The sequence below is a fragment of the Hylemonella sp. GW821-FHT12C09 genome, assembly GCF_058807395.1.
The window spans coordinates 57,672-112,732 of the sequence record NZ_JBXAQQ010000004.1 but is presented as its reverse complement, the minus strand read 5'-3'; the positions used below and the strand labels follow the sequence as shown (position 1 = coordinate 112,732).

The following is a 55,061-nucleotide window of genomic DNA, read 5'->3' as shown; positions in this document are numbered from 1 at the left end:
GCCCTGGGTGGAGGAATACAGCACGTCGCGGATGGGCTCCATCGTGGCGTACGGCATGCAGAAATGGATGGAGCCGGTGATTTCGGCGATCTCCAGCTGGAAGGAGGTGGAGATCACGATCTCGCTGGGCGTCGCGATATTGGCGAACTGCGGCTGCATCTCGCTGCGCTGGTAGTCCAGTTCGATCGGGTAGATCCCGCGCCAGGCCTTCTTGTATTCCTCGGAGATCACGTCGACCAGACGGTTGATCACACGCTGCTCGGTGGCCGAGAAGTCCCGGCCTTCGATGCGGGTCTGGAACTTGCCGATGCCGCCGTAAAGCGTGTCGATCACGCCGAACACCAGGGCCGGCTCGCAGACGATCAGGCCGCTGCCGCGCAGCGGGCGGATGGCCACGATGTTGAAATTGGTGGGCACGGCCAGCTCGCGCAGGAAAGCGCTGTAGCGCTGCACCTGCACCGGACCGACGGAAATCTCGGGGCTGCGGCGGATGAAGTTGAACAGGCCGATGCGCAGATTGCGGGCGAAGCGCTCGTTGACGATTTCCATCGTCGGCATGCGCCCGCGCACGATCCGCTCCTGGCTGGACATGTTGTAGGAACGGATCTCCCCGGCCTCGGCAACTTCCTCGACCGATTTCTGGCTCTCGCCGGTGACGCCTTCCAGCAGGGCATCGACTTCTTCCTGGGAAAGAAACGATTCACTCATGACGGTAAGTCCTCAGGTCGCCTCATTGAACGATGAAGCTGGAGAACAGCACGCCCCGCACGGGGTTGCCGTTGGCGCCGCCCTTGGCGGCCGCTTTCTTGTCTTTCTTGCCGGCCGGCGCTGCCGGCTTGTTGAAGTGCCGGGAAGAGGAGGCGAGGATGTCCTCGGCCAGCTTTTCCTTGCCTTCGCGGCTGAGCAGCTCGTCCGCCGTGCGCTGCGACACCAGCAGCAGCACATCGCTGCGGATGGTGGGCAGATAGGCCTTGACCTTTTCGACTTCCAGGACGCCGGTCAGCTCCAGCGTGATACCGATCTGGGCAACACGCTCGCCCCCCGGATCGGCCAGGTTGACCACCATATTGTCGAGCGGCAGGTAGGTCGGCGGGCCGGTGGGTTCGGCGACGACCGTGGCGACCTCTTCCTCTTCCTCGTCGTCCAAGGCTGCGGCATTCTTCTTGCTGAGGAAGATCCAGCCCCCGGCCGCGGCCAGGGCCAGCACCACGACCCCGATCACCACCATCAACAGCAACTTCTTGCTCTTGGGCGGCGGTGCGGCTTCGGCATCGGGGGTTTTGGTGGCCACGATCTAGTCCTCTACAACTTTGCTTGTTTCATAACGGCGGCACGCCGCGCCCCGTACGGGCACGCAGATCCGCACGCTTAGGCAAATTATTCTCGACATCCCGCCCTACGATACCCGGATTAAGGGCAAAAAACCATGCCATTCCGGGGCGCTGGACCGGGCTGTCCTGCACGCTCACACGAAAAGGTCCACCGAGCGACCCGACAGCGGCGCCGCTCGGTTGGCGGCGGCCACCAGCGCGACCGCCGGCAGTTCGGGCACACCGGCCTGCCCCTGGCGACCGCCCTGCCGTCCCTGGCCGGACTGACCGGCATCACCACGCTCGGAGCCCGAGGTGCCGACCGACATGCCGGACAACACCAGGCCTTCCCGCTCCAGCAGTTCACGCAGATGCGGCATGGCGTCCTGCAAGACCTGGCGCGTCTGCGCCTGATCGGCACGGAACTCGACGCGCGCCTCCTGGCCCTGCAATTCGATGCTGACCTTGACCGGGCCTTCCCCCAATCCTTCGACCTCCAGCTCGGCGTTCTGTGCGCCGCGACCTATCCAGTAGCCGACCTGCTCGGCCACGCGCATCTCCGTCGTCAGGCCGCCATCCGGCGCCACCGTCGGCACGTCCATGCGCGCGCCCTCGGGCTGGGCCACGCCGCTCCAGCCACCGGCCTCGCTGCCGCCGATACGCGGGCCGCTCCTTTCGCTGCGACGCTCCAAAGGCCGCAGACCGGACTCACCCGGCCCCGCCGCAAGCAACGGACTGCCGGCCGGTGCGAGCTGTTCGCTGATGCGCCAGCCCAACCGGGCGGCCACGTCATCACCGCGCCGCTCCTTGCCGGCCTGTGCCTCCATTTCGGTGGCCTGGCTCCTGTGTTGCGCCATGCGCTGGGCCAGCACCGCCTGGCGCAACAGGGGCTGGACCTCGTCGGCCGTCGTGTGGGCCGGCGCTGCGGCCTCGGCCAGGGCGGAAGCATCAGGCCGTCGGGACGAGGCCTCGGCTGCCGCCGACAACTCCCCCGCTGTCGCCCGCGATTCGGATCGACCCGCCGCCACGGGTGGCAAGGCGGATGTGGCTTCGGCGGCTGCGGGTGTGCCCAGAGCCTGGCCCTGCAGCGCCCCCTGCGCAACAGCGGTGGCCGGCACCGCCAGCTGCGGCAAAGCCGCCGTGGGCACAGCGGGATCGAGCGGCAGCGCCGCCGGATCCACCGCTGCGTCGGTCGCGCCGGGCAACGCCGCCGAGGCAGCAGCGTCTGCGCCGGACAGCGCGTCCTGGGACACCAGCTCCTCACCATCCAGGCCCATCAGCAGGGCGGCAAAGTCGCCCGGGGTCGCGGCCTGCGCCTTGCCGGCGCCATGCCCGCTCCCGCCTGCCTGGGCCGTCTTGGCCACCGGCTTGGGGGCTGCCGTCGTCACACTGTGTTCCATGCTCATGATCCTTCTCCATTCAACTGGCCGCCGACACCGCCGGCGCCACGGGCGTATTTGAGGACGGCCAGTTCATCCATCTGTTTCTGTTCGCGCCTGGCTTCGAGCTGGGCGCGGGCAGTGAGTTTTTTCTTCACCAGCAACTGCAAGGCGGTCAGGCGCACTTCCTCCTGCACCTTGCGCTGGCGGGCCATCTCGACCTTGCGCTGCAGGTCGGCCATCACACCGCTCTGCATGCCGACGGCCTGGTGCAGGCGCTGCAAGAACTGCTGGTGATGCAGCATCAGCTCGGCGCTGACGGTGGCCGCGGTGGCCGTCGCCCACCGTGATTCGGTATCGGCGGCGTAGCTCTCCAGCTGGTCCAGCTGGCCTTGCGCCTGCTGCACGGCGCGGCGCGCCTGCATCAGGGCCTGGTCGGCCTGGTCACGCGCACGCGTGGCCACCTCGATGGCCAGGGCCAGGCTCTTCAGGGCTGACATGGCAACCTCCTGTCCCTACGGGCGCTCACGGGAAAGCCTCCTCGCGCTGGATGGTGGTCGCCATGGCCTTGACGCTTTCCTCGAAGCCGGCACCGGCGTACATCTCCTGGCGCAGGAAATCATTCATGGGGCCGTTCAGGCGGATCGCCTCGTCCAACCCCTGGTCGGAGCCGTGCACATAGGCGCCGATCTGTACCAGGTCACGCCCGCGCTCGTAGCGCGAGGCGATGGCACGGAACTGCCGCGCCAGCTCGAAGTGTTCGCGGCTCACCACGTTGTGCATCACACGCGAGGCCGACTGCGCGATGTCGATGGCCGGGTAATGACCGGCCTCGGCCAGCGCGCGCGTGAGCACGATGTGGCCGTCCAGGATGGCGCGGGCTGCATCGGCAATCGGGTCCTGCTGGTCGTCGCCCTCGCTCAGCACGGTGTAGAAGGCCGTGATGGAGCCCACGCCATTGAGACCATTGCCGCTGCGCTCGACGAGCTGCGGCAAGCGGGCAAAACAGGACGGCGGGTAACCCTTGGTGGCCGGCGGCTCGCCCACGGCCAACGCAATCTCGCGCTGCGCCATGGCGTAACGCGTGAGCGAATCCATCAGCAGCAGCACGTGCTGCCCCTGGTCGCGGAAATATTCGGCCACACCGGTGGCATAAGAAGCCGCCTGCATGCGCAACAAGGGCGGGGAGTCGGCCGGCGCCGCCACCACGACGGAGCGCGCGCGCCCCTCTTCGCCCAGAATGTCCTCGATGAATTCCTTCACCTCCCGGCCGCGTTCGCCGATCAGGCCGACGACGATGACGTCGGCCTTGGTGTAACGCGCCATCATGCCCAGCAGCACGCTCTTGCCCACACCAGCCCCGGCGAACAGGCCCAGGCGCTGGCCACGTCCCACCGACAGCAGGGCGTTGATGGCGCGCACCCCGGTGTCCAGCGACTCGCGTATAGGCGCGCGGTCCATGGCATTGATGGGGGTGCGGTCCAGCGGGCGCGACAGCACGTTCACGACCGGTCCGCGCCGGTCCAGCGGTTCGCCATGGGCGTCCACCACGCGGCCCAGCAGGCCCGGGCCCAGCGGCAGGCGCAACTGGCCCTGGGCATAACTCGCAACCTGCGCCTGCGCGGCGTCACCCAGGCGCGGTGTGGCCACATACGGCGCGGTGGGCACCACGCTGGCACCACTGGAGAGGCCCTGCACATCGCCGGCGGGCATCAGGAAGGCCCGGTCACCGGAAAAGCCCACGACCTCGGCCAGCACCGGCGGCTGCGCCGGCTGGCTGACGAGGCACTGCGAACCCACCGGCACGCGGATGCCCACGGCCTCCAGCACCAGGCCCGTCAGACGCGTGAGCGTGCCGCCGGCTTCCAGGGTACTTTGCGGCGCGCCGGCCTGCTGGCGAGCGCTGTCCAGAAACGCTTGCCAACGGGCACCGGGGTCAGGCGTCGTCACCGGGCACCTCCTCCCAGGGCAGGTTCTGCCCCAGCCGGCCGATGGCGCGCGCCCAGCGCTTTTCCAGCCGGCCATCGATCACGGTGCCACCGGACTCGACCAGGCAACCGCCGCGTGTGATGGCCGCATCGGGCTGCAGCGTGAGCGGCAGGTTGGGGTATTCCTCGCGCAGGATGTCCTGCAGCACGTCCAGGTCCAGCGGATTGAGCTTGAGCTGCACCGCCTTGCTGTCGGTGAACAACATGCCCAGGGCCTCGCGGATCACCGGCAGCAGCACATTGGGGTTGCTCGAAATCTCATGGCGCAGCACCTGGCGCGCCAACTCGCAAGCCAGCTCCAGCACGGCCTGGCCGGCCATCTGCTCGGCGCCTTCCAGCTGGGTCTTGGCCGATTCGATCAGGTCACCCAGCTGTTGCGCTGCATCGCGCCCCTGCTTGGCAATGTAGTCGCTGACCTGCTTCTGCGCCTCCAGCAGAGTCTGGTCACGGCCCTGCTGGAAACCGTCGGCATAACCCTCGGCGTGGAACTGCTGGCGCACGCTGGCGAGCTGCTCATGGAGTTCGCGTTCGCGGGCCTGCTCCTCGAGCAGCATGGCAGCGGCATCAACGTCGCCAAAACTCCAGCGGGAGACGGCGCCGATTTCCTCGCCGGGAATGAAACGGGTGGTGGGGCGCATGGATCAGTCCTGGTTTACTTGTCTCAGACCATGGCGTCGTCGGCGCCGCCGCCGATGACGATCTGCCCCTCGTCGGCCAGCCGGCGGACGATCTTGAGGATTTCCTTCTGCTGGGTCTCGACCTCGGACAGGCGCATCGGCCCGCGCGACTCCAGGTCCTCGCGCAGCGTCTCGGCTGCACGCGAGGACATGTTGGAGAGGAACTTCTCCTTGAGCTCGGGCTGGGCACCCTTGAGCGCCACGATGAGCGACTCGGACGCCACTTCCTTGAGGATCATCTGGATGGCCTTGTCGTCGAGCTTCAGGACGTCGTCGAACACGAACATCTTGTCCATGATCTTCTGTGCCAGCTCGGGGTCGTGGCCGCGGATCGATTCGAGCACCGTGCCCTCGATCACCGTACCCATCAGGTTGATCATCTCGGCCGCAGTCTTGATGCCGCCCAGCGAGGCCTTGCGGATCTTGTCGCCGCCAGCCAGCACCTTGAACAGCACCTCGTTGAGGTCCTTCAGCGCCGTCGGCTGGATACCTTCCATGGTGGCAATGCGCAGCATCACCTCGTTGCGCTGGCGCTCGGTCAGGTATTTGAGGATGTCGGCCGACTGGTCGTAATCCAGGTGCACCAGGATGGCCGCCACGATCTGCGGATGTTCGTTGCGCAGCAACTCGGCCACCGACATCGGGTCCATCCACTTCAGGCTCTCGATGCCCGAAACGTCGCCGCCCTGCAGGATGCGATCGATCAGCAGGGCCGCCTTGTCGTCACCCAGGGCGCGCTTGAGCACGGAGCGCACATAGTCGCCCGAGTCCGACACCAGCAGGCTTTGGGCCGCGGCGATGTTGGTGAACTTGGTCACCACGTCATCGACGCGCTCGCGCGTGATGGACTTGGTCTTGGCGATGGCCTCGCCCAGCTTCTGCACCTCTTTCGGTGACAGATGCTTGAACACCTCGGCCGCCTCCTCTTCCCCCAGGGACATGAGGAGGACCGCGGCGTCCTGGAGTCCGTCTTCCTGCGTTGCCATGGTCTTATCCCATCGTCAGGGCGTTGCCCTGACCTTCGCCGTTGACCCAGCCCTTGACGATGCCGGCCACGGCTGCCGGGTTGTCGCGTGTGAGTTTGCGTGCATCCTCCAGCGCCTTCTCGCCAGGCGTCGGTCCGGCCGGCGCTTCAGCCGCCGAGGGGCCCGCGAGCTGCGGACGATCCGGCTCCTCGGACAGCATGGCGTCGAGTTGCGGACGGCGCGGGGTCGGGGTGCTCAGGGATTTGAGGGCCGGGCGGATGACACCGAACAGCACCAGGACGGCCAGCAACAGCGTGCCCAGCGGCCACGCAAAGCTGCGCGCCAGCTCCTGCATTTCAGGCTGCTTCCACAGGGGCACCTCGGACAAGGTGATTTTTTCCTGGGCAAAAGGGGCGTTCAAGAGGTTCACGGAGTCACCTCGATCCTGGCTGAAGCCGATTGTCTCACGCACCAGCGCCGTCATCTTCTCCAGCTGCTGCTCGGTCAGCGCCACCGTCGTGGTCTTGCCCTTGGCATCGGTCTCGGTCTTGTGGTTCACCACCACGGCCGCGCTCAGGCGCTTGATCACGCCACTGCCGGCACGCACCACCTTGACGGTCTTGTCGACCTCGTAGTTGATGATCGATTCACGTCGTGTGCTGGGCGGCGTTGCGGCAGCAGCAGCGCCGGGCGCGCCAGGCGCGAGGGCCTGCGCCGGGCCGTTGATGGGGGCCGTGGACGGCGCCGGGGGCTGGTTGCTGGTGGCACCGGGCACACCGGCCGGGCCGGCCGGGCCGGGGTTGCTGCTCTCCAGCAGCTGCTGGCTGCGGATGCTGCCTGAATCGGGCGTCTGGTTGGGCTTGTGGGTCTCCGAGGTCTGCTCGGTCTGCGAGAAATCGACCTCGGCCGTCACCTGGGCCTTGACGTTCTGGCGGCCCACCACGGGCTCCAGAATGTCCAGGATGCGCTGGCGATAGAGCGTCTCAAGTTGTTGCACGTACTGCAGCTGCTGCGCGTCCACGCCGCCGGCCGCACCATCGGGGCCATTGGCGGGCTGCGACAGGAGCTTGCCGGTGTCATCCAGCACGCTGACGGCCTCGGGTTTCATCTCGGGCACGCTGGAAGCGACCAGGTGCACGATGCCGGCGATCTGGCTGCGGTCCAGCGGACGACCGGGGCTCAGGCTGAGCAGCACGGAGGCCGAGGGCTTCTGCTGCTCGCGGAAGAAGCCGTTCTGATTGGGCATGGCCAGGTGCACCCGGGCACTTTGCACCGAGGACAAGGCCTGGATGGAACGCGTGAGCTCGCCTTCGAGGCCGCGCTGGAAGCTGACCCGCTCCTGGAACTGGGTGACGCCGAAGCGGTTGGCCTCCATCAGCTCGAAACCGGCCACCGATCCCTTGGGCAGGCCCTGGGAGGCCAGGCGCAGGCGGGTGTCGTGCACCTTGTCGGCCGGCACCAGGATGGCGTGGCCGCCCTCGGCATGCTTGTAGGGCACGTTCATCTGGGACAGCTGGGCAATGATGGCGCCGCCGTCCTTGTCCGACAGGTTGGCATAGAGCACGCGCCATTCGGCCTGGCGGCCCATCATGAGGCCGACGATGGCAATCACCACAAACAGGGCCACGCCGACGGCCAGACGCATGATCTGCCCCTGGTTGAGCGTGGAAAAACGCTGGCCCAAGGTCGGGTTCAAGGGGATAGCAACAGCTTCAGCCATGGTGTGTTCCGGTACATCCTGGCGCGGTTCTCAGCGCCTGTGCATCGGATTATTCGGGCTGCGCCCCAAAACTATAGGAGGAAAAGACCCGGGTTTCCCGGCCTTTTCAAACTAAAGATCCGCAGAGTGGCCGCTAGCATCAGTTCCAACATCTACCCACGGGGCTGACTTATGGATATGCGACTCACACCCACCACGATGCCGGTCACGGTGCGGCCGGGCACAGCCGCCAAGGCGGGCGTGGCCGCCAATGGGTTCCCTGGCGAATTCAAGGCCGCCCTGCAGTCGGTCAGCGAGGCCCAGAACTTTGCCAGCACCCTGCAGAAGCAGGTCCAGATGGAAAACCCCAAGGTCAGCCTGGAAGAGACCATGGTCGCCATCCAGAAGGCCCAGATCGGCTTCCAGGCCACGCTGCACGTCCGTAACCGCATGGTGCAGGCTTACACGGACATCATGAACATGCAGGTTTAGCCTACTGCGCGAACCGATGGCCGCGTTGGGCGGTGCGCGCCATCCTCACGTACAGGGAGTACGTTCCGGTGGCTGTGCTCCGTCCGCCTTGCCCTCGGCTCGCTCGCTACGGCTAAACCCCAGCTTTGGTTAATGCAACACGCGCTTGCCGCTGCCGTCCATGATCTCCTCCAGATGGGTGAGCCAGGGTTCGGTCAGGTGACGGATCTCGGCGTCGTTGCGCAGGATGCGCTGCATGATGCGCGCCTTCTCGCTGCGCTCCTCAGGCCGCAACTCTTCCTCGCGTGAGCGGTAGCGCAGCTGCTCGATCAGCACGGCGCACACACCCTCGTAACGCATCACGGACTCCAGGTCCTTGACCCGGGCGGCCTCCAGCATGCGGGTGCTGCTGTCCTCGATGGCCTTGTAATAGTCGATCAGCATCTGCGGCATGGTTCAGGCTCCCGCGCTCACGGGCGCAGCCGGTTCGGCCATCGCCCCTTGTTTCATGCCCTTCCAGCCCTGGGCGACGGTTTCGATCAGGCGCTGGATCTCCTGCAGGATGGCGTCGTCGTTCTGGGCATTGGCCAGGATCAGGCGGCGGGTGCAGTAGTCGTACAGGGCGGCCAGGTTCTCGGCCAGCTCGCCACCATCGATGCGGTCCAGCCCGGTGCTCAGGCCTTCTTCCAGGATGCGCAGGGCCCGTGCAATGGCCTCGCACTTGGCCAGCACGTCGCCCCGGGCGAGCGCGCCACGCGCGGTCGCCAGCGACTGCAGCATGCCGTCAAACAGCAGGCTGACGATCTGGTACTGGTCGATGGTGTGCATGCTGGTCTCGACGTTGATGCGTCGATAGGCGTCGGCCGAGCGTGGGCTTGCGGTGCGAAACATGCGGTGGGTTCCTCTGGTGCAGCGTCAGGTACTGAGTATTTATCGGCGGGTCCGCGCGAAAAATGAAATCATCCGGTCTCAGGAAGAGGACCGGTTCCACTGCGTAATTTGCTGTGTCAGGTAGGAGTTGAGTGAATTCAGGCTGGTGAGCTGGACGTCCAGCGCGCTGTAGCGCCGGTTCAGGGCCGCTTCCATGCGGCTGGCCTTCTCGTTCACGCGGACCTGGTCCTTGGCATTGTTGTCCAGGGAACGCTTGAGGTTGTCGTCCTTGGTCTTGAAGTAACCATCGCTGGCCAGCAGGGTCTTGGTCAGGCCCTTGAGGCGCACGGCAATGCCCTCGGCGTTGCCGGGGGTGGTGCTGCTGAACAAGGCCTTGAGCTCGTCCATATTGCCCAGGGCCTTGCCAAGCTTGGTGCTGTCCACCTCCAGGTTGCCACCGCGCAAGGCGCTGACGCCGATATCGCTCAGGCGGTTGTACATGCTGGAGCCCGTGCTCATGGACTGCACGGCGGCGCGCAGGGCGCTTTGCAGGGCCAGCGTGGTGCTGTCCCCCTGCAACAGGCCGCCGGTCTTGGTGGCCTGGTCGTATTTGGTCGCCTCGTTGAGCACCCCGTTGATCTCGTTGTAGGCCTTGACGAAATCCTCGATGTTCTTCTTGACCGTGGACGTGTCCTTGGCGATGGTGAGGGTCACCGGCGCCGTCGTTTCCTTGACGGCCGTGAAAGTCACCCCCGCCACCGAGTTGGCAAAGACATTGGTCGCCGAGCTGACACCTATGCCGTTGATGGTGGCCGTGGCATTGGCCGCCGCCTGGTTGGTGACGCTGCCGTTGACCAGGCGCGACAGGCCCAGCGCGTCGGCCGGGTCGCCGTCGGTGTCGCTGGTCACACTGAGCTGGAAGCCGGCCGCCAGGCCGGTGTTCTTGCCGCTGAGCAGCAGGCGGTCGCCCGAGGCGTCGCTCAGCACCGTGGCCGTGACACCGGCATTGGCGCCGTTGATCTTGCTGGCAATGTCAGCCACCGTGTCGGTGGCGCCGATGGTCAGGTCCACCGGGGTACCGCTGCCGGGCGTGAAGACCGCCCCGGCCCACTGGCCGATCTCCAGGCGCAGCGTGCCCGCGCCGACAGCGCCGCCCACGGGCAGCAGCGGCATGGTGTAGCTGGACTGCGCCTTGGCCAGGCTCTGCACTTCGACGCTGAAGGAGGTGGGCTGGGTACCACCGATGGCACTGGCCGTGACGGCGGAGGTATCCGAGGAAGAGGCCGACACCCCGTTCCAGCCCGTCACGCTGCTCAGCTTGCTGACGGCATCGGACAAGGCGGACACCAGTGACTTGATCTGGCCGAAAACCGAGATCTTGGTCTGCACCGTGGCCGCGGCCAGCTGCAGTTTTTCCAGCGGCTTCTTCTCCAGCGCCACGAGCTGCGAGACGATGCTCTTGACATCCAGATTGCTGCCGATTCCCGGCGATGACATCGTGGCCATGACGAACTCCTGACTGGCGTGGGTGCCAGCATTGCTTGCAGAATTATCGGCCTCGCCCCCGGATCTGTCACTTTGATTTGGGGCGCGAAAAGACCATATTTCCCGCTCTCTCGGTTATCGGCGGATTCGCATGTAACTTGAGCCCGCGCGACAAACGGCCGCTGAATAAAAAAACAGCCCGGCGTGGAAACCACGCCGGGCTGAGGCTAGAGGCTAAGCGGTTCAGCGCAGCAGGGCCAGCACGCCCTGGGGCAGCTGGTTGGCCTGGGCCACCATCGCGGTCGCAGCCTGTTGCAGGATCTGGGCGCGCGACAGGGCAGCGGTTTCCGCGGCGAAGTCAGCATCCAGAATCCGGCTACGCGAAGCAGTCAGGTTCTCCGACGTCACCTGCAGGTTGGCGATGGTGGTGTCGAAACGCGACTGCAGGGCGCCCAGCTTGGCGCGTTCGCCGCTCAGGAAGGACAGGGCCGAGTCCACCGTCTTGAGCGCGTCGGACGCCTTGATCACCGAGGTCACGTCCAGGTTGGAGACCTTCTTCAGCGTCGAGTTGCCGTCGATGACGAGCGAGGCGGCGCTGCCGGTCGTCGCGTTCACTGCAAAGGACTTGTCCGAATCCAGCGTCACGTAGCCGCTGATGATGGCGTTGTCAGCGGTGGTATCAGCCGCCAGGGTGATGTTGCCGGCCACGGCCACGAGGGCACCGGTGGTGTCAGCCACGTACTTGGTGACGGTCACGGCACCGGCGTTGGCGGTGGTCGTATCCGCCACACGGATGTCGTTGCCAGTCGCGTTGGTCAGGACGATGCCCGTGCCGGCTGTGTTCAGGCTGGCGATGACGCCGGTCTTGGACGACTTCTCGTTGATGGCCGAGACAGCGCTGGACAGGCCGTCGGCGCCACTGGTGGCCGAGATGGCGAAAGAGACCACCTCATCTGCCGAGTTGTCCGAACGCAGATTCAACGAATAGGCACCGGCGGCACCGAAGGTCAGCTGCACGTTGGTGTCGGCAGAAGCCGTCACGCCGGTGGCGGAAGTCTGCAGGTTGATCGAGTCGGCGGCCGCCTTGGCCGTGCCGTTGGCTGCAATGTTGACGTTGGCGCTGCCCAGGGCACCGTTGATGGCGACGGTGTCGATCACGCTGCCGTTGGCACCCCAGGCGCCGGAGCCGGCCGAGGGGCCGCTGGCGATGACCTGGTTGTTGCCGTACTGGCTGGTGCGCAGGTTGGCGGTGGAGGCCACGATAACCTGGCCAGCGTTGGCGCCGACCTGGAACTGGGCGGAACCGAAAGTGCCGTCCAGCAGCTTCTGGCCGTTGAATTCCGTGGTTTGCGAAATGCGGTCCAGCTCGGCCACGAGCTGCGAGACTTCCTGGTTCAGGGCCTGGCGGTCCGAGGCGCTGTTGGTGGCGTTGGCCGACTGCACGGCCAGTTCACGCACACGCTGCAGGATGTCGCTGGAAGCCTTGAGCGAACCTTCAGCCGTCTGCGCCAGCGACACGCCGTCGTTGGCGTTACGCACGGCCTGGTTCAGGCCGCGGATCTGGCTGGTGAAGCGCTCGGAAATCGCCAGACCGGCGGCGTCGTCACGGGCGCTGTTGATGCGCAAGCCCGAAGACAGGCGCTGGATTGCGGTACTCAGCGAAGCCTGACTGGTGCCCTGGTTACGCTGGGCGGTCAGCGAGCTGATATTGGTGTTGATGATCGATGCCATTGCAAATCTCCTTGACAAACAGATGGCGTTACCGCCAACCAGGACGCCAGACGATTCTGGCGACTTGATTCACCAGTGCAACATTGCTGTCGCGGTGAATGGCGGACCCGGGGAGGACCGTTGAATCTGTTTTCGGCCCGGCTAGAACAAAACTTGAGGCCTGATTCACCGAATTACGCCACTTTCCCCATCCATTTGCACCCTTGGGCCACGGCGCAAGCTCCAGTGCAGGCCGGGTACACCAGGGTTTTCGGCGCTTGCCGGCCGAACTTGAGGGCTAAATGCAAAAGCTGGCCGGTTTTCCCCCTTTTTATCGGGGCACCGGCCCGAAACCCGCCGCCCACAATCAATCCATCGTTTTGCCATGTCCCATCTTTCATGGCGCGAACCGGCCACGAAAGGGCCACAACCCTGAACTGAAGGAGTGATTCAATGGCTGCCGTTATCAACACCAATATCAGCTCGCTGACCGCGCAGCGCAACCAAGGAAGTAGCCAGGCATCCCTGGCCACGGCCATCCAGCGCCTGTCTTCGGGCTTGCGCATCAACAGTGCCAAGGACGACGCTGCCGGCCTGGCGATTTCCGAGCGCTTCACCAGCCAGATCCGCGGCCTGAACCAGGCAGCGCGTAATGCGAACGACGGCATCTCCCTGGCCCAGGTGGCTGAAGGTGCCCTGGGTTCGGCCAGCAACATCCTGCAGCGTGTGCGTGAGCTGGCCGTGCAGTCGGCCAACGCCACCAACAGCGCCTCGGACCGCCAGGCCCTGAACCAGGAAGTGGGTCAGCTGGTGGCCGAGCTGGACCGGATTGCCCAGACCACTGAATTCAACGGCCAGAAGATCCTGGACGGCACCTTCGGTACCGCCCAGTTCCAGGTCGGCGCCAATTCCGGCCAGGTCATCGTGGCCTCCACCGCCAACCTGCGCACGGGCCAGTACGGCAACAACCAGGTCATCGCCAGCGGCCCCTCGGCCGGCTCCGGCGCCTGGGGTGCCAACGGCAGCGTGATCGACACCGTGGCCGTCAATGGCGCACTGGGCAGTGCCGCGGTCAACATCGCCGCCAACGGCACGGCCAAGCTGGCCGCCGACACCATCAACCTGCAGACCCCCAACACCGGTGTCTCCGCCTCGGCGCGCACCGATACCCAGCTGACCTTCGGTGCCGCCGGCGCCTACTCGCTGCTGCTGCGCTCGGACAACTCGGCCGACGAGACCATCTCCTTCGCGATCTCGGCCACCACCGGCGCCGATGGCCTGTCCAACGCCGTGTCGGCCATCAACGAGAAATCATCCAAGACCGGCGTCATCGCCAGCCTGAACGTGTCCGGTACGGGCATCATCCTGACCAACGCCACCGGCAACGACATCCGCGTAGGCGACTCGACCACCGTCAATGCCGGCGCCGTGACCGTGACCAAATACGTCTCGGACACCACCGGCGCCCTGGTGGCCGTGGCCGGCAACCAGACACTGGCTGCCGACAGCACGGCGAACAACGCCATCATCAGCGGTTACGTCACGATGGACTCGGACAAGTCCTTCGCCGTGGATGCCACCACGGGCGGTGCCGCCTCGCTTATCATCGACAGCAACTCGACGCTCAAGAAGGTGGCCAACCTGGACGTGACAACCGCCATCCGGGCCAACGACTCGCTCAAGACGGTGGACTCGGCCCTGTCCTTCATCAGCGGCGAGCGCGCCAAGCTGGGCGCCCTGCAAGCCCGCTTCGAGACCGCCATTTCGGCCCTGCAGATCACGGCCGAGAACCTGACCGCCTCGCGCAGCCGCATCATGGACGCCGACTTCGCCGCCGAAACCGCCGCCCTGTCGCGCGCCCAGATCCTGCAACAGGCCGGTACCGCCATGGTGGCCCAGGCCAACCAGATCCCGCAGGGCGTGCTGGCCCTGCTGCGCCAGTAAGGCGACTGAGGGGCCCCGATGCACGTGCGAACTGCGCGCCCCCCCACCGCCGCAGATCCGCACGACGCCAGGCTGCATGCCGCACTGCAGGCGGCAGACTGGCCGCTGCTGGTGCGCCTGTGCCGCCAGGCCCTGCGCAAGAACGGCCGCCACCTGCGGGCCCACCGCCTGCTGGGCTTTGCACTCAACAAGCAACGCGACACCGACGCGGCACTGGCCGCCTACCGGCAGGCGGCCGCCCTGTGGCCGGACGACGCGGAACTGCTGATCAACTACAGCAACATGCTGCTGGAGCAGGCGCGGCCCGCCGACGCCGGCCCGCTGCTGGAAAAAGTCTGTGCCCTGCGCCCCGATCAGGCCATGTCCTGGCTCATGCTGGCCCAGTGCTGTTATGACAGCCGCCAGCATGAGCGTGGTTACACGGCCGCTCTCAAGGCAGCCGATCTGGCAAGGAATCCGGCCGAACAACTGGCCTCGCTGACACAAAAAGCCATCCACCGCCGCGAACTGGGGCAGGTGCGCGAAGCCGTGCAGGACTGCGAGGCCGCCCTGCGCCTGCAGCCGCAGGACCTGGCCAACCACACCAACCGCCTGCTTTTCATGCTGGCCGACCCGGCCGTCAGCGCGCAGCAGCTGGCCGCCGCCGCCCGCGAATACGGCGCCGCCTTCGAGCCCGCGCTGAAAACCCGCTGGCCCGATTTCGCGCCCCAGCGCCAGGGGCCCTGGCGCCGCCTGAAGATCGGCTTTCTCTCGCCCGACCTGCGCACGCACTCGGTCATGTATTTCGTCGAAGGCCTGCTGGCCCAGCTGGACCGCCGGCAGTTCGAGGTGTACGGGTTCCACCTGCATCCCCAGGAGGATGCCGTCACCGAGCGTGTGCGCTGCCATGTCGACCACTTCGTGCGCCTGGCCGGCCTGAGCGCCACCGAGCAGGCGCTGGCCCTCCGCGCGCAAGGCATCGACATCCTGATCGACCTGGCCGGCCACACCGGCCACAACGGCCTGCTGGCCATGGCACACAAGGCCGCGCCCGTGCAGATCTCCTGGCTGGGCTACCCTGCCACCACCGGCCTCACGGCCATCGACTACAAGTTCACCGACGAGGTCACCGACCCGCCCGGCGCCGACGACCTGTACACCGAACGCCTCTACCGCCTGCCCACCCTGTTCTGCTGCTACCGCCCGCTGAGCCGCGAGCCCCTGTGGCGCTACCAGCCGGCCTACCAAGTACGGCCGGCCCCTGCCTTGAAAAACGGTTTCGTCACCTTCGGTTCCTGCAACAACCTGGGCAAGCTGACCGACGAAGTGCTGGCGCTCTGGGGCCACGTTCTGGCCGCCGTACCGGATGCACGCCTGCTGATCGAAGGCAAGAACTTCGGCCAGCCCGCTTTCGCCGAAGCCTACCGCCAACGCTGCGCCGGCTTGGGGCTGGACGTGGCGCGGCTGGAGCTGGTCCCGCTGGACATGGCCAACCAGTACCTGACCTACCATCGCATAGACATCGCGCTCGACCCCTTCCCGCTGACGGGCGGCACCACCACCTTCGACCTGCTGTGGATGGGTGTGCCCCTGGTGTCCATGGAGGGTGACAGCTTCAAGAGCCGGCTCAGCACCGGCATCCTCACCTATCTGGGCCGCAGTGAATGGCTGGCGCAGGACGCCGAGGCCTATGTGCGCATCGCCGCCACGCTGGCGGCCGACGTGCCGCAGCTCAACACGCTGCGCCTGGGCTTGCGCCGTGAAACCGAGCGGTCGGTGCTGATGCGCGAAGACCTCTTCAACCACCACTTCGGTGAAGGCCTGCGCCTCATGTGGCTGCAGTGGCTGGCCCAAGGCCAGCACCCGCAGGACCCCGAGGCCCAGAGCCGCCTGATCGAAAGCTGGCTGCCCACGCTGCCCCCCGAATGGAGCGAACCCGCGGCGCCCGGCGTCGGCTTGGCCCCCGGCCTGCGCGTGTCCCTGTCCGAAGCGCATCAGCGCCTGCAGGCCCTGCTGGACCGGGCACGCGAGCAACGCCCCAGCGTCACCGGCACCGAAGGCCAGATCAGCCATCGCTGCTGGCTCGACGTCACGGCCATGGCCGAGCGCGTGCTCAACGCCGTCCCGCAGGACCCGGTGGCCCTGGCCTGCCTGGCCGAGGTGGAACACGCCCACGGACACACCGAATTTGCGGTAACGTATCTGCGTTACGCCCAGGAGGCGATGGCAAACGCCATTTCCTAGCGTTTCCCCGGCCCCACATGCTCCAGATCGCCCCCAGCGCCCGCATCTCGCCCCTGGCCGACATCGAGGATTCGGTGCGCGGCAGCCGCATCGCCGTGGGCGCACACTCGGTCATCGACAGCTTCGTCAAGGTCAAGCCGGCCGGCGGTTCAGGAGACCTGCTGATCGGCGAGCACGTGGTCATCAACTCGGGCTGCGTGTTCTACACGGGCCAGGGCATCACCATCGGCAACCACGTCGCAATTGCCGCCAACTGCACCTTCGCCCCGGTCAACCATGCCTACCAGGACAAATCGCGCCTGATCCGCGAGCAGGGCTTCCTGCCCGGCAAGGGTGGCATCGTGGTCGAGGACGACGTCTGGATCGGCGCCAACTGCGTGCTGCTCGACGGCAGCGTGCTGCGCCGCGGCTGCGTGGTGGGCGCCGGCAGCATCGTGCGCGGCGAACTGGCCGCCTACACGGTCTATGCCGGCCAGCCACTGCGTGTGGTGGGGGAGCGTACATGAGCACCGCCCGGCCGCCCGAAGGCGCTCGCACCGCAGTGCACAGCACGGAGGATGCCCGATGAGCTGGACCGTGCTGGGTGCCAGCGGCGTCATCGGCCGGCGCCTGGTGGCGCACCTGCGCGCCGACGGGCAGACGGTGCACACACCCGGCCGCAGCGAGCCCGGCCTGTACGGGCGAGCGCTGGGCCATGTGATCTATGCCATCGGCCTCACCGCCGATTTCCGCACGCGGCCCTACGACACCGTGCAGGCGCACGTGACGCTGCTGGCCGAGCTGCTGCAGCGCGCCGATTTCACGTCCCTGCTCTACCTCTCGTCCACACGCGTCTACGGGCGCGCGGCCAGCGGCCGCGAGGACGCGGACCTGGGCGTGCAGCCACAGGACCCGTCCGACCTCTACAACCTCTCCAAGCTCATGGGCGAATCGCTCTGCCTGAGCGGCGGCCGCAGCGGCGTGCGAGTGGTCCGCCTGTCCAATGTGGTGGGCGGGGAGGACACGGATTCGGCCAACTTCATCCCCAGCCTGGTCCGCGAGGCGCGCGGTGGCCGCATCGTGCTGCAGACCGCGCCGGATTCGGCCAAGGACTACATCCACATCGACGACGTGGCCGAACTGCTGCCGCGCATCGCCACGCAGGGCCGCGAGCGCCTGTACAACGTGGCCAGCGGGGCGCAGACGCGCCATGCGCAGTGGGTGGAGCATCTGGCCGCCCTGACCGGTTGCAGCGTCGAGGTGGCGCCCGGCGCGCCCACCACCCGCTTCGCGCCCATCGACACCACGCGCATTCGCACGGAATTCGCGTTTGTCCCCCGTCCCGTCCTGTCCGCGCTGCCGGCACAGGTCTCCCACTCCTGAACCGCTTGGTGCCCCATGTCCAGCAATCCGATTGAACAATTCGCCCAGGAACGCCGCGCCCAGGTGGCCGGCTACCCGCAGGATGCCGCCTTCACGGCGCAATCCCAAGCCTGGCTGCAGGCGTCGATGCGACGCAAGTACGTCTACAACTTCGACTGGCTGGGTCGCCCCATCATCCAGTACCCGCAGGACATGGTGGCCATGCAGGAGCTGGTCTGGGCCACGCGCCCCGATCTCATCATCGAGACCGGCATCGCCCACGGTGGCTCGCTGGTGCTCAGCGCCTCGCTGCTGGCGATGCTGGACTACTGCGACGCGGTCGAGGCCGGCGCCGTGCTGGACCCGAAGGCCAGCCAGCGCAAGGTGCTGGGCCTGGACATCGACATCCGCGCCCACAACCGTACCGCCATCGAAGCCCACCCCCTGGCGCACAAGATCCAGATGATCCAGGGCTCCAGCATCTCGCCCGAAGTCATCGCCCAGGTGCATGAGATGGCCCGGGGCTACCGGCGTGTCATGGTCTGCCTGGACTCCAACCATACGCACGAACACGTGCTGGCCGAATTGCAGGCCTATGCGCCCCTGACCACGGCGGGCTGCTACTGCGTGGTGTTCGATACCTTTGTGGAGGACATGCCGGACGATCTGTTCCCGGACCGGCCCTGGGCACCGGGCGACAACCCCAAGACCGCCGTGCACGCCTATCTGAAAGCGCACCCCGAATTCGAGATCGACACCAGCATCCCGCACAAACTGCAGGTCACGGTGGCGCCCGACGGTTTTCTCAGGCGCAAGGCTATTTGATCACCAGGCCCTGGCCGGTGGGCAGCTCCAGCACCCGGTAGCCGCGTGCGGCCAGCCAGGGATCTTCGGCCAGCTTCTGGTTTCGATAGGCCATCCAGCCATAGTCGTCGAATACCAGCACGGCCCCGGGCACCATGCGGTCGAACAGGACTTCCAGGGCGCCCATTTCCGCATCGACGTTGTTCAGGTCCAGGTGCATGAAGGCAATCTTCTGCGGTGCCACGTCGGCCAGCACCTCGGGCACCTTGCCCTGGGTGACCGTCACATTGGGCATCTCCGAGAAACGGGCCTTCACGCGCGCGTAGAGCTGGTCGCCGTGCTCGGACATCGCGTGATGCGGCATGCCCGGGTCGTGGTCGAAGAGGTCGTACAGGTAGTAGTGGCGATCCGTCCGCTGCGCAAAATTGACGGCGTCGCAAAGGATGCGTGCGGTGGTGCCCTTGTAGCAGGCGCATTCAACGAAGTCGCCTTCCAGCCGCAAGCCATTGCGCACGCCCCACAGCAAGGTGGAGACCCGCCACAGCAGTGACTGCTCTATCGGGGTCGCCGCATGCCGGTTGAAGGCAGGCATCAAGGCCTCATCCTCCAGGAAACTCAGGTTCCGGTGGTAGGTGAAAAAGTTGTCCCCGGCATAGATCCCGGTCTCCTGCTCGATGCTGCCGATGGCTTTCTGAAGGCCTTCGAAAAAGCCATCGGGATGGCGCAGGCTGTAAAAACTGGCTGGCAGATGGTTCAGCATCGTCTTTCTCGCGTCGCGTCCGTTCAATCGACCTGCAGGTTCGGCACAGCCGTGACGAAACGACCACCCCAGTCGCGGATGTAGGCCAGCTGGGCCGTGATTTCCGTGCGCAGGTTCCACGGCAGGATCAGCACCCGGTCCGGCCGGTCCTGGCGCAGATGCGCCTCGGCCACGATGGGAATGCGGCTGCCGGGCATGTACTTGCCCTGCTTGGCCGGGTTCAGGTCCACCACATAAGGCAGCAGATCCGACCGCACGCCGGCGAAGTTCAGCAGGGTGTTGCCTTTGGCGGCCGCGCCATAGGCGCCGACCTTGAGCCCCTCGCGTTTCGCCTGCAGCAGGAACTCCAGCAGTTCGCGCTTGACGCGCTCGGCCTCATGCTGGAAGCCGACGTAAAAACCCGGCGCCGTCATGCCCGCAGCCTGCTCGCGCGCCAGCAGGTCGGATACTGCCGCCCCCACGGGATGGGGCCCGCCATCGCTGCGCTGCGCAAACACGCGCAGGCTGCCGCCGTGTGTGGGCAGTTCCTCCACGTCGAAGACCTGCAGACCGTTGGCCGCGAAGATGCGCTGCACCGCAGTAAGTGAAAGGTAGGAGTAGTGCTCGTGGTAGGCGGTGTCGAACTGGCACGCCTGCACCATGCGCAGCAGGTGCGGGAACTCGAAGGTCGCCACGCCCTGGGGCTTGAGCAGCAGGGCAAAGCCGGCCACGAAGTCGTTGATGTCGGGCACATGGGCCAGCACGTTGTTGGCCGCCATCAGGTCAGCCTGCCGGCCCTGGGCGACCAGCTCGCGCGCCAGCGCCACGCCGAAGAAGCGTTCGACGATCGCTATGCCCTTGGCACGCGCTGCCGCGGCCGTGCTGGCCGTGGGCTCGATGCCGTAGCAGGGCACCCCGGCCTGCTTTACGTACTGCAGCAGGTAACCGTCGTTGGCCGCCACTTCCACCACGCAACTTGCTGCATTCAGGCCGAAACGCGTGCGCATGGCCTGCACATAGGCCTGCGCATGCGCCAGCCAGGAGGAGGAAAAGGAGCTGAAGTAGGCGTAGTCGTCACTGAAGAGCTGCTCCCGCCCGGCATGGTCCTCGGTCTGCACCAGCCAGCAGGAGGTGCAGACCAGCAGGCGCAGCGGGTACCAGGTCTCGGGTGCCTGCAGGTCCTGCGGCTTCAGATAAGCGTTGGACGGCGGGGCGCTGCCCAGATCGAGGAAGGGCAGGCGCAGTTCGCTGGCGCAATGGCGGCATTTCACAGGCGCACCCCTTCGAATCCCGGCGTCAGCCAGGCAAAGCCGGCATCGCGCGGCGACAGGCCCAGCACCGGCAGGGGCCAATTGATGGCCAGCCGGGCATCGCGCACATGCAGGCCGGCTTCGGCGGCGGGCGCGTAGGCGGCGGAATGGCAATAGACGAGTTCGGCATCGTCGCTCAGGGCCTGGAAGCCGTGGGCAAAACCGGCCGGGATCAGCATCGCGGCACCGTCGGCCGCACTCAGGAATTGCGCATGCCACTGCAGGAAGGTGGGGGAGCCGGCGCGCAGATCCACCGCCACGTCCCACACCTCGCCGCGCACGCAGCTGACCAGTTTCATCTCGGCATGCGGGGCGCGCTGGTAATGCAGGCCGCGCACCGTGCCGCGCGCACGCGTGGAACTGTGGTTGACCTGGGCCACTGGCACGGTCCAGCCGGCGGCGGCCAGTTCGTCGGCGCAGAAGAGGCGTGCAAAGGAACCGCGCTCGTCGACCAGACGCTGGCGTTGCACACGCTTGAGCCCGGCCAGGGGCAGGTCGCTCACTTTCAGGCTGCTCATGCGGCGGCTTCCCAGGCTTCGATGTCGGTCAGGCACAGCGCACGCGCGGCAGCGCCATCCTTGTGCGCAAGGTACCAGCGCATGCTGCGCTGCACCGTCTGCGCCAGGGACCAGCGCGGCCGCAACGCCAGCTGTGCCTGCGCCTTCGAGGTGTCGAGCGCGAGCCAGCCTGCCTCGTGCGGCCCCGTGGCTTCGTTCTCATAATGCACCGCGCCGCCGCCCCAGGCGCCGCGCGCCAGTTCCACCACCTGCTGCACGGTGGCGCGTTCATGCGCGTGCGGGCCAAAATTCCAGGCACCGGCCAGCGCTGCGTCCTGCCACAGGGCCTGGGCCAGGCAGAGGTAAGCGGCCAGCGGCTCCAGCACATGCTGCCAGGGGCGCGTGGCCTGCGGCCGCCGGATACTCAGGGTCTGGCCGCTTTGCCAGGCGCGCACGGCGTCGGGCAGCAGGCGGTCAGCCGCCCAGTCGCCGCCGCCGATCACATTGCCGGCGCGCGCGCTGGCCAGGGCCAGGCCCTGGGCGGACAGAAAGGCATCGCGGTAGCTGCTGATGGCGATCTCGCTGGCGGCCTTGCTGGCGCTGTAGGGATCGTGCCCGCCCAGCTCATCGCTCTCGCGGTAGGGGTGGTGCCACTCGTGGTTGCGGTAGACCTTGTCGGTCGTGACCAGCACGGCCACGCGCGTGCCGGCATGCTGCCGCAGGGCGTCGAGCAGGTGCACCGTGCCCATGACATTGGTGGCGTAGGTGGCCACCGGGTCACGGTAGCTCTCGCGCACCAGGGCCTGGGCGGCCAGGTGCAACACGATCTCGGGGCGGGTCTGCTGCACCACCCGGGCGACGGCACCCGCATCGCGGATGTCGGCCAGGCGGTGGTCCATGTCACCGGCCAGGCCGGCGAGCTCGAAGAGATTGGGTTGGGTGGCCGGCGCCAGCGCCAGGCCGGTGAGCTGCGCGCCGAGGCGCTGCAGCCACAGCGCCAGCCAGGCGCCCTTGAAGCCGGTGTGCCCGGTCAGCAGCACTCGCTTGCCGCGCCAGAAGGCAGGGGATGGAACACCCCCCGGGACGCTTTGCGTCTCCCCCCTCGAGGGGGGCGCACCCAGTGGCCCTGCAAAGCCGGTTCCACGGGTGCCCTGGGTTTGACGGTCACTCACCTTGCATGTCCTGCGTACGTCATTCCCAGACCTTCCAGGGTGCGCGGCCCGAGGCCCAGAGTTCCTCCAGCATGTTCTTCTCGCGCAAGGTGTCCATGGGCTGCCAGAAGCCGTGGTGCTCATAGGCCATGAGCTCGCCATCGCTGGCCAGCCCGGCCAGGGGCTCGACCTCCCAGCTGGTCGCATCGCCGGCAATGCGGGAGATGCAGCGCGGCGAGAGCACGAAGAAACCGCCATTGATCAGGCCGCCATCACCGCGCGGCTTCTCGGTAAAGCCGGCCACCTGCGCGCCCTGCATCTGCAACGCACCATAACGGCCCGGGGGCTGCACGGCCGTCACAGTGGCCAGCTTGCCATGCCCCTTGTGAAAACGGATGGCCTCGGCGATGTTGATGTCGGCCACACCATCGCCATAGGTAAAGCAGAAGGCCTCGTCCTCGGCCACGTAGTCGGCCACACGCTTGAGGCGACCGCCCGTCATGGTCTCTTCACCGGTGTCGACCACGGTCACGCGCCAGGGTTCGGCGTGGCGACGGTGGATTTCCATGCGGTTGCTGCCCATGTCAAAGGTGATGTCCGAGGTGTGCAGGAAGTAGTTGGCAAAGTATTCCTTGATCACGTAGCCGCGGTAACCACAGCAGATCACGAAGTCGTTGACGCCGTGGGCGCTGTAGATCTTCATGATGTGCCACAGGATGGGCTTGCCCCCGATCTCGATCATCGGTTTGGGTTTGAGATGGGTTTCCTCGGAAATCCGGGTGCCCAGGCCGCCGGCCAGGATGACTGCTTTCATGGTGCGCCGCTTGAAAGTGACTGTATCTCTATATATAGCCGCAAAGAATAAGGCAGCGGGCTCCGCCGGAAAACAGGAATTGCCCGGTGTTCGCCTCTTATTTCATGGCATTCCCTTTGCCCCCTGTTTGTAGGATTTCCCCCTACAAGCCTGTACGCATTACCTTTCAGCACAGACAGCCACTGGCTGATTCAAGTTTTGCAACCGGTGTTCAGAATCAACCCCAACGCGAAACCTTTGAATTGCGCCGTAAAGGAGACCTAAATGACCGACGAACAGATGATCGCCGAGATCCGCGAAACCAACCTCACCTACCTGATGCTGGCGCAGAACCTGATCCGCAAAGACAAGGCCGAGGCGCAGTTCCGTCTGGGGCTCTCGGAAGAGTCGGCCGATCTGATGGCCGCGCTCTCCCCGGCGCAGATCTCCAAGATCGCCTCCAGCAGCATGCTGCTGTGCCGCTTCCGCATGGACGACGAGGTGGTGTGGAGCCTGCTGACCAACCAGGCCGCACGCAAGGTGGACAACGACGCCACCACCCGCCTGCACGCCAGCATCCTGATGGCCGGCCGTTTCGCCGAAGCCACCTGAAACAGGGAACCGCAACATGGCCACCGGCAAAAGCGTCCTCAATGAATCGCGCCAGATCGAGCGCGCCGTCGCCCTGATCAAGCTGGGCGCCCGGCTGCAGGTGCTCGAGAGCGAGACCGACCTGTCCTACGAGCGCCTGCTGCGCCTGTACAAGGAAGTGGCGGGCAAGTCGCCCTCCAAGGGCCAGCTGCCCTTCTCGACCGACTGGTTCCTGACCTGGCAGCCCAACATCCACGCATCGCTCTTCCTCAACATCTACGAGTACCTGAGCAAGACCAGCAGCCTGGAAGACATCGAGGCCGTGATGAAGGCTTTCCGCCTCTACAGCGAGCAGATGGTCACCCTGGAGATGGAGCCCCTGCTGTCGGTCACGCGCGCCTGGCGCCTGGTCAAGTTCGTGGACAACAACATGCTGGCCATGACCCGGTGCTCCAAGTGCAACGGGCATTTCGTCTCCGAGCCCTATGAAAACGCCCGCCATTACGTTTGCGGCCTGTGCGAGCCGCCGGCGCGCGCCGGCAAGGGCAGCACGGCGGGCGGCATCCTGCTGCACTGAGGCTCGACAGCAAACCGCCATATTCGTGAAAAGGGGGCCGATTGGCCCCCTTTTTTTCGTAGCCCCCCACCCGACCTTTCCCCTAGAATGGTCCGGCACAGGCCATCCGCCCACGCATCCGCCCACCCTCAAGATCCTCCACGAACATGCTAGTCATCATTGGTTATGCCGTCGCCATGGGTTGCATCTTCGGGGTGTACATCGTGCACGGCGGCAATATCGGCGTGATCCTGACGGCCCTGCCTTTCGAGCTGATCACCATCTTCGGCGGCGCCCTGGGTGCCTTCGTCGTGAACAACCAGCCCAAGGTGCTCAAGGCGACCATCGCCATGATCCCGCAGGCGCTCAAGAGCTCCAAGTACACCAAGGAGCGCTACCTGGAGCTGATGGCCATGCTCTACGACATCCTGCAGAAGGCGCGCAAGGAAGGCCTGATGGCCATCGAAAAGGACGTCGAGAACCCGCACGAATCGCCCATCTTCCAGAAATACCCCGTGGTCGGCAGCGACCATCACGTGGTCGAGTTCACCACCGACTACCTGCGCATGATGGTTTCGGGCAACCTCAACGCGCACGAGATCGAGTCCCTGATGGACAACGAGATCGAGACCCATCACCAGGAAGCGCACGGCCCCATCGCCGCCATCGCCCGTCTGGCCGGCGCGCTGCCGGCCTTCGGCATCGTGGCCGCCGTGCTGGGCGTGGTCAACACCATGGGCTCGGTGGGCCAGCCGCCCGCCGTGCTGGGCGGCATGATCGCCTCGGCCCTGGTCGGCACCTTCCTGGGCATCCTGCTGGCCTATGGCGTGGTCGAGCCGCTGGGCGGCCTGCTGGAGCAGAAGGCCCAGGACAGCGCCAAGGAACTGGAGTGCATCAAGTCCACCTTGCTGGCCAGCATGCAGGGCTACAACCCCTCCACCGCCATCGAGTTCGGCCGCAAGGTGCTGTTCTCGACCGAGCGCCCGACCTTCATCGAACTCGAAAGCCACGTGCGCGGCAAGAAGTAAGCCGACGCACCGACCAGGTTAGCCATGGCCTCCGACGCCAAAAAGCTCCAGCCCATCATCGTCAAGAAGGTCAAGAAGACCGGGCACGCCGCGCATGGCGGCGCCTGGAAGATCGCCTACGCCGACTTCGTGACCGCCATGATGGCCTTCTTCCTGCTGATGTGGCTGCTGGGCTCGACCTCCAAGGGCGACCTCAAGGGCCTGTCCGACTACTTCAGCTCTCCGCTCAAGGTCGCCATGGCCGGCGGCAGCGGCGCGGGCGCCAGCCCCACCATCCTGCCCGGAGGCGGTGCCGACCTGACGCAACAGGTGGGTCAGCAGCATCAGGGTGAAAGTGCGGACCCCATGAAAAAAAGGCGCGCCCTCGAACAGGCGCGCGCCGATGCCGCCCGGCAGGATGCCAAGCGCCTGGCCGCCCTGAGCGCCAAGATCAGCGCGGCCATCTCCAACAACAAGAAGCTGGCCCAGTACAGCAACCAGATCCGCCTGGAAACCACCCCCGACGGCCTGCAGATCCAGATCGTCGACGACCAGGGCCGCCCCATGTTCACCAGCGGCAGCGCCGTGGTGCAGCCTTATATGCGCGAAATCCTGCGCGAGATCGGCGCCGCCCTCAATGGTGTGGAAAACCGCATCAGCCTGGACGGCCACACCGACCAGACCCCCTACGGCAGCGGCGACCGCGGCTACAGCAACTGGGAGCTCTCGGCCGACCGCGCCAATGCCTCGCGCCGCGAACTGGTGCTCGCCGGCATGCCCGAGGACAAGCTGATCCGCGTGACCGGCCTGGCCTCCAGCGTGCTGCTGGAGCCGGACCAGCCCCTGGCGCCGGTGAACCGGCGCATCAGCATCATGGTCCTGACCCGCGAGGCCGAGGAGCGCCTGCTGGGCACCAGCCGGGTGCCCGTGCTGGCTGAGCCCGAGGTCGCCGCCCCACCCGCCCAGGCGCCTGCGCCCCCACCTGCGCCGGCAACCCCGGCACAATGAACCCCACTGCAAAGCATCCGAAAGACTTGGTCATCGCCCGGACTTGCGATAATCTGCCCCAATAGAACAGAAAGGCTCAGCCATGGCCAACCCCCGATTCCTGGTTGTCGACGACTTCTCCACGATGCGACGCATCGTGCGCAATCTGCTCAAGGAGAGTGGTTTTTCCGATTGCGACGAAGCCGAGGATGGTGTCGTCGCATTGCAGAAGCTGCGCACCACCAATTTCGACTTCGTCGTCAGCGACATCAACATGCCGAACATGAACGGCTTCCAGCTGCTGGCCGAGATCAAGAAGGACGAGAAGCTCAAGCACATCCCCGTGCTGATGGTCACCGCCGAGGCGCGCAAGGAAGACATCGTGCTCGCCGCCCAGCAGGGCGCCGCCGGGTATATCGTCAAGCCCTTCACCAAGGCCACCCTGGAAGACAAGGTGATCCACATCCTCAAAAAAGCGGGGCTTGCCTGAATCATGGAAGCCAGCGCCTCTGCCCATAACGCCGGGGACGCCGCTTCCCCGGACGCTGCTCCGGACGTCCACCACAAGATCGGCCAGCTCACACGTCAGCTGCACGATGCCTTGCATGAGCTGGGTTATGCCGAAAAGCTGCAAGGCACGGCCGGGGAACTGCCCGATGCCAAATCGCGCCTCTCGTACATCGCCCGCCTGACCGGTGAAGCCGCCGAAAAGGTGCTCAACCGCGTCGACCAGGCCAAGACCCAGCACGACCACATCGCAGCCCAGACCCGGCACATGATCGCCCTGCTGGTGGCGGACCCGGTGGCCGCCGTGGCCAAGGGCCACATCATGAATTTCCTGACCGACCTGGAAAAAGCCAATGGCGAGGTCGACCAGCACCTGACCGAGATCATGATGGCGCAGGACTTCCACGACCTGACCGGTCAGGTCATCGCCCGCGTGGTCAACCTGGCCACCGTCATCGAAGACCAGCTGGTCGAACTGCTGATCCAGACCGCCCCGCCCGAGCTGCAGTCCCGCGTGAGCGCCCCGGCGTCCGCTGCCGCCCCGCTCGGGGTGGCCGATGTGGTGCTCTCCGGCCCCGTGGTCGATCCTGGCAACAGCACGGATGTGGTCACCAGCCAATCCCAGGTCGACGACCTGCTGGCGAGCCTGGGGTTCTAAAGAACCACCCCCCGAGCGGCTTACGCCGCTCGGTGCTGACGGCCAAAGGCCGTAGCTCTTCGGGCTGTCCAAGCCTGCGCAGGCGGGCTTGGAGCCGCAGCCCTCAGCCCCTTTCTCGCCTTCGGCGGGAGGGGCGCGCACCCAGCGGCCTGGCAGAGCCAGTTCCGCGGGTGTCCTGGTCTTGGCCCCTCGCGCTTCGGGTGGCGCCGCGGATCGCTAAAGTCCTCCTCCGGATCAAGGGGGGAAAGGCCGGTCTTTTCGGCCTTTAGTTACGGCACCCCTTGACGACAATGGCGTGAACTTCAGCGTCGCGCCACCATGGATTCCAGCAGTCAGGACCGCAATTTACCCGCTTCGCCGCGCAAGCTGCAGCGGGCGCGCGAAGACGGCCAGGTCGCGCGCTCACGCGACCTCGGACACCTGGCGGTGCTCGGCGGTGGCGCCCTCACCCTCCTGTTCCTGGCCCCCTATATGTACGGCGAGCTCAAGCTGGCCATGGGACGGCAGCTCACCTTCGACGCAGCCGTGGCCCTGCAGACGGGCAGCATGCTCGATCGCCTGCAGGCCATGGCCCTCACCGGCCTGATCGGCTGCGTGGTCTTCGCGCTCATCGTCACCAGCATCGCGGTGCTGGGCACGCTGGCTTCGGGCGGCTGGGTGCTCAGCCTCAAGCCCATCATGCCGGACCTCACGCGACTCAGCCCCCTGGCCGGCCTCAAGGGCCTGGTCTCCAAGAAGAAGCTGGCCGAAACCGCCAAGACCACCTTCATCATGTTCTTCATCCTGGCACTGGCGGCGGCCTTCATCCACTCCACCCTGCCCTCGGTGGCGGCCCTGGTGATGCAGCCCTCGGTGGGCGCGCTGGGCCAGATGTTCGAATGGCTGCTCACCGGCACCAGCCTGCTGCTGGCAGTGGTCATGCTGGTGGCGCTGGTGGACCTGCCGCTGCAGAACTTCCTGCACCAGTCCGAGCTCAAGATGTCGCTCAAGGAAATGCGCGACGAGCACAAGGAGTCCGAAGGCAACCCGCAGATGAAGGGCCAGCGCCGCCAGAAGGCCCGCGAGATCGCCCAGCGCGGCAGCATCAAGGCCGTGCCCCGGGCTGACTTCATCCTCATGAACCCCACGCACTATGCCGTGGCCGTGCAATACGACGAGAAGACCATGAGCGCGCCGCGCGTCATCTCCAAGGGCGCCGACCTGCTGGCCATGAAGATCCGCGACATCGCCAAGGCGCACGAGGTGCCGGTGCTGCAGTCGCCGGTGCTGGCGCGTGCGCTCTACGCCCACGCCGAACTCGACCAGGACATCCCCGCCAGCCTGTACACCGCCGTGGCCCAGGTGCTGGCCTACATCTACCGCCTGCGCGCCGCCATGCGCGGCGAAGGCCCCATGCCGGGCGAGCCGCCGCAGCCGCCCGTGCCGCCCGGACTTGACCCGCTGCAGCCCAAGACGCCGAACATGGCCCAACCGAAACCGAGCGCCGCATGAACCCGCTACTCCAGACCCTGCAAGGCCGCTTCGGCCGCCACGCCGCCATGCTCTCGGGCGCCGCCGCGCCGCTGCTGGTCGTCGCCATCCTCGCCATGATGGTGTTGCCGCTGCCGGCCTGGGTGCTCGACATCCTCTTCACCATCAACATCGCCGTGGCGCTGATGGTCATGATGGTGGCCGCCTACATGCTGCGCCCGCTGGACTTCGCCTCCTTCCCGGCCGTGCTGCTGCTGACCACGCTGATGCGCCTGTCGCTCAACGTGGCGTCCACACGCGTGGTGCTGCTCGACGGCCACACCGGCCCGGGCGCGGCCGGCGCGGTGATCGAAGCCTTCGGCCACTTCCTGATCGGCGGCAACTTCGCCGTCGGCCTGATCGTCTTTGCCATCCTGGTGGTGATCAACTTCGTGGTGGTGACCAAGGGCGCCGAACGCATTGCCGAGGTCTCGGCGCGTTTCGCCCTGGACGCCATGCCCGGCAAGCAGATGGCGGTGGACGCCGACCTGTCGGCGGGCATGATCGACGAGAAGGAAGCCAAGCGCCGCCGCGCCGAGGTCAGCGAGGAAGCCGACTTCTTCGGCTCCATGGACGGCGCCTCCAAGTTCGTGCGCGGCGATGCCATCGCCGGCATCCTGATCCTCTTCATCAACATCATCGGCGGCTTCGTCATCGGCATGCTGCAGCACAACCTGAGCGCCGGCCAGGCCGCCGACAGCTACATCCTGCTGGCCGTGGGCGACGCGCTGGTGGCGCAGATCCCCGGCCTGCTGATCTCGGTCTCGGCCGCCATGGTGGTCTCGCGCGTGGGCAAGGAACAGGACCTCGGGCGCCAGATCGCCGACCAGATGTTCGTCTCGCCGCGCGCGCTGGGCATCACCGCCGGCATCCTGACCGTGCTGGGCCTGATTCCCGGCATGCCCAATGTGGTCTTCCTCTCCATCGCCGCCCTGATCGGCTACGCCGCCTGGGTGCTGGCGCACAAGCCGCCGCCCGCCGAAGAGGCTAGCGCAGCGCCCGTGGCGCAGGGCGACGGCGAAGCCAGCTGGGACGACCTGCAACCCGTGGACCAGCTCGGCCTGGAACTGGGCTACCGCCTCATCACGCTGGTCGACAAGAACCGCTCGGGCGACCTGCTCACGCGCATCAAGGGCGTGCGCCGCAAGTTCGCGCAGGAAGTGGGTTTCCTGCCCCCGCCCGTGCACGTGCGCGACAACCTGGAACTCAAGCCCAGCGGCTACCGCATCAGCCTGCGCGGTGTGGTCGTGGGCGACGGCGAAGCCTTCCCCGGCATGTACCTGGCCATCAACCCCGGCGGCATCACCACGCCGCTGATCGGCACCGCCACCACCGACCCGGCCTTCGGCCTGCCCGCGCACTGGATCGACGAGCGCCAGAAGGAAGCTGCCCAAATGGCCGGCTTTACGGTCGTTGATTCCGAGACCGTGATGGCCACCCATTTGTCACACTTGATGCAGGTCCACGCCGCCAAGCTGCTCAGCCGTACCGAGACCCAGCAGCTGGTCGAGCACGTCAGCCGGCTGGCACCGAAACTGATCGAAGAAGTGGTCCCCAAGATGATCTCGATTGCCGTGTTCCAGAAAGTCCTGCAGCTGCTGCTGGAGGAGTCGGTGCACATCCGCGACATCCGCACCATCATCGAGACCATCGCCGAGCACGCCACCACCGTCAGCGATCCGAACGAACTGGCCAAGCGGGTGCGCGTGGCGCTGTCGCCGGCCATCGTGCAGCAGATCTACGGCCCGTCCAAGGAACTCAACGTCATCGCCATCGACCCGCCGCTGGAGCGCCTGCTGGTGCAGGCCCTGGGGCATGCCGGCGGCCCGGCGCTGGACCCCGGCGTGGCGGACATGCTCACGCGCAACGCCGCCACCGTGGCCATGAAACAGGAAGAGACCGGCGTGCCGGCCTGCCTGCTGGTGCCCGACCCGATCCGCAATTCCATCGCGCGCCTGGTGCGCCGCGCCGCGCCGCGCATGCAGGTGCTGGCGCACAGCGAGATTCCTGAAACCCATTCCATCCGCATCGGCCCGATCCTTCGAGGTGCCCTGACATGAACATCCAACGCTTTTACGCTGCCACCACCCGCGAGGCCCTGGCCAAGGCCCGCATGGTCTTCGGCGACGGCACGCTGATCCTCTCCAACCGCCAGACCCCGCAAGGCGTGGAAGTGGTGGCCACCACCGAAGACGCGCTGGCCACACTGGACCAGAGCCTCCCCGCCGCCTCGACCGCCGCTGCCCCCGTGGCCCCCGCCCCCCGCGCCAAGGCCGCCCCCGCGCCCAGCCCCGCCGCCGTGCGTGCCGCCGCCCAGACCCCGGTGGAAGAAGACGCCGCCCAGCTGGCCATGAGCACACTCTCCTTCCAGGACTATGTGCGCGAACGCATGCTGCAGCGCCGCGCCGAAGCCCAGCAACAGGCCAAGGCCGCAGCGCCCCTGTCCGCACGCTCCGCCTACGAAATCATCCCGCCCGATCCTGAGGTCGCACCGCCGCCCGCGCGCAAGGCCGTGGCCGCCCCCGCGCCCTTGCCCGTCGCCCCGGCCCCCGTGGCGGCCACCCCGGCCGCCGTGCCCCAGGGCCTGGTCAACGAACTCAGCGCCATGAAGGACCTGATCGAGGAACGCTTCAGCACCCTGGCCTGGCTGGGCCAGACCAAGCAGAGCCCGATCCGCGCCAACCTCACGCTCAAGCTCATCCGCTCCGGCTACTCGCCCGCCCTGGCGCGCGCCGTGCTGAGCATGATGCCCGACGACGCCAGTCCGGCCGAGGCCATGCTCTGGCTGCTGGGCGTGCTCACGCGCAACATCAAGACCGACGCCGGCGGCCCCGCGCTGAAGGACGAAGGCGGCGTCTTCGCCCTGGTCGGCACCACCGGCGTGGGCAAGACCACCACCGCCGCCAAGCTGGCCGCACAGTGCGCACGCATACACGGCGCCGGCAGCGTGGGCCTGATCACCCTGGACAGCTACCGCATCGGCGCCCACGAGCAGCTGCGCGCCTACGGCCGCATGCTGGGCGTGGTGGCCCATATGGCGCACGACCGCGCCGCCCTGCAGGATCTGCTGGGCCTGCTGTCCAACCGCAAGCTGGTCATCATCGACACCACCGGCGTGGCCCCGCGCGATCCGCGCAAGCGCGACATCCTCGACGTGCTGGACCTGCCGCAGATCAAACGCCTGCTGGTGCTCAACGCCGCCAGCCATGGCGACACCCAGGACGAGGCCGTGGCCAACTTCGGCGCCAGGCAGGCCGTGCTGACCAAGACCGACGAGGCCGTCAAGCTCGGCCCCGCGCTGGACAGCGTCATCCGCCACCACCTCGTGTTGCGCGGCGTGAGCAACGGCCAGCGCGTGCCCGAGGACCTGGAGCGCGCCAATGCCGAACAACTGGTCAGGCAGTCCATGCGCTCCTCGGGCAAATCGGCCCACGACCCGCAGATGGCTGAACTGGGCCTGTATTTCGCGCAGGCCGCCGCCCAGGGCCTGCACGTACAGGGACAACTGCATGCTTGACACCGACAGCCACCAGGCCGCCGGTCTGGCCGCCATGGCCGCCGAACAGGCCCCGCGCATCGTCGCCCTGGCCAGTCACGGCGACCGCCGCAGCGAGCTGCCCCTGCTCTGGCAACTGTGCGCGGCCTGGACGGCGCTGGATTATCCGGTGGTGGTGCTCGATGCACACGTGCGCGAATCCGAAGCCCAGCCCGGCCTGCAGCAACTGCTGAGGGACAGCGACGAGCTGAGCCACCTCGGCCAGGGGCCGGACGACTGGGCCATCGTGCCGGCCGCCCTGGGCCTGACCGCCCTGGGCACACCCCAGGCCAGCCCGCCACCCGCCGCCAGCGCCGAGCGTGCGCGCCAGCTGGCCGAACTCTTCCACGACTACGAGCTGATCCTGCTCTACGCCCCGGCGCACGAGCTGGCGCGCACGCTGCAGGGCAGCAGCCTGTCGCCGCTGCTCCCCGTCTCGGCCAGCGACGCCGCGCTGCTGACGGCCTACCACGCGCTCAAGCAGTTGTTGAACCTGGGCAAACTTAGGCCTACCATCGTGGCTGTGATGGACGACTCCAATCTGGCCACCCGCGTCTCGGGCCACAGCATCAGCAGGAACCTGCAGGACTGTGCCCGGGACTTCCTCGCCTGCGAAGTGCCGGCCCTGACCGTCTGCCCCGACCAGACCGGGGAGATCCAGCGCCTGGCGCTGCGCACCCTGGAACATGCGCTGCAGCCGCCGCGCTGGACGCCCCCCCCTGCCGCCGGCCGCGCCCCCCGCGCCGCGAGGAGCCTCTGATGTACACCGCCAAAGGCCAGCTCGACCGCGACGCCCTGATCCGGCAGTACTCGCCGCTGGTGCGCCGCCTGGCCCACCACATGATGGCCAAGCTGCCGCCCAGCATCCAGGTCGACGACCTGATCCAGGTCGGCCTGATCGGCCTGTCCGAGGCGCTCACCCGTTTCGAGGCCAGCCAGGGCGTGCAGTTCGAAACCTTTGCGACCCAGCGCATCCGCGGCGCCATGATCGACGAGCTGCGCGAGAACGACTGGATGAGCCGCGGCTCGCGCAAGAGCCAGAAGGAGATCGAGGTCGCCCTCACCCGCCTGGAGCACAAGCTCGGCCGCTCGGCCAGCGAATCCGAGATCGCCGCCGAACTGGGCATGGAACTGGCCGAGTACCAGGCCCTGCTCTACAAGGTCAAGGGCACGCAGCTGGTCTACCTGGAAGACATGACGGGCAACAGCGAAGGCGAGGACGGCTTTCTCGACCGCCACATGGTCGACGGCGACTCCGACCCCATGCAGCTGCTGCGCAACCAGCGTATCCGCGATTCGCTGGTCACCGCCATCAAGAGCCTGCCCGAGCGCGAGCAGTACATCATGAGCATGTACTACGAACAGGACATGAACCTCAAGGAAATCGCCGCCGTGCTGGGCATCACCGAGTCCCGCGTGTGCCAGCTGCACAGCCAGTCGATTGCGCGGCTGCGAGCGAAGATGCGGTCGCATTGAGAGACGCAAGAAAAAGGGCTGTGTGATGCAGCCCCTTTTTTTTGTTCAATCAACGATTGAACTAACAGACGTGACGCGTTTCTTGCGACGCGCCCTTGATAAGCGAAGTGCCAGCAGGCGTCTTTTCTGCATCGCAGTTTGACGGCATTTTCCGGTGCTGCATTTCGAAGTTGTGCTTGGTGAGCATCACATGTATCTCTTCTCTTTGTGAATCATCCGTCGGATACCAGCGAATCCACTCACCGTCATTCCGGTTCTCCACTCTGTATTTCATTCCCCGCGATGACAAAAGACTCTTGAGGTAATCACGAGATTCTTTGTCTTCATACTTGTCGGCAATACCTCCGTAGAGGTCACGCTCTACCTCGGAGCGAATGCGAACCACCGTCTCTTGATGTTCGCCCTCGTACCTGATGAACCCATCGGCGTCTCTGCGGAAAGGGACTCTTTCTCTACCGAGCGCCGCTTCGAGTTCGTCCATGAATTGCGTCTCACTGCTTTTGAACCCGCGCTCCCCTTCAAGAGAACATCCCAAGCTCGTGGTCACGATCAAAGCAGCAAGGATGGCTGGAAAGTTAGGCGTACGCATGTTTCCCGCTATAAGTTGGCATAGACCACAAAAGAGCGGCATCACATGGATCGAAGGTCATCATTTGTACTAATCCGCTGACTTCCCCGCCACAGCCAGCACCGCCTTGGGATTCGTACTGGCGATGGCCAGCAGGGTCCGCGCCGCACCGCTGGGCTGCTTGCGACCCTGTTCCCAGCCTTGCAGGGTCCGGACGGAGACCCCCAGCAAGCTGGCAAACTGTGACTGGGACAAGCCCGTGGCCTCACGCGCCTCGGCGGCCGACGAGACCACCACCTTGCCCCTGCCAGCCTGCATGTCCCGGATCGATTGGAGTATCTCTGCGCCAAGATCGCGCGTCGCCTCGAACGCGGCGATTTCGGCAGGACTCAGTTTTTTAGATTTCGAGGGCACGGCGGATCTCCTTGAGGGTGTCGAGGGAAATGTTCTCCGTTGTCGACTTGGCGTAGAGGGTGAGCAGGTAAACCTCGCCGGCTTCGTTCCGAGTGAGATAGACGATGCGCACGCCGCCCGACTTGCCAGTCCCTTCCCTTGCCCACCGCACCTTGCGCACGCCGCCAGAACCACGTATCACAGCGCCGGCATCCGGGTTGACTGCGATGAACGAAGCGAACTCAGCGCGCTCGTCTTCGTCCCAGTACCGAGGCCACAAACGCTGGAAGATGGGGCTCTCGACAACGGTAAACATCACGCAACTATACGCCCAAGGCGTACAAACATCCAGACACCCTGATCCACAGACACAAAAAAGGCTGCCCACGGCAGCCCTTGTGCTGAAAGCTTTGTCAGCTCAGGCGGAAAAGGCCTTGTAGCTGCCGACCCGGCCCGCCGGGGCGGCATAGGTGCTCTTGCGGGTGGCCGGCACCATGGCGTGCAGGGCACGCTCCACCACCACGCTGCGGCGGAGCAGGTTTTCACGCTGGATGTTGAGTTGCATCGCCAGCTTTTTCAGGCGGGCCTGCAGATCAGGGCCGGCCTGCTGCGCACCGCCCAGGCGCTCCATGAGGCTGGCAAAACCCAAGGCCGCCTGCTGCAGGGCGTTGCTGGCGGTTTCCAGCATCTGCGGCTCGCCCGTGGCCACGGCCGCTGCCACGACTTCGCATTGCAGTTCAATCAGTGACAGCGGTTTTTCAATCTCGGCGGGCAGCATGGGGGGTCTCCGTAGGGGCTCAGTTCTGCGTGCGGTTCAGCATTTCCTGGGCGTTGGACAGCAATTTGTCAGCGATGGCCTCGGGGTTGACGACATAGCTGCCGTCCTCGATGGCCTGGCGCACCGCATTGACCTTTTCGGTATCGATGTCAGCCGCCTCACCGCGGTTGGCCTGCTCCAGGCTGCGCACCGAGGTCGACACGGTCACCGCCACGCCAGAAGAGCTGGCCGTGCTGGCTGCCGTGGCGGCCGCTTCCTTTTTCGCAGGTGCAGCCGCGCCGGACGCCGCTGCCGACGGTGTCGAAACTTTGGGCAAATCTGCCGGTTGACCTACTTTCATGGCGTTCTCCAATACTGCCGCGGATAGGGGGCTATCCGCCAGGAGGGCATAAAAAGCCCCGTACGTTGGATATCGGCAGCATCATGACTGACTTGAGGGTTTTCTGCGCTTTTCCTTCGATCAGCTGTTGTCACATCTCGACCTGGACCGTCCGGGCATCCAGAACGGTAGCCGTGAGCACGCGCCCACTTTCCATCCGGACCTTGGCCAGCTGGCCCACCACACCGGGCGAGATGGCCTGGGCCGGGGAGCTGATCTGGAAACCGCCGCCCTGCACCAGCACCCGAACCTGGGCGCCGGCCTGGAACACCTGAGCGGCGCGCACCATGTTCTGGCGCAGGGTCTGGCCGGTGGCCAGGGCGCGGGCGGCCACCTGGCCGGACCAGGCCTCGTGGCCCGCCAGCACCGGGCTGGGTTCGGCAGCCCAGTCCACCTCGGCCAGCATCAGGTCGTCCGCTTGCAGCGGGCGGCCCGGCGCTACGTCGCGGCGCAGCACCCAGGCCGAACCGGTGGCCTTGACAGTCACCGGCATGGAAACATTCCAACGGCTTGTCCCCTCCAGGCAGCGCAGGCCGACACGGCCGGGGCCCCAGAGGCGGCTGCCCGGCGGCAGATAGGCTTCGACGCGGGCGCAGGGCGCCAGCTTGAGCCGGCTGTCCAGCGGGCCCAGCGTGGCCTGCAGGCGCACCGGCTGTTCCATGCGGGCGGCCTGGGTCGCCAACGTCTGGTCCAGCCAGCGCTGCGCCAGCGCCGGCAGCTGGGCTTCGCCGGTCACGGCCTGGGCGCGGGCCGGCAGCTGCATGGAAACACAGGCGAACAGGACCAGCGCGGCGTAAGCGCCACGTTTCCACGTCGTGCAGCCCGAGGGCATCTGCTTCATGACTTGTTTCTCCTGCCTGAACGGCGTCGCCGGGTGTTACAAAAAAGTGCTCAGGACTCCACCCACATTGCCGACTATACGTACAGGCATGGCGCGCAAAGCTGGCAAATGCACAGCTTTCCCCCCTCATTTCAGGCGCTCGCTTATTCAAGTTCTTTCCATAATTTCCGTACGGGGTCCCAGCCAGCACCCGCCCTATGGGGCCCCACCGACCGCAGAGGTGATTTATGTTCGACAAACTGACCAGCGCACTGGACTTCCACGGCAAGGCCCTGATGCTGCGCGCCGAACGCCAGCGCACCATCGCCAGCAACATCGCCAATGCCGACACCCCGGGCTACGTGGCCCGTGACTTCAATTTCCGCCAGGCCATGAGCCAGGCCCTGGACGCCGGCAGCCCCGCCGGCCTGGCGCAGCCCGCGGCCAGCGCCCCCAACCCGCGCCACCTGCCGCTCAACGCCAGCGGCAGCGCCCTGGGTTCCAACCTCGGTTATGCCCAGCAGACCCAGCCGGCCATGGACAGCAACAGCGTCGACCTCGACCGCGAGCGCGGCAACTTCGTCGACAACGCGGTGCGCTACGAATCCACCCTGCGTTTCATTAACGGCAGTTCGCGCACGATCTTGAGCGCGATCCAGGGCCAGTAAGCCGCCACCGGATCAGGAACACCATCATGTCCATGTTTTCCATCTTCGGGGTTTCGGGCAGCGCCATCAGCGCGCAGTCGCAGCGCCTCAACGTGGTGGCCAGCAACCTGGCCAACGCCGACGCCGTGGCCGGCCCCGACGGCAAGACCTACAAGGCCCGCCAGGTGACTTTCGAGACCGTGCTGATGGACTCCGCGTCCTCGGCCGGTGTCAAGGTCAGCAGCGTCAAGGAAGACCAGACCCCGGCACGCCGCGTGTTCGAGCCCACCCACCCCTCGGCCGACGCCGAAGGCTACGTGACCCACTCCAACGTGAACCCGGTGGAGGAGATGGTCAACATGATCTCCGCTTCGCGTTCGTACCAGAACAACGTCGAAGTCATGAACACCGCCAAGACCCTGCTGCTCAAGACGCTGCAGCTCGGCCAGTAAACCCACGGAGCACCCATCATGGCAGTAGACAGCGCAACCTATATCGACAGCCTCACGAAGACCGGCAGCGGCAGCGCGTCGAGCCGCACGCTGACCACCGATCCGGCGCAGATGCAGGACCGTTTCCTCAAGCTGCTGGTCGCGCAGATCAACAGCCAGGACCCGCTCAACCCGATGGACAACGCGCAGATGACCACGCAGATGGCGCAGATCAACACCGTCAGCGGCATCCAGCAGCTCAACACCACGATGCAGAGCATGACGGCGCAGTTCTCCGCCATGCAGGTGCTGCAGGGCGCCGCGCTGGTGGGCCGCGACGTGTTCATCGAAAGCGACAAGCTGGTGGTGCAGGGTGGCGTGGCGCGCGGCGCCATCGACCTCAAGGGCGCAACCGACAGTGTCAAGGTCGAGATCCTCAACGGCTCGGGCCAGCTCATCGACACCCTGAGCGCCGGCTCGCTGCCGGCCGGCCGCCACGAATTCGCCTGGGACGCCTCGGCCTACGCCGGCACCACCAACCCGAGCTTCCGCATCGTCGCCACGCGCGCAGGCAGCGCCATCGAGGCCACGAGCCTGGCGCGCAGCACCGTGGAATCGGTGGGCAGCGAAAACGGCGTCATGCAGATCCGCCTGGCCGGCCGCGACCCGGTGTCCTACGCCGACATCAAGTCCATCCTCTAAAACCCGACACCCTCACGCACCCCCGAAGGAAAACACCATGGGCTTCCAACAAGGTCTCTCCGGTCTGAACGCCACCAGTCGCAACCTGGACGTGATCGGCCACAACATCGCCAACGCCAACACCACGGGCATGAAGGCCTCGCGGGCCGAGTACGGCGAGCTGGTGGCCTCTTCCCTGGGCACAGGCGGCGGCAGCTCGGCCGGCCTGGGCGTGGAGGTGAGCACGGTCTCGCAGCAGTTCACGCAGGGCAACATCTCGGTCACCAACAACGACCTGGACGTGGCCATCAACGGCGCAGGCTTCCTGCAGCTGGAGCTGCCCGATGGTTCGGCGGCCTACACACGCGCGGGTGAGCTCAAGCTGGACCGTTTCGGCTTCATCACCACCAACACCGGCGCGAAGGTGCTGGGTTACCAGACCGACATTGCCGGGAACCGCCTGAGCTTCTCGACCAACCCGATCCAGCTGCCCACGGCCGCGCCCATCGGGGCCAACCAGACCACGCAGATCACCGCCGAATTCAACCTCGATGCCGAAGCCGTGGTCTGGAACTCCGTCACGCCCAACACGCCGCTGACCACCTACGGCACCTCGCTGACGGCCTATGACTCGCAGGGCGTGCCGATCCCGGTCTCGCTGTACATGCGCAAGATCACCGACGCCGCCGGCCCGCCGGTCCTCAACCGCTGGGAGATCTTCACCGACCCGACCTCGGCCGCCACGGCCACCGCCTCCAACGTAGGCACCCTGTCCTTCGGTGCCAACGGCCTGCTGGTCTCGACCGCACCCGCCGCGCTGACCATTCCGCTCACCCCCACCAACCCGGCCGTTCCCGCCTTCAACGTGACGCTGGATGTCTCCGGTGCCACCCAGTACGGCGCCCGCTTCGCGGTCTCGGATCTGACGCAGGACGGCTACCCGCCCGGCGAACTGGTGGGCGTGAAGATCGAGGAGAACGGTGTCATCCTGGCGCGCTACTCCAACGGCGAGACCCAGGCCGCGGGCCAGTTCGCCATGGTGAACTTCCGCAACGTGCAGGGCCTGGCACCCACCGGCAACGGCCAGTGGATCGAGACCCTGGCGTCGGGCCAGCCCATCCAGGGCGCGCCGACCGAAGGCAAGTTCGGCTCGCTGCGCGCCGGCGCGCTGGAGGACTCCAACGTCGACCTGACACAGGAGCTGGTCAACATGATGACCGCGCAACGCGCCTACCAGGCCAACGCCCAGACCATCAAGACGCAGGACCAGGTCCTGCAGACGCTGGTGAACCTGCGCTGACGCCACCTGAAAGCCACAGACCATGGACCGCCTGATCTACACCGCCATGACCGGAGCCAACGCTGCCGCGCACCGGCAGTCCGTGCTCTCCAACAACCTGGCCAATGTCTCGACCAACGGCTTTCGCGCCGAGCTCTCGACCTACCGTGCCGTGCCCTTGCGCGGCGAGGGCGCGACCACGCGCGTGTTCGCGCTGGAAGCCACGGCCGGCCACCGTGATGCGCCGGGCCCGGCCCAGCGCACCGGCCGCGACCTGGATGCGATGCCGCAGGGCAACAGCTGGTTCGCCGTGCAGGGCCTGGACGGCACCGAGGCCTACACCCGCAGCGGCGGCTTCGAGGTCTCGCCCCAGGGCGTGGTGATGACCAGCACCGGCCTGCCCGTGCTGTCCGATGGCGGCGCACCGATCACCGTGCCCAACGACTCGGTCATCAGCCTGGGTTTCGACGGCACCATCAGCGCCAAGACCGGCAACCAGCCCTCGAGCAACGTGGGCCGCCTCAAGCTGGCCACACCCACGCCCGAGGACCCGCTCAAGCGCGGCACCGACGGCCTGTTCCGCCCCGCTTCGGGCAACCCGCTGCCCAACGACGCCAACGCCCGCATGCTGGTGGGGGTGCTCGAAGGTTCCAACGTGAACGCGGTGGAGACCATGGTCGGGATGATCCAGACCGCACGCCAGTTCGAGGTGCAGATGCGCCTGATGCAAACCGCCGAATCCAACGACCGCTCCGCCGGCCAGCTGCTCAGCCTGCAAGGCTGAAGCCACTTTTAGGAAACCACCATGTTCAATTCCCTGTGGATCGCCAAGACCGGCATGGAAGCCCAGCAGATGCAGCTGGACGTCATCTCCAACAACCTGGCCAACTCCTCGACCAACGGCTTCAAGCGCGCGCACGCCGTGTTCGAAGACCTGATGTACCAGAACCTGCGCCAGGCCGGCTCCAGCACCTCTGAACAGTCGCAGCTGCCCACCGGCCTGCAGGTGGGCCTGGGGGTACGCACCGTGTCCACCAGCCGTAGCTTCACGCAGGGCAGCCTGCAGCAGTCGGGCAACAACCTGGACATCGCCATCCAGGGCAACGGCTTCTTCCAGATCACCATGCCCGACGGCACCCTCAACTACACCCGTGACGGCGCCTTCCAGGTCAATTCCCAGGGCCAGCTCGTCACCAGCAACGGCCTGCCGGTGGCCAACGGCATCACGGTGCCGGCCAACGCAACGAACGTGAGCATCTCGGCCGACGGCAATGTCACGGCCACCATACCGGGCACCGTCACGCCGCAGCCCATCGGCACCATTCCGCTGGCCAGCTTCATCAACCCGGCCGGCCTGGAGCCGCGCGGCCAGAACCTCTACGCCGAGACCACCGCTTCGGGCCAGCCCAACACCGGCACCCCGGGCGCCAACGGCCTGGGCCAGCTGATGCAGGGTTTCCTGGAGACCTCCAACGTCAACGTGGTGCAGGAGCTGGTGACCATGATCCAGACCCAGCGCGCCTACGAGATGAATTCCAAGGCGATCCAGACCTCGGACCAGATGCTGCAGAAACTGGGACAACTGTGATGAAGCACCTCTTACTGCTCCTCGGCGCTGCCGTACTGGCAGGCTGCTCCTCCATGCCCAAGCCGGCCAGCGTGGATTTCGCGGCACCCCGCCAGGCGCAAGCGGCTGCGCAGCCGGCCGCACGCCCGGCCACCGGCAGCCTGTTCCAGAACGCCAGCTACCGCCCCAGCTTCGAAGACCGGCGTGCGCGCCAGGTCGGCGACACGCTGACCGTGCGCATCGTCGAAAACGTCACGGCCAGCCAGAAGTCCAGCTCCACGGCCAACCGCACCAGCAGCATCGACGGCAGCATCACCGCCGTGCCGGGCATGAAGTTCCCGGGCACCGTCGCCGAGAACAATTTCCGCATCGGCGCGGCCAGCGAGGCCGACTTCTCGGGCAAGGGCGGCACCGAAGCCGCCAACACTTTCTCGGGTTCGATCACGACCACCGTGGCCGAGGTGCTGCCCAACGGGCACCTCGTCGTCACCGGGGAAAAGCAGATCGGACTGAACCACAACGTGGACGTGCTGCGCTTCACCGGCACAGTGGACCCGCTGGCCATCCTGCCGGGCAGCATCGTCAACTCCAGCGCCGTGGCCAATGTACGCGTCGAGTCCAAGGGCCGCGGTCCGCAGCATGAAGCGCAGACAGTTGGCTGGTTAACCCGGTTCTTTTTCAACATTTCGCCGTTCTGAGCACTTACAGAATCAGTTATCGCTTGTTTCGACTTTTTCTGCCAGAACTTGAGCCCCGCACCATGAACACCGGCCGCCTTCCTTCCTTGTCCAGCGCACTGCGCCGCGGCGCCGCGCTGCTGGGCTTGTGTCTGCTCGTTGCCCAGCCTGCACTGGCCGGTCGCATCAAGGAAGTGGCCGCCATCGAAGGCGTGCGCAGCAACCAGCTGACCGGCTTCGGCCTGGTGATCGGCCTGGACGGCACCGGCGACCAGACCACGCAGATGCCCTACACCACGCAGACGCTGAGCAACTACCTGCAGCAGATGGGCATCGCCCTCTCGCCGGAGCTGGCCTCGCGCCTGCAGCTCAAGAACGTCGCGGCCGTGCTGGTCACGGCGCAATTGCCGGCCTTCGCGCGGCCCGGCCAGAGCATGGACGTGACCGTCTCCTCGATGGGCAATGCCAAGTCCCTCAAGGGCGGCACCCTCATCTCCACGCCGCTGCGCGGTGCCGACGGCCAGGTCTATGCGCTGGCCCAGGGCAGCCTGATCATCGCCGGGGCCGGGGCCGCCGCCGGTGGCAGCCGCGTGCAGATCAACCACCTTGGCGCAGGCCGCATCCCGGGGGGCGCGCAGATCGAGCGCGCCGTGCCCACGCCCCTCCTCGAAGGCAACAGCTTCAGGCTCGGCCTGGAGGCCAGCGACTTCCAGACCGCGCGCCGGGTGGCTGCGGCCATCAACACCCGCTTCGGTGACGGTGTGGCCCGCGCCCTGGACGGCCGCACGGTGGATGTGCGCGCGCCCACGGAACCCAACGACCGCATCAGCTTCATCGCCGAGATGGAAGAGCTGCCCCTGGAGTCCTCGGTGCCGGCCGCGCGCGTGGTCATCAACTCACGCACCGGCTCCATCGTGCTCAACCAGGCCGTGACCCTGGGCCCCTGCGCCATCGCACACGGCAACCTCTCGGTCAGCATCAGCTCCACGCCCATCATCAGCCAGCCCGGCCCGCTCTCCAGCGGCCAGACCGTGGTGGCCGAGAAGGCCAATATCGAAATCCGCCAGGAACCCGGCATCCTGATCCAGCTGCCCACGGCCCCCAAGCTGGCCGATGTGGTGCGCGCGCTCAACGCCCTGGGCGCCACGCCGCAGGACCTGCTGGCCATCCTGCAAGCAATCAAGGCCGCAGGCGCGCTCAACGCCGAACTGGAAGTGATATGAAGCTCCCCCCCGTTGCTTGCTCACTTCGTGTAGCCGCCTCCCCCCTCAAGGGGGCAGCGTCAGCGGCCCGGCCAAGCCGGTTCCACGACGCTCCCCGCTTGGGCATCGGCACGCACAGGAATGTGCCCGTCGGGACAAGGATGGACTGACATGCAAACCGGAATACTCTCTACTCAGCAGTCCCTGGCCGCCGACGGCGCCAGCCTGAACCGCCTGAAGTTTCAGGCCGGCCAGGCCACCCCGGCGGCCGTCAAGGAAACGGCCAAGCAGTTCGAATCCCTGTTCATGCGCGAGCTGCTCAAGAGCATGCGCGACGCGACCGCCAGCATGAAGAGCGGCATGATGGACAGCCCCGGCGGAGACCTGGGCGCCGACCTGCTGGACCAGCAGTTCGCCGTGCAGATGGCCGGCCAGCCCGGCGGCCTGGCCGAGGTGATTGCCAAGCAGCTGATGCAGCAGATGGGCATGAAGGACCAGGCCGCCCAGCCCGTACCCGCTGCCGCCGCCACAACGGTGCCGGTGCCCGCCGCCGCGCGCAGCTTCGTGCAACAACACGGCGCCGCGGCACAAGAGGTGCAGCGCAGCAGCGGCCTGCCCGCCAGCTACATGCTGGGCCAGGCCGGCCATGAAAGCGGCTGGGGCCGGCGCGAGATCCTCATGAAGGACGGCAGCCCCTCGCACAATCTCTTCGGCATCAAGGCCGGTGGCGACTGGAAGGGCAAGGTGGCCGAGGTCACCACCACCGAATACACCGACGGCGTGCCGCACAAGACCGTGGCGCGCTTTCGCGCCTACGACTCGCACGCCGAGTCCTTCCGCGATTTCGCGCAGCTGATCTCGAACAGCCCGCGTTATGCGCAGGCACGCCAGCAGACCGGCTCGGTGCAGGGCTGGGCCGAGGGCCTGCAGGACGCCGGTTACGCCACCGACCCGGACTACGCGGCCAAGCTGAGCCGTGCCATCAACACCACGCTGCGGCTGCAGCGTGCCTCTGACGCCGGGAGCCTGTCATGAGCGGCATCATCAACATCGGCGTGACCGCGCTGACCGCCAACCAGAACGCGCTGCAGACGATCAGCAACAACATCGCCAACGTCAACACGCCCGGCTATACGCGCCAGGCCGTGGTGCTGTCCAACATCCCGGGCCAGTTCACCGGCAGCGGGTATTACGGCAAGGGCGTCGAGACCCTGACGGTGCGGCGCCTGTACGACGAGTTCCTCACGCGCCAGGCCGCCACCTCGCAGGCCGTGGCCTCCAGCGACGCCACGCGCTACAGCTACATGCAGCAGCTCGAGAGCCTGTTCCCGAGCGGACCCAACGGCCTGGGTGCCTCGGTGAGCGACATGCTCAACGCCTACTCCGACATCACCAACGCACCGACCGACCTGACCGCGCGCGCGGTGGCGCTGGCGCGGGCCGACGAGATGGCACACCGCTTCCGCTCGACCGCCGAAGCGATCAACGAACTGCGCATGGGCACCACCAGCCAGCTCAAGATCGACGCCACCGCCATCAACAACCTGGCCGGCCAGATCGCCAAGACCAACGAGCAGATCGCCATTGCGCTGGGCAGCGGCCACACGCCCAACGACCTGCTGGACCAGCGCGACCAGCTGATCCGCGACCTCAACAAATACGTCCAGACCACCAACATCAAGGCCGACGACGGCAGCCTGAGCATCTTCCTGGCCGGCAGCCAGCCGCTGGTGCTGGGCAAGACGGTCTCGCCGGTCTCCGTCGTCGAGGACGAATTCGGCGATCCGGCCAAGGTCAAGCTGGCCATCACGGTGGGCGGCGTGCCCCGCATCCTCGAAGAGTCCATGCTGGGTGGCGGCGAAGTCGCCGGCCTGCTGCGCTTCCAGAACAAGGACCTGGTCGACGCCTCCAACCTGCTGGGCCGCATGGCCCTGGCCATCGGCACCAAGATGAACGAGCAACAGGCCCTGGGCCTGGACCTCAACGGCAACCCCGGCAACCCGCTGTTCAACCTGTCGACCATCCCCAACGGCTACGCGTCCTCAGCCAACACGGGCGGCGCCACGCTGGGCGTCAGCATCCAGGCCAACCCCTCGGGCACGACCTCCTTCCTGGCCAGCAACTACGAGTTCTCCTTCGCCACGGCCACCACCGGCACCATCACCCGACTGTCCGACGGCGTGCAGACCGCCTTCGACTTCGGTGCCACCAACCCGGTGCTGCTCGACGGCTTCGAGATCCTTCGCAGCGGGCCGGCCGCGGCGGCCGGCGACCGTTTCGTGATCACGCCCTACGCCACCGCGCCGCGCAGCATCAACACCGCCTTTTCCTCGCCCAAGGAACTGGCCATGGCCAGCCCCATCGCGGCCAGCGCCGGCACCACCAACACCGGCGCGCTGGCCTTGCAGGGCCTGTCGGTGCGCACAGTGCCGATCCCGCCGGCCGTCACCCTGACCTTCACCGGCCCGGGCACCTACACGCGCTCGGACACCGGCGCCACCGTGTACAACTACGTGCCGGGGCAGGCCATCGAGTACACGGTGCCGCCAGCCACGCCGCAGACCGGCTGGTCGCTCACGCTCAAGGGCATTCCGCAGATCGGTGACACCTACACCGTGGACGCCAACCCCTACCCGCTGCTTGACGGCGCCAACGCCAAGGCCATGCTGGACCTGCGCGACCTGGCCCTGTTCGACGGCGGTCCGCTGACCGATGGCTATGCCAGCCTGATCGCCGAGATCGGCACCAAGGTGCAGGGGGCCGAGCAAGCCTCCATCGTCTCCCGCAACATCGCGACCAACATCGAGAAGGACCGCACCAGTGTGGCCGGCGTCAACCTGGACGAGGAAGCCGCGCGCATGATCCAGTACCAGCAGGCCTACCAGGCCGCCGGCAAGATGATGCAGATTGCGCAGAACATCTTCGACACCCTGCTGGCCTCTTTCTCGCGCTGATGCGCACCGCAAGGACTGAGCCATGAGACTCGCCACCGCCAATACCTACGACAACACACTGGCCAACATCACCAGCCGCCAGGCCGGCCTGGCCGACCTGCAGGAGAAACTCTCGGCCGGCAAGAAGGTGGTGCGCCCCAGCGACGACCCCACCGGCGCGGCCCAGGCCGAACGCGCACTGACGCGCTCCACGCGCGTGGACGTGGAGGTGCGGGCCCTGAACCTGCAGCGCAACTCGGTGGCCATGGCCGAAGGCACGCTGGGCAACAGCATCGACCTCTTGCAGACGATCCGCCAGCTCATGGTGAGCGCCGGCGATGCGGCCTACAACCCGTCGGACCGCCGCAGCATTGCCGAGGAAATGGCCGGCCTGCGCGACCAGCTCTTCACCTATGCGAACAAGAAGGACACCAACGGCATCCCGCTGTTCAGCGGCCTGGGCAGCGCCTCTCAGCCTTTCGTCGACGTGCCCGCCGGGGTGGTCTACAACGGCATCCCGGGCTCGCGCTCCAGCACGGCGGTCTCCATCCCCGGCACCATGGACGGCCAGGCCGTCTGGATGAGCGTGCCCACCGGCAACGGCGTGTTCAACATGGGCCTGGGTGCCACCAATACCGGCGAGTTGTGGACCGACGTCGGCCAGATCGCCGACCCCTCGCTGCTCACCGGCAACAACTACACCGTCACCTTCAACGTCAGCGCCACCGTGCCGCCGGTGACCACCTATGACGTCTCCATGACCACGGTGGTGCCGCCGATCGTGACCACACCGGTCCTCACGGCCCAGCCCTACACCGACGGCCAGGACATCGCCTTCGACGGCCTGACCTTTGTCGCCCGCGGCGTGCCTGCCAACGGCGACACCGTCAACGTCACCCCCAGCACCCGTGACGACCTCTTCGCCCTGCTGGACCAGGCCATCAACGCCATCCGCGGCGCCGGCAACGGCCACCAGCTGGCGCAGGACCTGTCCCTGGCGCTGTCCCAGATCGACAGCGGCATGGAGCGCGTGCAGTCGGCCCGCAGCCAGGCCGGCGAACTGCTCAAGCGCGCCGACATCATCGAAGGCACGCAGGAGGAAAAGAGCATCCAGCTCGCCGCCGACCGCTCGCGCGCCGAGGACATGGACATGATCAAGGGCATCTCCGAGTTCCAGAACCAGCAGACCGGCTACGACGCGGCGCTCAAGACCTACGCCCAGATCCAGCGCCTCTCGCTGTTCAACTACCTGGGCTGAGCCGCCCGGATCTTCTTGCACCTCCTGCACTGCACGGTATGAGCGACTCCGTCCTGGACCAGCTCACCCTGGGCTACCGCTTCCTCTGGAACCACCGGCGCGAGATCGCCGCGGTCGAGCTGCACGCCGACCCACTGCCCGAGGCCCGTGGCATCGATGCGCGCCACCTGCTGGCCACGCTGGCCGAACGCTGGCCCACACGTGCGCCCCAGTTGCTGCTGCGTGTGGGCCACCCCCTGCTGCTGCTCGACCTGCTGGCGCAAGCTCGCGCCGACGGCCCCTGGCTGGTGCTGCCGCCCGAAGTGCACAGCGATGCCGTGCTGCGCCCGCGCGCACTGCAGGCCCAGGCGCGCGGCCTGCCCCTGATCTGGCCGGGCCGCCTGCCCGCCGAGACCGCCCCCGCTACCAAACGCCCCGGCGCCTACCTCGCCGACGAGGCGCAGGCGGCCCTTGCCCCGGGTCAGATCGTGCTGGGCAGCGGCCACCGCGCGCAGGCCGATGCCGCCCTCGACCAGCACGCCGCCTGGGCCGTGGCCGGCTGGCCCGTCGAGGATGTGCTGCACAGCCTGCCCGCCCAGTCCCGGCAACCCGACCGCACGGCGATCAGCCGCGCGGTACGCGCGATCGACGAGGACGCGGACCTGGACCGCATCGAAAACCTGCTCAGCGCCGACCCGCTGCTGGCCTACCGCTTCCTGCAGCACGTCAACACCGCGGCGCCGCAGCTGCGCGGCGCGATCGACACCCTGCAGCAGGGCCTGCAGGTCTGGGGCCTCAAGCACGTGCAGGCCTGGCTGCTGGGCCAGCTGCCGCAGGCCAGCAACGAGCCGGACCTGCAACCCGTGCGCCTGGGCATGGTCGCGCGTACGCGGCTGCTCGAACACCTGCTCGACGCCGGTGACGAAGAGGATTTGCGCCGCGAAGTCCAGCTCTGCGGCCTGTTCTCGCAGCTCGACCGCCTGCTGGACGAGCCCCTGGCCGCGGTACTGCAACGCCTGCCGCTGTCGCAGCGCATCCTGCAGGCCCTGCTGGAACACAGCGGCCCCTACCACCCGGCCCTGCAACTGGCGCGCTCGCTCGAAGGGGCCGACACCCGCGCCACGCGCCTGCTCTGCGAAAGCTACGGCTACACGCCCGAAGACGTGAACCGCGCCCTGCTGCACGCACTGGCCACCCTGTCGAACTGAGCCGGCGCGGCGCGTTAAAGTCGGTGCGATGCGCGCCCCGCCGCCCCCTCATTCCCTGGATCCGCTGCAGCGCCGTGGCCTGTGGCTCGGACTGCTGGGCGTCTGCATCTTCGCGCTGACCCTGCCCATGACACGGCTGGCGACCGGCACACCCGAAGCGCCGCAACTGCCGGGCCTGTACATCGCCGCAGGCCGCGCCGTCGTGGCGGCCGTGCTCTCGGCGGTCTTCCTGCTGGCCATGCGCGCACCGCTGCCGCGCCGCGCCGACTGGAGACCCCTGGCGCTGGTCGCCGGGGGCGTGGTCTTCGGTTTTCCGATCTGCACCTCCATCGCCATGCGCCATGTCGAGGCGGTGCACGCCAGCGTGATCGTGGGCGTGCTGCCCCTGGCCACTGCCGCCGTGGGCGCCGCCTTGCAGCGCCAGCGGCCCTCACCCGGCTTCTGGCTCTGCGCCGCCGTCGGCACCGCGCTGGTGATGAGCTACGCCGTGCTGCGCTCGGGCAGCGTGGGGCTCACGCTGCATCCGGCCGATGGACTGCTGTTGCTGGGCATGCTTTGCGCAGCGCTGGGCTACGGTTATGGCGCGCGCCTGGCGCAACACCTGCCGGCCGAGCAGGTGATCTGCTGGGCCCTGCTGCTGTCCCTGCCCCTGACCTTGCCGCTCACGCTGTGGAGCTGGCCGGCGGCGCCAGCCTCCAGCGCGGCCTGGGGCGGGTTCGCCTACGTCGCGGTCTTCTCCATGTGGCTGGGCTTCTTCGCCTGGTACCGCGGCCTGGCCCTGGGCGGCACCGTACGCGTGAGCCAGCTGCAGCTGCTGCAGCCCTTCGTCTCCATGGTCTTCGCCGTTCCGCTGCTGGGCGAAACACTGGATGTGCTCACGCTGGGCTTCGGCCTGGCCGTGATCGCCGTCGTCTTTGCCGGGCGCAAAATGCCTGTGGGCAGCGCCCGCACCCGTCTCTCTGAAACACAAGGAAGCACCCTATGAAACCGAGCACCCCCTCCACCTCGCCGTGGGTGCTGTCCTCGCGCGCCGCGCTGATGAACCCCTCGGTGCTGCGCGAACTGCTCAAGCTCACCGAGCAGCCCGGCATCATCAGCTTTGCCGGCGGCCTGCCCTCGCCCAAGACCTTCCCCGTGGAGGCGTTCGCGCAGGCCTGCGCGCGCGTGCTGCGCGACGACGCCCAGGCCGCACTGCAGTACGCGGCCAGCGAAGGCTACGGCCCGCTGCGCGAAATGGTGGCGGCCGGGCTGCCCTGGAAGGTGGACCCGGCCCAGGTGCTCATCACCACCGGCTCGCAGCAGGGCCTGGACCTCGCAGCCAAGGTGCTGATCGACACCGGCAGCCGCATCCTGGTGGAAACACCCACCTACCTCGGCGCCCTGCAGGCCTTCGCGCCCATGGAGCCGCAGGTGCACAGCGTGGCCAGTGACGACGAGGGGGTGGACATCGCCGCGCTGCGCGCTGCGCAGGCCGCGGGCACACCCGCGCGTTTCATGTACGTGCTGCCCAACTTCCAGAACCCCACCGGCCGCATGATGAGCGAAGCGCGGCGCGCGGCGCTGAGCGCCACCGCCGCCGAGCTGGCCCTGCCGCTGATCGAGGACAACCCCTACGGCGAACTCTGGTTCGACCAGCCGCCTCCGGCGCCGCTGACGGCACGCCATCCGGACGGCTGTGTCTACCTCGGCTCTTTCTCCAAGGTGCTGGCCCCCAGCCTGCGCCTGGGTTACCTGGTCGCGCCGGCAGAGGTGTTCCCCAAGCTGCTGCAGGCCAAGCAGGCTGCCGACCTGCACAGCCCCGGCTTCAACCAGCGCGTGGTGGCCGAGGTCATGAAGGACGGCTTTCTGGACCGCCACGTGCCGCGCATCCGCGCGCTCTACAAGTCTCAACGCGACGTGATGCTGGCCGCGCTGGAACACCACATGCCCCAGGAGGTGAGCTGGAACCGGCCCGTGGGCGGCATGTTCCTCTGGGCCCGTCTGCCCGAGGGCCTGGACGCTGCGGCCCTGCTGCCCAAGGCGGTGGCACGCGGCGTGGCCTATGTGCCGGGCGCGGCCTTCTACGCCGGTGCCGCCGATCTGCGCACCCTGCGCCTGTCCTTCGTCACGGCCAGCGCGGAAGAGATCGAGCGCGGTGTTTCTGCCCTGGCTGCCGTGATCCGGGAGCACATGCAATGAGCCAGCACCAGCGCCCCTACCAGCAGGTCGACGTCTTCACGACCACGCCCTACTGGGGCAACCCGCTGGCCGTGGTGCTCGACGGCAGCGGCCTGAGCGAAGACGAGATGCAGCGCTTCGCGCGCTGGACCAATCTGTCCGAAACCACTTTTGTGCTGCCGCCCACGCAGGCCGGCGCCGACTACCGTGTGCGCATCTACACACCGGGTGGTGAACTGCCTTTTGCCGGCCACCCGACGCTGGGCAGCTGCCATGCCTGGCTGGAGGCGGGTGGCGCACCGAAACACAAGGACCTCATCGTGCAGGAATGCGCCGTGGGCCTGGTACCCATACGCCGCGCCGGCCATCAACTCGCTTTTGCCGCGCCGCCACTCAAGCGCAGCACCCCCTCGCCCCAATTGCTGGCCAGCGTGGCCCAGGCCCTGGGGCTCAAGCCTGCGCAGATCCGCGCGGCGCAGTTGCTGGACAACGGCCCGAACTGGCTGGGCCTGCTGCTCGACAGCGCAGACACCGTGCTCGCCCTCGACCCCGACCACACGCGCCTGCGCGAACTGGGCCAGAAGGTGGGCGTGGCCGCGCTCACGGCCGAGCCCGCTGCTGTTCAGCTCATCGCCCGCAGCAGCCGCGAAGCCCGTGCTTTTGCCGACCATGCCAACGATGCGCCACACTTGGCCGCACCCGACTTGGAAGTGCGCGCCTTTGCCGCACCCGTGGGCATCACCGAAGACCCGGTGACTGGCAGCCTCAACGCAAGTCTTGCGCAATGGCTCATGGCCGATGGCCATCTCGGGACACGCTACATCGCCGCGCAGGGCACTTGTCTGGACCGTGCGGGCCGCGTATTGCTGGAGCAGGATGAAGCCGGCCAGGTCTGGGTGGGCGGGCAAGTGCAGACCTGCATCGCGGGGAGCGTGCAGCTTTGAAGGCTGCCATCGACCACCTCGTGGTCGCAGCGACCACGCTGGACGAAGGGGTGGCCTGGTGCGAGCGCACCCTGGGCATCACGCCCGGTCCTGGTGGCCAGCACCCGCTGATGGGCACGCACAACCGCCTCTTCAGCATCGCGAGTGAACACTTCCCCCTCGCCTATTTCGAAATCATCGCCATCGACCCGCTGGCCGCGGCGCCCGCACGCCGACGCTGGTTTGACCTCGATGATGAAGCCTTGCAGGATCGTCTGCGTCGCGAAGGCCCGCAGCTTGTGCACTGGGTCGCGCGTGTCGACGATGCACACGCTGCTGTAGCCGCCTTGCGGATGCACGATGCCGATCGCGGCGAGGTGATCGCCGCCTCACGCCCCACGCCACAAGGCCTGCTGCAATGGCAGATCACGGTGCGACCCGACGGCCAGCGACTTTACGACGGCCTCTTGCCGACGCTGATCCAGTGGGGTGCCGTACACCCGGCCGCCAGCATGTCGGACAGCGGTGTCACCTTGGCGTCTGTTGAGTTGCAGTATCCGCAAGCTCAAGCCTTGGCCAGTGCCTGTCACGCGATAGGTTTGGCAGGTATACGGGTGCAAGCAGGGCCGGCGCAGTTGCGGATCTGGTTACAGACTCCCAAAGGTGTGATTGATATTTGCTCCTGAATTCATAGCGATCATCGTGTCGACGATAAGTGCCTAGCGCGAAGCTCTTCGTGATACAAAGCGGAAAATCAAATCTCAGGGAGCACGGGCCAAATGCATCAAGATGCCGCATCCAAACCCAAACGGTGCCTGCGCTCAAAAACAGCCCTCAAGCTAGCTAGCAGCTTGGTAACCAGCGTCTTGTTCGCAGCAGCGCATGCACAAGTACCAAGGGATGAGCAAGCTTTGCAAGAAGAGTTGCGGCGTCAGATCTTCAACCTCAGCGATTTCTCAGCAGCCAAGCGAATTGCCGATCGGGCCAGAAAAGCTGCGCCGAACACCAACGCCCAGGAAGAGACCCAGCGACTCTTCTGGATCACGGATATATGCCATGCGGCCGGCCCAGCCGACATACCCAAGAGGGACATGCCCAGTGCGAATGAAATGAACCGGTACAAAGCGTCTAGCCTCGAGTGCGCCGATTACCGCGAAGGCCTCGGAGTAACTCAAGACTATCAGGCGTATCGCAAATGCCTGCTTAGCAAGGCTTCTGTTGACGCTTTTTCTATGGCTGAGATCTATGCCAATGGCCGGGGAGTAGCGCACGACCGGAAGCTTGCCATGGCCTTGATATGCCACGGCGATGCTCCAGAGTTTGCTCTTGAAGGCATGCTGCAAGCCTTGAAAAGCGGCAGCGAGTTCTCCGGCCGTTGCGCATACGACACAAGTCGGTTGAGCATGCTCCAATGCGCAAGCGAAACGAATTACATAGACAAAAAGCGCAACACCATCGAACTGGAAAAGCTCGTGGCCACTTGGTCAATGCAAGACCGGGCCGCACTTAAAAGAGTGATGGAAACTTCCAAGGCCTTCAGTACGTCACGGGCAGCAAATGAATTGGATACTTCTGGATCGATAGGGATGGCAGAAAGCGTCTATGCTCAAGACTCGGAATGGCACAGCGTGATCTCCGGGCTCAAATTTTTCGAGAATAAAGAGTACCCACCCACCGGCGACGCGGTAGCCACTGATCGCGAGCTCAATCTGCTCTACCGAGAAATTCTGCAGGCGTTGAGGGGCAACACAAACGGTTCGATAACGCTTGAGGGCGTGCGCAAGACCCAACGGCTTTGGCTGATCTATCGGGATGAATTCATCCGTTTTGCCCTTGCGCGCTATCCGAGAACCAAGGAGGAGCAATGGCTCGCTTGGTTAACCAAAAAGCGGCTAGAGCAGTTGAAAGAGTTGCAGCAAGAAATATGAGCCACTCTATGCAGGTTAAAAAACCTGAAGACACAATTCTTATCGCCCGACACCCCATCGCTTAGTCGCCTGTCCCTCTCACGACACGCCATTTCCCCTTCTCTTCCTAAAATTTGTGCATGGGAACTCTCTATCTCGTGCGCCACGGTCAGGCCTCTTTTGGCGCAACCGACTACGACCAGCTCAGCGAACTCGGCAACCGGCAGAGCGAACGTCTGGGCCAATACTGGCGTGAACGCGGTCTGCGTTTTGATGCCGTGCTCACGGGCACGCTGCGCCGTCACGCACAGACCTGGGCCGGCATCGCACAAGGCGCTGCTTATGCCAACGAGGTGCAGGCGCTGGCCGGCCTGAACGAATACGACAGCGAGGCGGTGATCGCAAGCATCCACCCGCATCCGCTGCAGAAGCCCGACACACCCGAGCTCTACCGCCACCACTTCCGCCTGCTGCGCGACGGCCTGCGCCAGTGGATGAACGGTGTGGTCAGCCCCAAGGGCATGCCCAGCTACAACGACTTCCTGGCCGGCGTGACCGGCGCGCTGGACCATGTGCGCAAGAACTTTGATGGCCATGTGCTGATCGTCTCCAGCGGCGGCCCCATCGCCACGGCCGTGGGCCACGTGCTGGGCACCACACCCGAGACGACCATCGAGCTCAATATGCGCATCCGCAACAGCGCGGTGAGCGAGTTCACCTACACGCCGAAGCGCCACAGCCTGCTGAGCTACAACACCCTGCCGCACCTGGACCACCCGGACCTGGCGGACTGGATCACCTACGCCTGAAGGCAGGCAGCGCCGCTGTGTCCTAAACTGGCGGCATGCTGCACCTCACTCCCCCCTCGCTGGAATTTTTCGCCGAATTGTCCGTCACGGTGGACCGCCCCCTGGAGGTCGGCCAGACCGTGCACGGCATGCGCCGCCTCATCCCCATCCTGGGCGGCGAAGCCCGGGGCCAGGGATGGAACGCGCGCGTGCTCCCGGGTGGCGCCGATTTTCAGCTCATCGTCAATCCGCGCCTGGCGGAGCTCGACGCAAGGTATGTGATGGAAACCGATGCGGGTGACCT

General features: G+C 66.5%; 60 protein-coding genes (2 of these 60 cut by a window edge). 37 read left to right on the top strand and 23 right to left on the bottom strand.

Translation table 11 applies throughout. The annotated features are described in order from the left end of the window. The 8 genes from fliM to fliF form a co-directional block, all read right to left on the bottom strand. Positions 1 to 708: the 5' portion of a flagellar motor switch protein FliM gene (gene fliM / locus AC1RRP_RS08485; RefSeq protein WP_493035120.1), read on the bottom strand. It extends 297 nt beyond the left edge of the window; the window shows 708 of its 1,005 coding nt (coding positions 1–708); the start codon lies at positions 706 to 708; the stop codon falls past the left edge of the window. A gap of 22 nt (positions 709 to 730) precedes the next feature. After that, the gene (locus AC1RRP_RS08480) at positions 731 to 1,228 is read right to left on the bottom strand and encodes a flagellar basal body-associated FliL family protein (RefSeq protein ID WP_493035522.1); all 498 of its coding nucleotides are present in this window, start codon (positions 1,226 to 1,228) and stop codon (positions 731 to 733) included. A 237-nt stretch (positions 1,229 to 1,465) separates the two neighbouring features. Next, positions 1,466 to 2,716: a flagellar hook-length control protein FliK gene (locus AC1RRP_RS08475; RefSeq protein ID WP_493035118.1), complete on the bottom strand. Its 1,251-nt coding sequence runs from the start codon at positions 2,714 to 2,716 to the stop codon at positions 1,466 to 1,468. After that, entirely contained in the window at positions 2,713 to 3,189 is a 477-nt protein-coding gene (fliJ, locus tag AC1RRP_RS08470; protein ID WP_493035116.1) for a flagellar export protein FliJ, read from the bottom strand. The genes AC1RRP_RS08475 and fliJ overlap by 4 nt, the downstream gene beginning before the upstream one ends. A 25-nt stretch (positions 3,190 to 3,214) precedes the next feature. After that, a complete protein-coding gene (gene fliI / locus AC1RRP_RS08465) occupies positions 3,215 to 4,639 on the bottom strand; it encodes a flagellar protein export ATPase FliI (protein ID WP_493035113.1) in 1,425 nt (474 codons plus the stop codon). Continuing rightward, positions 4,626 to 5,315, bottom strand: a complete 690-nt coding sequence (locus AC1RRP_RS08460; protein ID WP_493035111.1) for a FliH/SctL family protein — start codon at positions 5,313 to 5,315, stop codon at positions 4,626 to 4,628. Before AC1RRP_RS08460 ends, fliI begins: the two co-directional genes overlap by 14 nt. A gap of 23 nt (positions 5,316 to 5,338) precedes the next feature. Then, a complete protein-coding gene (gene fliG, locus AC1RRP_RS08455) occupies positions 5,339 to 6,340 on the bottom strand; it encodes a flagellar motor switch protein FliG (protein WP_493035109.1) in 1,002 nt (333 codons plus the stop codon). Between the two features lie 4 nt (positions 6,341 to 6,344). Further along, entirely contained in the window at positions 6,345 to 8,039 is a 1,695-nt protein-coding gene (fliF, locus tag AC1RRP_RS08450) for a flagellar basal-body MS-ring/collar protein FliF (RefSeq protein WP_493035107.1), read from the bottom strand. A gap of 171 nt (positions 8,040 to 8,210) precedes the next feature. Between fliF and fliE the strand changes: the two genes are divergently transcribed. Continuing rightward, a complete protein-coding gene (gene fliE / locus AC1RRP_RS08445; protein WP_493035105.1) occupies positions 8,211 to 8,510 on the top strand; it encodes a flagellar hook-basal body complex protein FliE in 300 nt (99 codons plus the stop codon). 129 nt (positions 8,511 to 8,639) lie between these two features. Here the strand turns inward: fliE and AC1RRP_RS08440 are convergent, their stop codons facing one another. From AC1RRP_RS08440 to AC1RRP_RS08425, 4 genes are all read right to left on the bottom strand, one after another. Further along, positions 8,640 to 8,942 carry a flagellar protein FliT gene (locus AC1RRP_RS08440; RefSeq protein WP_493035104.1) on the bottom strand — a complete coding sequence of 101 codons (303 nt, stop codon included), beginning with the start codon at positions 8,940 to 8,942 and terminating at the stop codon, positions 8,640 to 8,642. Between the two features lie 3 nt (positions 8,943 to 8,945). After that, the gene (gene fliS / locus AC1RRP_RS08435; RefSeq protein ID WP_493035103.1) at positions 8,946 to 9,380 is read right to left on the bottom strand and encodes a flagellar export chaperone FliS; all 435 of its coding nucleotides are present in this window, start codon (positions 9,378 to 9,380) and stop codon (positions 8,946 to 8,948) included. Between the two features lie 78 nt (positions 9,381 to 9,458). Continuing rightward, on the bottom strand, positions 9,459 to 10,865 hold the full coding sequence (gene fliD / locus AC1RRP_RS08430) for a flagellar filament capping protein FliD (protein WP_493035101.1): 1,407 nt from the start codon (positions 10,863 to 10,865) through the stop codon (positions 9,459 to 9,461). Positions 10,866 to 11,087: 222 nt separating this feature from the next. Continuing rightward, complete coding sequence (locus AC1RRP_RS08425) at positions 11,088 to 12,575, bottom strand: flagellin N-terminal helical domain-containing protein (RefSeq protein WP_493035100.1); 1,488 nt, start codon at positions 12,573 to 12,575, stop codon at positions 11,088 to 11,090. 281 nt (positions 12,576 to 12,856) lie between these two features. Between AC1RRP_RS08425 and AC1RRP_RS08420 the strand changes: the two genes are divergently transcribed. The 6 genes from AC1RRP_RS08420 to AC1RRP_RS08395 are packed head-to-tail and all read left to right on the top strand — an operon-like array spanning position 12,857 to position 18,887. After that, positions 12,857 to 13,003 (top strand): hypothetical protein, encoded by a 147-nt coding sequence (locus AC1RRP_RS08420; protein WP_493035098.1) that lies wholly within the window; start codon positions 12,857 to 12,859, stop codon positions 13,001 to 13,003. 4 nt (positions 13,004 to 13,007) lie between these two features. Beyond that, complete coding sequence (locus tag AC1RRP_RS08415) at positions 13,008 to 14,498, top strand: flagellin N-terminal helical domain-containing protein (RefSeq protein ID WP_493035097.1); 1,491 nt, start codon at positions 13,008 to 13,010, stop codon at positions 14,496 to 14,498. Between the two features lie 18 nt (positions 14,499 to 14,516). Then, positions 14,517 to 16,721: an O-linked N-acetylglucosamine transferase, SPINDLY family protein gene (locus tag AC1RRP_RS08410; RefSeq protein WP_493035095.1), complete on the top strand. Its 2,205-nt coding sequence runs from the start codon at positions 14,517 to 14,519 to the stop codon at positions 16,719 to 16,721. A 17-nt stretch (positions 16,722 to 16,738) separates the two neighbouring features. Then, the gene (locus AC1RRP_RS08405) at positions 16,739 to 17,227 is read left to right on the top strand and encodes an acyltransferase (protein ID WP_493035093.1); all 489 of its coding nucleotides are present in this window, start codon (positions 16,739 to 16,741) and stop codon (positions 17,225 to 17,227) included. A gap of 58 nt (positions 17,228 to 17,285) precedes the next feature. Beyond that, a complete protein-coding gene (locus AC1RRP_RS08400; RefSeq protein WP_493035092.1) occupies positions 17,286 to 18,083 on the top strand; it encodes an NAD-dependent epimerase/dehydratase family protein in 798 nt (265 codons plus the stop codon). A 15-nt stretch (positions 18,084 to 18,098) separates the two neighbouring features. Then, the gene (locus AC1RRP_RS08395; RefSeq protein WP_493035088.1) at positions 18,099 to 18,887 is read left to right on the top strand and encodes a cephalosporin hydroxylase family protein; all 789 of its coding nucleotides are present in this window, start codon (positions 18,099 to 18,101) and stop codon (positions 18,885 to 18,887) included. Here the strand turns inward: AC1RRP_RS08395 and AC1RRP_RS08390 are convergent. From AC1RRP_RS08390 to rfbF, 5 genes are all read right to left on the bottom strand, one after another. Then, on the bottom strand, positions 18,880 to 19,626 hold the full coding sequence (locus AC1RRP_RS08390; protein ID WP_493035086.1) for a class I SAM-dependent methyltransferase: 747 nt from the start codon (positions 19,624 to 19,626) through the stop codon (positions 18,880 to 18,882). The two genes, AC1RRP_RS08395 and AC1RRP_RS08390, sit on opposite strands and share 8 nt — an antisense overlap. A gap of 23 nt (positions 19,627 to 19,649) precedes the next feature. Then, complete coding sequence (locus AC1RRP_RS08385) at positions 19,650 to 20,876, bottom strand: class I SAM-dependent methyltransferase (RefSeq protein ID WP_493035084.1); 1,227 nt, start codon at positions 20,874 to 20,876, stop codon at positions 19,650 to 19,652. Then, a complete protein-coding gene (locus AC1RRP_RS08380) occupies positions 20,873 to 21,433 on the bottom strand; it encodes a dTDP-4-dehydrorhamnose 3,5-epimerase family protein (protein WP_493035082.1) in 561 nt (186 codons plus the stop codon). The genes AC1RRP_RS08385 and AC1RRP_RS08380 overlap by 4 nt, the downstream gene beginning before the upstream one ends. Further along, complete coding sequence (rfbG, locus tag AC1RRP_RS08375; protein ID WP_493035520.1) at positions 21,430 to 22,533, bottom strand: CDP-glucose 4,6-dehydratase; 1,104 nt, start codon at positions 22,531 to 22,533, stop codon at positions 21,430 to 21,432. Before rfbG ends, AC1RRP_RS08380 begins: the two co-directional genes overlap by 4 nt. A 70-nt stretch (positions 22,534 to 22,603) precedes the next feature. Beyond that, the gene (gene rfbF, locus AC1RRP_RS08370) at positions 22,604 to 23,377 is read right to left on the bottom strand and encodes a glucose-1-phosphate cytidylyltransferase (RefSeq protein ID WP_493035080.1); all 774 of its coding nucleotides are present in this window, start codon (positions 23,375 to 23,377) and stop codon (positions 22,604 to 22,606) included. Positions 23,378 to 23,641: 264 nt separating this feature from the next. Here rfbF and flhD point away from each other — a divergent pair, with 264 nt between their 5' ends. The 11 genes from flhD to AC1RRP_RS08315 all read left to right on the top strand — a co-directional run bounded on the left by flhD (position 23,642) and on the right by AC1RRP_RS08315 (position 34,182). Next, positions 23,642 to 23,968, top strand: coding sequence for a flagellar transcriptional regulator FlhD (gene flhD / locus AC1RRP_RS08365; protein WP_493035078.1), 327 nt, complete (start codon positions 23,642 to 23,644; stop codon positions 23,966 to 23,968). Positions 23,969 to 23,984: 16 nt separating this feature from the next. After that, the gene (gene flhC, locus AC1RRP_RS08360; RefSeq protein WP_493035075.1) at positions 23,985 to 24,524 is read left to right on the top strand and encodes a flagellar transcriptional regulator FlhC; all 540 of its coding nucleotides are present in this window, start codon (positions 23,985 to 23,987) and stop codon (positions 24,522 to 24,524) included. Positions 24,525 to 24,670: 146 nt separating this feature from the next. Next, the gene (motA, locus tag AC1RRP_RS08355; RefSeq protein ID WP_493035073.1) at positions 24,671 to 25,531 is read left to right on the top strand and encodes a flagellar motor stator protein MotA; all 861 of its coding nucleotides are present in this window, start codon (positions 24,671 to 24,673) and stop codon (positions 25,529 to 25,531) included. A gap of 24 nt (positions 25,532 to 25,555) precedes the next feature. Further along, a complete protein-coding gene (gene motB / locus AC1RRP_RS08350) occupies positions 25,556 to 26,518 on the top strand; it encodes a flagellar motor protein MotB (RefSeq protein WP_493035071.1) in 963 nt (320 codons plus the stop codon). 82 nt (positions 26,519 to 26,600) lie between these two features. Further along, positions 26,601 to 26,987: a response regulator gene (locus AC1RRP_RS08345; RefSeq protein WP_493035069.1), complete on the top strand. Its 387-nt coding sequence runs from the start codon at positions 26,601 to 26,603 to the stop codon at positions 26,985 to 26,987. Positions 26,988 to 26,990: 3 nt separating this feature from the next. Continuing rightward, positions 26,991 to 27,662 (top strand): protein phosphatase CheZ, encoded by a 672-nt coding sequence (locus AC1RRP_RS08340; RefSeq protein ID WP_493035067.1) that lies wholly within the window; start codon positions 26,991 to 26,993, stop codon positions 27,660 to 27,662. Between the two features lie 318 nt (positions 27,663 to 27,980). Beyond that, positions 27,981 to 29,153 carry an EscU/YscU/HrcU family type III secretion system export apparatus switch protein gene (locus AC1RRP_RS08335; RefSeq protein ID WP_493035065.1) on the top strand — a complete coding sequence of 391 codons (1,173 nt, stop codon included), beginning with the start codon at positions 27,981 to 27,983 and terminating at the stop codon, positions 29,151 to 29,153. Continuing rightward, positions 29,150 to 31,231, top strand: coding sequence for a flagellar biosynthesis protein FlhA (gene flhA / locus AC1RRP_RS08330; RefSeq protein WP_493035063.1), 2,082 nt, complete (start codon positions 29,150 to 29,152; stop codon positions 31,229 to 31,231). The genes AC1RRP_RS08335 and flhA overlap by 4 nt, the downstream gene beginning before the upstream one ends. Beyond that, a complete protein-coding gene (gene flhF, locus AC1RRP_RS08325) occupies positions 31,228 to 32,688 on the top strand; it encodes a flagellar biosynthesis GTPase FlhF (RefSeq protein WP_493035061.1) in 1,461 nt (486 codons plus the stop codon). Before flhA ends, flhF begins: the two co-directional genes overlap by 4 nt. Beyond that, positions 32,681 to 33,466 (top strand): MinD/ParA family ATP-binding protein, encoded by a 786-nt coding sequence (locus tag AC1RRP_RS08320; protein ID WP_493035060.1) that lies wholly within the window; start codon positions 32,681 to 32,683, stop codon positions 33,464 to 33,466. The genes flhF and AC1RRP_RS08320 overlap by 8 nt, the downstream gene beginning before the upstream one ends. After that, positions 33,466 to 34,182, top strand: coding sequence for an RNA polymerase sigma factor FliA (locus tag AC1RRP_RS08315; protein WP_493035058.1), 717 nt, complete (start codon positions 33,466 to 33,468; stop codon positions 34,180 to 34,182). Before AC1RRP_RS08320 ends, AC1RRP_RS08315 begins: the two co-directional genes overlap by 1 nt. Before the next feature lie 61 nt (positions 34,183 to 34,243). Here AC1RRP_RS08315 and AC1RRP_RS08310 read toward each other — a convergent pair whose 3' ends face one another. The 6 genes from AC1RRP_RS08310 to flgA all read right to left on the bottom strand — a co-directional run bounded on the left by AC1RRP_RS08310 (position 34,244) and on the right by flgA (position 37,141). Further along, a complete protein-coding gene (locus AC1RRP_RS08310) occupies positions 34,244 to 34,663 on the bottom strand; it encodes a hypothetical protein (protein WP_493035056.1) in 420 nt (139 codons plus the stop codon). A gap of 177 nt (positions 34,664 to 34,840) precedes the next feature. After that, positions 34,841 to 35,164 carry a helix-turn-helix domain-containing protein gene (locus tag AC1RRP_RS08305; RefSeq protein WP_493035054.1) on the bottom strand — a complete coding sequence of 108 codons (324 nt, stop codon included), beginning with the start codon at positions 35,162 to 35,164 and terminating at the stop codon, positions 34,841 to 34,843. After that, positions 35,148 to 35,459, bottom strand: coding sequence for a type II toxin-antitoxin system RelE/ParE family toxin (locus tag AC1RRP_RS08300; protein WP_493035052.1), 312 nt, complete (start codon positions 35,457 to 35,459; stop codon positions 35,148 to 35,150). Before AC1RRP_RS08300 ends, AC1RRP_RS08305 begins: the two co-directional genes overlap by 17 nt. A gap of 102 nt (positions 35,460 to 35,561) precedes the next feature. Further along, on the bottom strand, positions 35,562 to 35,921 hold the full coding sequence (locus AC1RRP_RS08295; protein WP_493035050.1) for a hypothetical protein: 360 nt from the start codon (positions 35,919 to 35,921) through the stop codon (positions 35,562 to 35,564). Between the two features lie 19 nt (positions 35,922 to 35,940). After that, positions 35,941 to 36,261, bottom strand: a complete 321-nt coding sequence (flgM, locus tag AC1RRP_RS08290) for a flagellar biosynthesis anti-sigma factor FlgM (protein ID WP_493035048.1) — start codon at positions 36,259 to 36,261, stop codon at positions 35,941 to 35,943. Positions 36,262 to 36,391: 130 nt separating this feature from the next. After that, a complete protein-coding gene (flgA, locus tag AC1RRP_RS08285) occupies positions 36,392 to 37,141 on the bottom strand; it encodes a flagellar basal body P-ring formation chaperone FlgA (RefSeq protein WP_493035046.1) in 750 nt (249 codons plus the stop codon). A gap of 227 nt (positions 37,142 to 37,368) precedes the next feature. Here flgA and flgB point away from each other — a divergent pair, with 227 nt between their 5' ends. From flgB to AC1RRP_RS08190, 19 genes are all read left to right on the top strand, one after another. Further along, positions 37,369 to 37,788, top strand: a complete 420-nt coding sequence (gene flgB, locus AC1RRP_RS08280; protein WP_493035044.1) for a flagellar basal body rod protein FlgB — start codon at positions 37,369 to 37,371, stop codon at positions 37,786 to 37,788. A 26-nt stretch (positions 37,789 to 37,814) separates the two neighbouring features. Further along, positions 37,815 to 38,219 carry a flagellar basal body rod protein FlgC gene (gene flgC / locus AC1RRP_RS08275; RefSeq protein WP_493035042.1) on the top strand — a complete coding sequence of 135 codons (405 nt, stop codon included), beginning with the start codon at positions 37,815 to 37,817 and terminating at the stop codon, positions 38,217 to 38,219. 18 nt (positions 38,220 to 38,237) lie between these two features. Further along, positions 38,238 to 38,900, top strand: coding sequence for a flagellar hook assembly protein FlgD (locus AC1RRP_RS08270; protein ID WP_493035041.1), 663 nt, complete (start codon positions 38,238 to 38,240; stop codon positions 38,898 to 38,900). Between the two features lie 37 nt (positions 38,901 to 38,937). Beyond that, entirely contained in the window at positions 38,938 to 40,179 is a 1,242-nt protein-coding gene (gene flgE / locus AC1RRP_RS08265; RefSeq protein WP_493035039.1) for a flagellar hook protein FlgE, read from the top strand. A gap of 22 nt (positions 40,180 to 40,201) precedes the next feature. Then, a complete protein-coding gene (locus tag AC1RRP_RS08260) occupies positions 40,202 to 40,942 on the top strand; it encodes a flagellar basal body rod protein FlgF (protein WP_493035037.1) in 741 nt (246 codons plus the stop codon). 21 nt (positions 40,943 to 40,963) lie between these two features. Beyond that, a complete protein-coding gene (flgG, locus tag AC1RRP_RS08255; RefSeq protein WP_493035035.1) occupies positions 40,964 to 41,746 on the top strand; it encodes a flagellar basal-body rod protein FlgG in 783 nt (260 codons plus the stop codon). Continuing rightward, positions 41,746 to 42,423, top strand: a complete 678-nt coding sequence (locus AC1RRP_RS08250) for a flagellar basal body L-ring protein FlgH (protein ID WP_493035033.1) — start codon at positions 41,746 to 41,748, stop codon at positions 42,421 to 42,423. Before flgG ends, AC1RRP_RS08250 begins: the two co-directional genes overlap by 1 nt. Positions 42,424 to 42,485: 62 nt before the next feature. Further along, a complete protein-coding gene (locus AC1RRP_RS08245) occupies positions 42,486 to 43,625 on the top strand; it encodes a flagellar basal body P-ring protein FlgI (protein WP_493035031.1) in 1,140 nt (379 codons plus the stop codon). Positions 43,626 to 43,775: 150 nt separating this feature from the next. Continuing rightward, complete coding sequence (gene flgJ, locus AC1RRP_RS08240) at positions 43,776 to 44,639, top strand: flagellar assembly peptidoglycan hydrolase FlgJ (RefSeq protein ID WP_493035029.1); 864 nt, start codon at positions 43,776 to 43,778, stop codon at positions 44,637 to 44,639. Further along, positions 44,636 to 46,558, top strand: a complete 1,923-nt coding sequence (flgK, locus tag AC1RRP_RS08235; RefSeq protein WP_493035027.1) for a flagellar hook-associated protein FlgK — start codon at positions 44,636 to 44,638, stop codon at positions 46,556 to 46,558. Before flgJ ends, flgK begins: the two co-directional genes overlap by 4 nt. A 22-nt stretch (positions 46,559 to 46,580) precedes the next feature. After that, on the top strand, positions 46,581 to 47,795 hold the full coding sequence (gene flgL / locus AC1RRP_RS08230) for a flagellar hook-associated protein FlgL (protein WP_493035025.1): 1,215 nt from the start codon (positions 46,581 to 46,583) through the stop codon (positions 47,793 to 47,795). Between the two features lie 38 nt (positions 47,796 to 47,833). Continuing rightward, positions 47,834 to 48,982, top strand: a complete 1,149-nt coding sequence (locus tag AC1RRP_RS08225; RefSeq protein WP_493035023.1) for an HDOD domain-containing protein — start codon at positions 47,834 to 47,836, stop codon at positions 48,980 to 48,982. A gap of 28 nt (positions 48,983 to 49,010) precedes the next feature. Further along, positions 49,011 to 49,967, top strand: coding sequence for a DMT family transporter (locus tag AC1RRP_RS08220; protein ID WP_493035021.1), 957 nt, complete (start codon positions 49,011 to 49,013; stop codon positions 49,965 to 49,967). After that, the gene (locus AC1RRP_RS08215) at positions 49,964 to 51,160 is read left to right on the top strand and encodes an aminotransferase-like domain-containing protein (protein ID WP_493035019.1); all 1,197 of its coding nucleotides are present in this window, start codon (positions 49,964 to 49,966) and stop codon (positions 51,158 to 51,160) included. The genes AC1RRP_RS08220 and AC1RRP_RS08215 overlap by 4 nt, the downstream gene beginning before the upstream one ends. Further along, complete coding sequence (locus tag AC1RRP_RS08210; RefSeq protein ID WP_493035017.1) at positions 51,157 to 52,083, top strand: PhzF family phenazine biosynthesis protein; 927 nt, start codon at positions 51,157 to 51,159, stop codon at positions 52,081 to 52,083. The genes AC1RRP_RS08215 and AC1RRP_RS08210 overlap by 4 nt, the downstream gene beginning before the upstream one ends. Beyond that, positions 52,080 to 52,748: a VOC family protein gene (locus AC1RRP_RS08205; RefSeq protein ID WP_493035015.1), complete on the top strand. Its 669-nt coding sequence runs from the start codon at positions 52,080 to 52,082 to the stop codon at positions 52,746 to 52,748. The genes AC1RRP_RS08210 and AC1RRP_RS08205 overlap by 4 nt, the downstream gene beginning before the upstream one ends. 93 nt (positions 52,749 to 52,841) lie before the next feature. Beyond that, a complete protein-coding gene (locus tag AC1RRP_RS08200; RefSeq protein WP_493035013.1) occupies positions 52,842 to 53,990 on the top strand; it encodes a lysozyme inhibitor LprI family protein in 1,149 nt (382 codons plus the stop codon). 119 nt (positions 53,991 to 54,109) lie between these two features. Next, positions 54,110 to 54,778 (top strand): histidine phosphatase family protein, encoded by a 669-nt coding sequence (locus tag AC1RRP_RS08195; protein WP_493035011.1) that lies wholly within the window; start codon positions 54,110 to 54,112, stop codon positions 54,776 to 54,778. Positions 54,779 to 54,813: 35 nt separating this feature from the next. After that, a protein-coding gene (locus AC1RRP_RS08190; protein ID WP_493035009.1) for a DUF3237 domain-containing protein crosses the window boundary here: on the top strand, positions 54,814 to 55,061 show its 5' portion. It continues 220 nt past the right edge of the window; the window shows 248 of its 468 coding nt (coding positions 1–248); it begins with the start codon at positions 54,814 to 54,816; its stop codon lies off the right edge, out of view.

Coding starts and splice junctions, on each gene's coding strand:
- AC1RRP_RS08260 (WP_493035037.1), top strand. CDS start 40,202: ATGGACCGCCTGATCTACACCGCCATGACCGGAGCCAACGCTGCCGCG.
- AC1RRP_RS08390 (WP_493035086.1), bottom strand. CDS start 19,626: ATGCTGAACCATCTGCCAGCCAGTTTTTACAGCCTGCGCCATCCCGAT.
- AC1RRP_RS08480 (WP_493035522.1), bottom strand. CDS start 1,228: ATGGTGGTGATCGGGGTCGTGGTGCTGGCCCTGGCCGCGGCCGGGGGC.
- flgK (WP_493035027.1), top strand. CDS start 44,636: ATGAGCGGCATCATCAACATCGGCGTGACCGCGCTGACCGCCAACCAG.
- AC1RRP_RS08395 (WP_493035088.1), top strand. CDS start 18,099: ATGTCCAGCAATCCGATTGAACAATTCGCCCAGGAACGCCGCGCCCAG.
- AC1RRP_RS08475 (WP_493035118.1), bottom strand. CDS start 2,716: ATGAGCATGGAACACAGTGTGACGACGGCAGCCCCCAAGCCGGTGGCC.
- AC1RRP_RS08295 (WP_493035050.1), bottom strand. CDS start 35,921: ATGCTGCCCGCCGAGATTGAAAAACCGCTGTCACTGATTGAACTGCAA.
- AC1RRP_RS08250 (WP_493035033.1), top strand. CDS start 41,746: ATGAAGCACCTCTTACTGCTCCTCGGCGCTGCCGTACTGGCAGGCTGC.
- AC1RRP_RS08400 (WP_493035092.1), top strand. CDS start 17,286: ATGAGCTGGACCGTGCTGGGTGCCAGCGGCGTCATCGGCCGGCGCCTG.
- fliJ (WP_493035116.1), bottom strand. CDS start 3,189: ATGTCAGCCCTGAAGAGCCTGGCCCTGGCCATCGAGGTGGCCACGCGT.
- flgJ (WP_493035029.1), top strand. CDS start 43,776: ATGCAAACCGGAATACTCTCTACTCAGCAGTCCCTGGCCGCCGACGGC.
- flgL (WP_493035025.1), top strand. CDS start 46,581: ATGAGACTCGCCACCGCCAATACCTACGACAACACACTGGCCAACATC.
- flgG (WP_493035035.1), top strand. CDS start 40,964: ATGTTCAATTCCCTGTGGATCGCCAAGACCGGCATGGAAGCCCAGCAG.
- flgA (WP_493035046.1), bottom strand. CDS start 37,141: ATGAAGCAGATGCCCTCGGGCTGCACGACGTGGAAACGTGGCGCTTAC.
- flgE (WP_493035039.1), top strand. CDS start 38,938: ATGGGCTTCCAACAAGGTCTCTCCGGTCTGAACGCCACCAGTCGCAAC.
- AC1RRP_RS08425 (WP_493035100.1), bottom strand. CDS start 12,575: ATGGCATCGATCATCAACACCAATATCAGCTCGCTGACCGCCCAGCGT.
- AC1RRP_RS08320 (WP_493035060.1), top strand. CDS start 32,681: ATGCTTGACACCGACAGCCACCAGGCCGCCGGTCTGGCCGCCATGGCC.
- AC1RRP_RS08420 (WP_493035098.1), top strand. CDS start 12,857: ATGCAAAAGCTGGCCGGTTTTCCCCCTTTTTATCGGGGCACCGGCCCG.
- AC1RRP_RS08415 (WP_493035097.1), top strand. CDS start 13,008: ATGGCTGCCGTTATCAACACCAATATCAGCTCGCTGACCGCGCAGCGC.
- AC1RRP_RS08200 (WP_493035013.1), top strand. CDS start 52,842: ATGCATCAAGATGCCGCATCCAAACCCAAACGGTGCCTGCGCTCAAAA.
- flgB (WP_493035044.1), top strand. CDS start 37,369: ATGTTCGACAAACTGACCAGCGCACTGGACTTCCACGGCAAGGCCCTG.
- AC1RRP_RS08245 (WP_493035031.1), top strand. CDS start 42,486: ATGAACACCGGCCGCCTTCCTTCCTTGTCCAGCGCACTGCGCCGCGGC.
- AC1RRP_RS08345 (WP_493035069.1), top strand. CDS start 26,601: ATGGCCAACCCCCGATTCCTGGTTGTCGACGACTTCTCCACGATGCGA.
- flgC (WP_493035042.1), top strand. CDS start 37,815: ATGTCCATGTTTTCCATCTTCGGGGTTTCGGGCAGCGCCATCAGCGCG.
- motA (WP_493035073.1), top strand. CDS start 24,671: ATGCTAGTCATCATTGGTTATGCCGTCGCCATGGGTTGCATCTTCGGG.
- AC1RRP_RS08460 (WP_493035111.1), bottom strand. CDS start 5,315: ATGCGCCCCACCACCCGTTTCATTCCCGGCGAGGAAATCGGCGCCGTC.
- flhA (WP_493035063.1), top strand. CDS start 29,150: ATGAACCCGCTACTCCAGACCCTGCAAGGCCGCTTCGGCCGCCACGCC.
- AC1RRP_RS08380 (WP_493035082.1), bottom strand. CDS start 21,433: ATGAGCAGCCTGAAAGTGAGCGACCTGCCCCTGGCCGGGCTCAAGCGT.
- AC1RRP_RS08335 (WP_493035065.1), top strand. CDS start 27,981: ATGGATTCCAGCAGTCAGGACCGCAATTTACCCGCTTCGCCGCGCAAG.
- fliS (WP_493035103.1), bottom strand. CDS start 9,380: ATGTTTCGCACCGCAAGCCCACGCTCGGCCGACGCCTATCGACGCATC.
- fliD (WP_493035101.1), bottom strand. CDS start 10,865: ATGGCCACGATGTCATCGCCGGGAATCGGCAGCAATCTGGATGTCAAG.
- rfbF (WP_493035080.1), bottom strand. CDS start 23,377: ATGAAAGCAGTCATCCTGGCCGGCGGCCTGGGCACCCGGATTTCCGAG.
- flhF (WP_493035061.1), top strand. CDS start 31,228: ATGAACATCCAACGCTTTTACGCTGCCACCACCCGCGAGGCCCTGGCC.
- AC1RRP_RS08225 (WP_493035023.1), top strand. CDS start 47,834: ATGAGCGACTCCGTCCTGGACCAGCTCACCCTGGGCTACCGCTTCCTC.
- motB (WP_493035071.1), top strand. CDS start 25,556: ATGGCCTCCGACGCCAAAAAGCTCCAGCCCATCATCGTCAAGAAGGTC.
- AC1RRP_RS08195 (WP_493035011.1), top strand. CDS start 54,110: ATGGGAACTCTCTATCTCGTGCGCCACGGTCAGGCCTCTTTTGGCGCA.
- AC1RRP_RS08300 (WP_493035052.1), bottom strand. CDS start 35,459: ATGTTTACCGTTGTCGAGAGCCCCATCTTCCAGCGTTTGTGGCCTCGG.
- flhD (WP_493035078.1), top strand. CDS start 23,642: ATGACCGACGAACAGATGATCGCCGAGATCCGCGAAACCAACCTCACC.
- fliG (WP_493035109.1), bottom strand. CDS start 6,340: ATGGCAACGCAGGAAGACGGACTCCAGGACGCCGCGGTCCTCCTCATG.
- AC1RRP_RS08405 (WP_493035093.1), top strand. CDS start 16,739: ATGCTCCAGATCGCCCCCAGCGCCCGCATCTCGCCCCTGGCCGACATC.
- fliF (WP_493035107.1), bottom strand. CDS start 8,039: ATGGCTGAAGCTGTTGCTATCCCCTTGAACCCGACCTTGGGCCAGCGT.
- flhC (WP_493035075.1), top strand. CDS start 23,985: ATGGCCACCGGCAAAAGCGTCCTCAATGAATCGCGCCAGATCGAGCGC.
- AC1RRP_RS08270 (WP_493035041.1), top strand. CDS start 38,238: ATGGCAGTAGACAGCGCAACCTATATCGACAGCCTCACGAAGACCGGC.
- fliE (WP_493035105.1), top strand. CDS start 8,211: ATGGATATGCGACTCACACCCACCACGATGCCGGTCACGGTGCGGCCG.
- AC1RRP_RS08315 (WP_493035058.1), top strand. CDS start 33,466: ATGTACACCGCCAAAGGCCAGCTCGACCGCGACGCCCTGATCCGGCAG.
- AC1RRP_RS08220 (WP_493035021.1), top strand. CDS start 49,011: ATGCGCGCCCCGCCGCCCCCTCATTCCCTGGATCCGCTGCAGCGCCGT.
- AC1RRP_RS08215 (WP_493035019.1), top strand. CDS start 49,964: ATGAAACCGAGCACCCCCTCCACCTCGCCGTGGGTGCTGTCCTCGCGC.
- AC1RRP_RS08310 (WP_493035056.1), bottom strand. CDS start 34,663: ATGGACGAACTCGAAGCGGCGCTCGGTAGAGAAAGAGTCCCTTTCCGC.
- AC1RRP_RS08410 (WP_493035095.1), top strand. CDS start 14,517: ATGCACGTGCGAACTGCGCGCCCCCCCACCGCCGCAGATCCGCACGAC.
- flgM (WP_493035048.1), bottom strand. CDS start 36,261: ATGAAAGTAGGTCAACCGGCAGATTTGCCCAAAGTTTCGACACCGTCG.
- AC1RRP_RS08340 (WP_493035067.1), top strand. CDS start 26,991: ATGGAAGCCAGCGCCTCTGCCCATAACGCCGGGGACGCCGCTTCCCCG.
- AC1RRP_RS08440 (WP_493035104.1), bottom strand. CDS start 8,942: ATGCCGCAGATGCTGATCGACTATTACAAGGCCATCGAGGACAGCAGC.
- AC1RRP_RS08210 (WP_493035017.1), top strand. CDS start 51,157: ATGAGCCAGCACCAGCGCCCCTACCAGCAGGTCGACGTCTTCACGACC.